This window comes from Paraburkholderia sp. BR14374 (assembly GCF_040948685.1).
GTDB classification, from domain to species: domain Bacteria; phylum Pseudomonadota; class Gammaproteobacteria; order Burkholderiales; family Burkholderiaceae; genus Paraburkholderia; species Paraburkholderia youngii.
The window spans coordinates 283,465-339,539 of the sequence record NZ_JBFPKF010000007.1 but is presented as its reverse complement, the minus strand read 5'-3'; the positions used below and the strand labels follow the sequence as shown (position 1 = coordinate 339,539).

Here is a 56,075-nt window from a genome sequence, read left to right as displayed (position 1 = left end):
GTGGTGGTGCCGGTCTCGTCGCTGAGCTCCTTCTGCGTCAGCCCGTCGGTGACCCATAGCACGCGCAGATACGCCCAGTGACCGAACGAAACTTCATGCTGCGCCAGGCGCATTTGCAGACCGCGAATCATCGCGCGGCCCGCATCCTTCACCAGGTGAGCGAGACGATCGTCCGGTACCGCCTCACGCCAGTGCCGCAGAATGGGGTCCTCGCTCGCGACCCCGCCCTTGCCCTTGCCTCTGCCCGAAGTACGTGCTGCTGCCATGCCTTCCTCGCTGTTATTGTGACCACACCGCTGATAATCATAGCGCTTTAGCCCGCGCGAGAGGCACTGGAGCGCAGCGCCCGGACCGCTCAGAAGGTGTGGCGAATGCCCACGGTCACGCCCGCCTGGTCCATGCCTGGCGCAATATCCACGCCCGTGCCGCGAATACCGACATTGGAAAACGAACGATTGGAGACATACGCCCCTTCCGCATATACGTCGGTGCGCTTGGACAGCGAGTAGTCGACGAGCAATGCCCCCATCGTCGGGCCGCCGTGCGGATTGCGAAACTGCGTGTGATAGACGCTGGCGGAAATGGAAAGCGGTGCATTCACCCTCCAGGTCACGCCACCCCAGTAGAGCAGCGAACTCGGCGGCGCATCCGTATTGCGCGTGTTCAGCCAGCGCAGGCCCGCCAGCGTCGTGACCGGCCCGAAGTCGTACGAGAGGCCGAGCAGCGCGCGCTGCTGTGCGTCGCTCTGCGTCGCGATCGAGGTGCCCTGCAACTGGTCGTACGTCAGGCCGATGCTGAACGGCCCGCGGTCATACAGCACCGCCGCGCTCATTTCGCGGCCCACTTTCGTTGCGCCGGGCACGTTCGCACCGTTCGGAATCGTCGCGTCGAATCCGGTGCTATACAGCGCTGCGAACGTAACGCCGCCGAGATGCACGCCATAGCGCGCCGAGTTGTCCGCGCGGTTCACGAACTGGCTGTCCATGCTTTGCGCGGAGTAGCTGGGGTTGAACGTCAGCGCGTCGTACTTGTACATCAACTCGTAAAGCAGGTTCTGGTGACGTCCGAGCGTGAGCGTGCCGTACGGCGTCGAGACGCCAACGAATGCCTTGCGGCCGAACAGCCGTCCGCTCTGACCCAGCGCGCCGGTGTTCACGTTGAAGCCGCCCTCCAGCGTAAACACGGCCTTGTAGCCGCCGCCGAGATCCTCCGAGCCCTTGAGCCCCCAGCGCGATCCGGCGAGATTGCCCGACTGCTCGCGGATCACCGAGCCCGTCTGTTTGCCTTGGGTCACCCGGTTGACGTACTCGACGCCCGCATCGACGATGCCGTACAGCGTAACCGAACTCTGCGCATGGGCCGCCGTGCAGGCGAGCGTCAGCAACCCGCCGCAGGCGAGCGGGAATGTGTGTCTCTTCATTTTCATCTCTATTCTGGACGACTGATTATTCTGGATGCGTTGTTCCCTTCCGCGCATCCATCGCGCACCCAGCACCTGCCGGATGCGCGACGGCGCGAACAACGGCCGCGAGGGATCAGATCTTGAATCGCTCAAGGCTGGCCGGGTGGAACAGTTCGGCAGGCTCGAGGCGTCGGCTCGACAGTCCCTCGGCGTGGTGCTGCGCGAGAAAGCGGTCGAGCACCTGTTCATTGTTGGCGAATCCATACGACCAGAAGTCGTGCCCCATCAGACGCCGCGCATTGCGCAACTGGTCCTCGATGAACGGCAGCGTCACCTTGGTCGCCGAGGTGTCGCTCAAACGGGACAGCGCGACTTCCTTCGATTGCTCGAACGCCTTCGCGATCGCACCGGGCAGCCACGGGTGCTGATCCGCGAGGGTCTTGCGAATGCCCAGGGTGTGCATGATCGGGAAAAGCTTCCTGCGCTCGTACCATTGGGCGGCGCTCTCTTGCGGATCATCGAAAAGGTACTTGACCCTCGGATGCCCGCGGTCGAAGCACGACGGCGCGCGCGGTCCGATCACGCCGTCAATCTCGCCATTGGCCAGCAGATTCGAGATCGTCTGTCCTTCTGGCGCGTTTTCCAGCACGACGCCTTCGGGAAGCTTCAGCGCAATCTTCTCAACGCGCGTCGGATCCTCGTAGCCGCCGCGCACCCAGCGGATATCCGATGCTTTCACGCCGTATTCTTCTTCGAGAAAGAGCCGCACCCATACGTTGGCGGTCAGCTGATATTCCGGCACGCCGATGCGTTTGCCCTTCAGGTCCTCGGGCCGGTCGATCCCACGGTCTGAACGCACGTAGATAGAGCTGTGGCGGAATGCGCGCGACGGAAAAACCGGCACCGCGATGTAGGGCGACGTGCCCGCGGCCGTCTTCACCGAATAGCTGCTGAGCGACAGCTCGCAAATGTCGTAATCCGCGTGCCGGAACGCACGAAAGAAGATTTCCTCCGGGTCCTGCAGCATGAACACGGGGTCTACTCCGTCGATCTGCACGTCGCCGTCGATCAACGGCCGCATCCGGTCGTAGTTGCCCACCGCGATGGAAAGTTGAAGCTTGCTCATTCCTGTTCCTGTCTGACTGTCAAAATGCTGGTCGTCGCGTGCATCGTCACGCGCCGGATTGCTGTGCCTGCCGCTCGCGCGGCACGCCGAAGAAGACGGCGATGCCGCCGATGAAAACGAGCGCCGCGACCAGCAGGATGCCGGCCGAGAAGCTGCCGGTCGCGCTCTTCACCCAGCCGAGGACTATTGGTGCGAAGAAAGCGCCCACCTGGCCAAGACTGCTGATCACGCCGATACCGCCGGCAGCCGCCGCGCCCTTCAGGTAGTTCGGCGGAATGGTCCAGATAATGGCTGCGGCCGCGAAATAGCTCACCGAAACGAGGCTCAGGCACGCGATGGCGGCAACCGAGTTGTTCGTCAGCACCGTCAGGAGCACCGCGCCCGTGGCGCCCGCTGTCGTCGACAACACGAAGTGCCAGCGGCGCTCGAGCCGCAGGTCGGAGCTGCGTGCGATCAGCACCATGGCGACCGCGCCGACGATATAAGGCAGCGCCGACAGGAAGCCGATCTGCAGCAGGTTCGAAACGCCTGACTGCTTGATGATCGTGGGCGTCCAGTAGTTGAGGATGGTTCCGCAGATGGGCACCGTGGCCCAGCCCGCGGCAATCACGTACACGCGCGGGTCGCGCAGCGCCGCGAGGAGCGTGCTCGGCGAGTTATGCGGCTTGCTGCGGCCTTCCTCGTCGAGCGCGCCGATGACGATTCGTTTTTGCTCCTCGGTCAGCCACCTCGCATCCTGCGGACGGTCGATCAGGTAGAAGTAGGCAACGACACCGGCAATCACGGCCGGCAAGCCTTCAAGGAAGAACAGCCACTGCCAGTTGCGAAAACCCCAGACGTCCATGAAGTTTTGCAGGATGAACCCGGAAAGCGGGCCGCCGATAATCCCCGCAACCGCGATCGCCAGCAGGAACCGCGACGTAATACGAGCGCGGCGCTTCGCCGGATACCAGTACGACAGATAGAGGATGATGCCGGGCCAAAAGCCCGCTTCGGCCGCGCCGAGGAGCGTGCGCGCGAGATAGAACTGCCACGGAGCGGTCATGAAAGCCATGGCAGTGGAGATGCCGCCCCACAGCAACATGATCCGGGTGACGGTCTTGCGGGCGCCAATGCGCCGCAGCAGCAGCGTGCTCGGCACTTCGAGCAGGATGTAGCCGATAAAGAACAGACTCACGCCGAGCCCGTACGCCGCGTCGCTCAACCCGAGATCGTGCTTCAGTTGTAGCTGCGCGAAGCTGACGTTGACGCGATCGAGATAGTTGAGGACCCAGCACAGGAAAAGAAAGCTCATGAGCCGCAGCGTGATCTTGCGGTATGTCGCCTCCTCCGCCGCCGAATCGGCTATGGCAGACAGGGATAGGTCCCCTGAGTGCAACGTTGAATGTGCCATGACTGAATCTCTCCGAATTTCTTTCTGGATAGTTTGATTAGAGCTCTAATATTCAGGTTACGGCGGCTTTATGTCGCTGACAAGCACGGGTTTATACCGAGAGTAACACCGCGAAAAATCGTGCTTCTTGACTTGCATCATTAGAGATCTAGCAATAAGATGCGGTCCATGTTGATGCAACGCAAGACTGGACTGGTCAGAAGGAGACAGACATGACGCCCCCACTCGAAGACGGTTTTCTTCGACTGAAGATTGCCGGCAAGGAGAAGATCGCCCGTGACATCTGGCGCTTTGAACTGACCGACCCGCAAGGCGCGCCGCTGCCGGCGTTCGAGGCGGGGGCGAACTTGACCGCCGTGGTGCCCAACGGTTCGCGGCGCAGTTATTCGCTGTGCAATGACTCGCAGGAGCGTCATCGCTACGTCATCGCGGTCAAGCGCGACAGCAACGGACGCGGCGGTTCGATGAGCTTCATCGACGATACGGCCGAGGGCGACGCCGTGGACGTCTCCTTGCCCCGCAACGAGTTTCCCCTCGATGAGCGCGCCAAGTCATTCGTTCTCGTCGCTGGCGGCATCGGCATCACACCTATGCTGTCGATGGCGCGGCAGTTGCGGGCGGAAGGCCTGCGCTCGTTCAAGCTGTACTACCTCGCGCGCGATCCGGAAGGCACGGCGTTCTTCGATGAACTGACCAGCGACGAATGGCGTTCCGACGTGAAGATTCATCACGATCACGGCGACCCGTCGAAAGCATTCGACTTCTGGCCCGTATTCGAGCGGTCGAAGCCGGCGCAACACGTGTACTGCTGCGGACCGCAGGCGCTGATGGACACCGTGCGGGACATGACCGGCCACTGGCCGTCGGGCACGGTGCACTTCGAGAGCTTCGGCGCAAGCAATGCGAATGCACGCGAAAGCACGCCGTTCACCGTGCGGCTTTCGCGCAGCGGCACTTCGTTCGACATTCCCGCCAATCGCTCGATCCTCGAGGTGCTGCGCGACGCCAACGTCCGCGTGCCGAGTTCGTGCGAAAGCGGCACCTGCGGCTCGTGCAAGACAGCGCTGTGCTCAGGGCAGGCAGATCATCGTGATCTGGTGCTGCGCGACGACGAGAAAGAAACGCAGATCATGGTATGCGTGTCGCGAGCGAAATCCGCGGAGCTGGTTCTGGATCTTTGAATATTGCCGTTCCACGTGCTGGTCCTGATTCAGGAAATCCTGACGGCCGAAATCAGCGCTTCCTGAGACGACATTCCGCCCGCGCCGATTGGACGCACGCGCCGATATCCATAGCATCGACTCATCGGATATCGAAGGGAAAATCATGGCGGGCAACAGGTCACTGCGTTCCGAGGTCGAAAAACTCGTTGGCCCGACACGGGGCCGCGGGGCGTGCGTGCGTCTGCTCGATCGTTGCCGCTCGGGCGGCACATGCCGCGTGTGCATCCAGATCGATCGGCCGTCCGGGACGTTTTCACTCTTCTTCTTTCGCCATGCCGACGGCACATGGCACGTGTTCCCGCCGGGCCTGCGCCGTCCGGAAATGGGGATAGGCCGCCTGGCTGCCTGATCGTTCGTCAATCGATGAAACGTCACATCGTCGGGCGCTATCGCGGATTCGTTATCGAAGCGCACATGGAGCCACGCACGGCGCGTTTGTCCGATGGAATCGCGCTGACCTATCGCGTCACGTGGTCGTTACGCAGAAGGACTCGAAAACAACACGTCACCGGTGACTTCGCCGATCCCGTTACATACGAGTCGGAGAGCGTTGCCCTCGCGAACATCGACCGCGAGGCGCGCGCTCTTATCGATGCGATGCTGGCGAATCACGCCTAGCACACGCTAACCGCTACCCCGCGTTCTGCAGATCCGCGATCGTCGCCGCCAGGAAGCGCGCCGCCTCGCCGCCTGTCACGACGCGATGATCGAACGTCAGGCTGAGCGGCAAGATCCGGTGCACGGCAGGCGCGCCGTCTGCCGCGACGACCTGTTCATGGATGCGCCCCGCGCCGAGGATCGCGACGGTGGGCGGCACGACGATGGGCGCCGCGTATTTCCCCGAAATCATCCCGAAGTTCGACAGCGTGATCGTGTTGCCGCGCATTTCTTCCGGCGGAATCTTGCGCGCGCGGATATCGGCGCGCATCCGGTCGAGACCGCCGCGCAGATCCGCCGCATCGCGATGCGCGACGTCGCGCAGCACCGGCACGAAAAGCCCATCGGGCAGATCGACGGCAATGCCGAGATCGATCTTCTCAAGTACGTGGCGTCGCCCCGCATGTCCGTCGAACCATGCGTTCAGTGCCGGCTCGGCGCGGCAGCCCGCGACCAGCGCGCGGATCAGGCGGATCGTCACGTCGGTGTGCGGCGGCCATGCGTGAATGTCGGCATCGTCGATCACGGTCGCGGCGGCCACTTCGCTTTGCGCTCGCGCCATGTTGTGCGCCATCGCACGCCGCACGCCGCGCAGCACTTCGGGCGGACCGACTTCGCCAAGTATCTTCGCGACGCGCTGCACGTCAGCCGCCGTGATGACGCCTTCCGGGCCGGACGGCGTCACCATCGAGAGATCGACATCCAGCTTGCGCGCTAGCGCGCGCGCCGCCGGAATCGCCTTGATCACACCGCCGCCCGCGCTGACGCCACCGCCCGTGCCAGGCGACGCAGGCGCGTCCTGCACGACATGCTGGCCGACTTCCATATGGCCGACGACAGTGCCCGCGTCTGCATCATCGGCCTCGCCCTCGAACGCGACGAGCGGCGCGCCCAGATGCACGATATCGCCCGTCCGTCCGAACAGCTTCGTGATGCGGCCGGATTGCGGCGACGGAATCTCGACGATCGCCTTCGCCGTTTCGACCGACAGCAACGGTTGATCCGCCCGCACTTCATCGCCGTCGCTCACATGCCATTCGACGATTTCCGCTTCCTGCAAGCCTTCGCCGAGGTCCGGCAGTTTGAAGATCTTCATGGCTTTATGACGCCTCCATAGCTTGCCGCACCGCGGCGACGATGCGCGAGGCACCAGGCATGTATTGATTCTCGAGCCGGTACAGCGGCACCACGACGTCGTAGCCGGTCACCCGCTGCACAGGCGCGAGCAGCGAATAAAGTCCGCGCTCGGCGATATTGGCGGCGATCTCCGCGCCGATGCCGCCCGTGCGCGAACCCTCGTGCACAATCACGCAGCGCCCCGTCTTCGCGACCGAGGCCAGGATCGTGTTCATGTCGATCGGCTTGAGGGTCGCGACGTCGATCACTTCGGCCATCACGCCTTCCTGCGCGAGCAGATCGGCGGCGCCCTGTGCGTCCTGCACGGCACCGCCCCAGCACACCAGCGTCACATCCGAGCCGTCACGCAGCGTAAAGCAGGTGTCGAGCGGCAGCCCTTCGCCGTTGTCTTCCACTGTCTGCCGATACAGCCGATAAAGCCGCGTCGGCTCGAAGAAGATCACCGGGTCGGGATCGCGAATCGCGGCCAGCAACAGCCCGTACGCGCGCGCCGGCGACGACGGCGTGACAACGCGCAAGCCGGGAATGTGCGCGAACAGCGCTTCGGGGTTTTCGGAGTGATGTTCGGGTGCATGGATGCCTGCGCCGCAGGGTGTGCGGATCACCAGCGGACAGGTGAGGCGTCCGCGGGTCCGATGCCGCAGACGCGACGCATGATTGAGCACGTGATCGATCGCCGGATACAGAAACCCGCTGAACTGGATCTCGGCAACGGGCTTCAGTCCCATCGCCGCCATGCCGATCGCGGTGCCCGCGATCGCTGCCTCGGCGAGCGGCGTGTCGAGCACACGTTGCGTTCCGAAGCGTGCCTGCAGGCCGACCGTCGCGCGAAACACGCCGCCGTTCACGCCGATGTCCTCGCCGAGCAGCACGACGGCGGGATCGTGCTCGAGTTCGTACGCAAGCGCCAGATTGAGCGCATCGATCATGTTCAGATCAGCCATGGCCGGTGCCTCCGTTCTGACCATGCCGACCATTGCCCGCGATCGGCGCGAATCGCTGCGCGCTTTCCAGTTGCTCACGCATGGCATGCGGCAGCGTCTCGTACAGGTGATCGAACATCGCGGAAGTATCGGGGGGCGGCATAGCCAGATACGCCTCGACGGCTGTCTCGACCTGCGCGTGACACGCCCGGCCGAGTTGCTCGTCCTGCGCTTTGTCCCAGAAGTTCATCCGCATCAGATACTTGCGCAAACGCAGCAGCGGCTCTTGTTCCCATTGCTTCTGAATCTCATCCGAGTCGCGATAGCGCGTTGCATCGTCGGCCGTCGTGTGATCGCCGAGTCGATAGCTGAGCGCTTCGATCAGCGTCGGGCCGTCGCCTCGGCGCGCTTTCGCGAGTGCCGCATGCATCACCTGATGCACGGCGATCACATCGTTGCCGTCGACCTGCAAGCCGTCGATGCCCGCCGCGATTGCCTTCTGCGCGAGCGTCTGCGCCGCGCTCTGCCTGCTGCGCGGCACCGAGATCGCCCACTGGTTGTTGTTGACGACGAGCACGAGCGGGGCCTGCCAGACGCCCGCCATGTTCATCGCTTCGTAGAAGTCGCCCTTCGATGTGCTGCCATCGCCGCAGATCGTCACGGCGACGCGCGGCTCGCCGCGCAGCTTGAACGCGTAGGCCGCGCCGGCGGCATGACACACCTGCGTGCCAATAGGAACGCAATTTGGAAAGTCGAGCCGCGGCACGCTGAAGTCGCTGCCGCGTTCGTCACCGCCCCAATACAAGAGGCTTTCCGTCATCGTGACGCCGCGCAGCAATTGCGCCGCATGATCGCGATATGAAGGGAACAGCACGTCATCGGCCTGCATCGCGCTCGCGACGCCCACTCCGATCGCCTCCTGCCCGACCGACGATGCAAAAGTGCCGAGCTTGCCGGTGCGCTGCAGCGCGACCGCTTTGGTATCGAATGCGCGGGTCAGCACCATCGCGCGAAAGAGGGAAATCAGCGCCTCGGGTTCCCGCGCGAAGGCCGGCAATGGCTGTACGGGCTCGCTATCGGGACCGAGATATCGCGTATACCCGATGTGAAAACTGGCAGTCGTGGTCATGACCGCCCTCCCTATTCTTCCGATGTCGAATGCGTGCAGGAGATCACGTGCACAACCCGTGCCTGTAGGCGCGGAAGTGCCGGCGCCCCGAACGGCGGTTCGGGCGGCTTATCGTTTGACAGGGAAAGCGGGGATAAGGTGCGAAATTTTCTGCTGCGTAGTGCGCGTCAATGCAGGTGGAGAAGCATGCGCGGAGGGATGTGCCCGCAAATTTTTCATCCCTTGCCGAGCGGCGGCCGACTCGGAAATCCCGCCATATTGCTCAGCCGAGCCAGTTCATTTTCGTTGCGTCGCGCAATGCGAACGGATACCTGCTGGCGATCCGCGCGATCGACGATCTGTGGGGCAACCAGACCTGAGCCGCCTCTTCCGTGAGAGAAGCACGCGGGCTCCGCGATGGAGCCCGCTTCGGCGGACAGCTTCGGCTTACTTTGCGACGCTATCCAGCGCGGTGGCGCGGATGAGCCGTGTCTCCTGCGCCGTAATGAGATGGCCCGATGCTTTCAGATAGGCGGGGAAGTCCGGGTGCGTATCGCGTGCCAGGCACCGTCGTTCGTAGTCGGCCAGATCGTCATACCCCCACAGGTGGGTGAACTGGTTCTGCGGCCCGACCATGCTCGTCCAAAAGCCGAGCGGATGTCCAAGCGTCTCGAGCAGGATTGGCATCGCGAGCCTGTCGAACACGTCGAGAAACTCGGGCATCTTGCGTAGCGCGATCGTGTAGACCCGGAAATCCAACAGGGGCTTTGCCAGATACATGGAGCGTGTATTCATGCGCACACCTCCTCTTTGGAAGTCATGGCTTTGGTGGCGATCGCGTTACCGGTGACGAAGCCGAACGTCATATTCGGCCCGTGCGTGATACCGGCGCCCGGATAGTTGCCGCCCATCACGCTGCGCCGGTCATTGCCGACCGCGTAAAGGCCCTCGATCTCGCTGCCGTCGGCCCGCAGCACTTCGCCAGTGACGCTCGTCTCGAGGCCGTCGAAGGTGCCCAGATCGCCCATCACCACCTTCACCGCATAGAAGGGGCCGGTCGCGATAGGCGCAACGCAAGGATTGGGCTTGTGGTCCGGATCGGCGAGATAACGGTTGAACGAGGTGCGACCGCGATGGAACGCCGGGTCCTCTCCGCGCTCGGCATCGCGATTGTAGGCATGGACCGTCATTTCGAGCGCATCGGGAGCGATGCCGCAATTGCGCGCCAGCTCGCCGATCGTGTCGCCCTTGATCAGGTAGCCTTTGCGCAGCAGCGGCCCCACCGGCATCGGTGCGGGCTTGGCATAGCCCAGTCCATACTTGCCCAGCGCCACCTTATCGCAGATCAGCCACATCGCCGTCTCCCGTTCACCCTCGCAAGCGCGCATCAAAGCGGCGCCAACGTCGTGGTAGGAGTTCGATTCATTGGTGAAGCGCTGACCGCTGCGCAGCACGCCGATCACGCCGGGCTTATACCGGTCGAGCAGATGCGGAAACACGCCAGTGCGGCCCTTGCCGAAGGGCACCTTCGAGACAGGCATCCAGGCCGCCGCATCGGCGAAGCCGAGCTTCACGGCACCACCCACCTTCTCCGCCAGGGTCAGCCCGTCGCCGGTATTGCCGACGGGCGTGGGCGACAGATGCTCACCGCCACGCTTCACATGCGGATAGACCTGCGCAATGCGCTTCAAATCGTGCGGAAAGCCGCCACAAGCCAGCACGACGCCGTGCCGGGCGGTGATTCGAAGCTCACCGTCCGCGGCGCTCGCGCGCACACCGGTCACCTTGCCGCTCTCGCTCAGCAGTTCCTTCACGGGCGTCGAAGTGAGGATCGGAATGTCGATCGCCAGCGCCGACTTCGCGAGCCTCGCGGCGAGCGCGTTGCCGCTCGTGACGTTGATTCCGCGCCGGTAGAGCGCCAGTTCCTTGATGTGCGTAGCCAGACGGCGCGCCACATAGAGGAACGAAACGATCGACCTGGTCGCGCGGAAGAAGTGCTTGAGGTCCGCGTTCGAGGAATTGAACATCATCCCCACGAACGTGATCGTCTCGAGCGGCTGCTTGAGGCGGCGCATGTCCTTGCCCAGCCCGCGAATGTCATAGGGCGCGGCGAGGATCGAGCGGCCGATGGCGACGGCGCCGGGCGCATCCGGGTGATAGTCCGGATAGAGCGTGGGCACGAACTTCATTTCGGTCTCGCGCTCGAAGAACTCGACCATTTTCGGCCCGTTTTCGACAAAGCACTCGACCGCGGCGGCATCGTAGTTATTGCCCGTCTCGCTCATCATGTATTCGCGCACGCGCTCGACGGTGTCGGCCGGGTTCTGCTGTCGGCCATATTTGCTCAGCGGAGTCCATAAGACGCCGCCCGACAGCGCGGTCGTACCACCGAACACGGGCTCCTTCTCGAGCACGATCACATCGAGGCCGCGCTTGCCTGCCGTGATCGCAGTGGCGAGGCCCGCGGCACCCGATCCGACCACGACCAGATCGCAGGTGATTTCCTTGGTCATATCCAATCTCCCTGTCGTTGCGGTGTGATGGCGCTCACGCGGCCGCGGTAGCGTTGAAGCCGGGGCGCGGAACCATGTCCATCAGCATGCAACCGAGCCCGCCGTCGACGAGCACCTCCGCGCCATTGACGTAGGCAGCCATATCGGAGGCGAGGAACAGCGCCGGGCCGGCCAGGTCCTCCGGCTCGCCGATGCGGCGGCTCGCGGTGGCGGCGGCGCGGCGAGCCTCGAAGCCGGGCTCCTCGTAGAACTTCGCGGACAGCGCAGTGCGGATCATGCCGGGCAGCACGCGGTTGCTGCGCACGCCGCGTGGGCCCCACTCCGCCGCCAACTGCCGCGACAGCAGCAGCACGCCCGCTTTGCTCGGGCTGTAAGAACCGCTATTGGTCTGCGGATTGAGCGACGCAATCGACGCAACGTGGACGACGAGCGCCACGTGTGCGCCGACAGCGGCGAAGGCGCGCGCGATGCCGGCACCGATGCCACTGCCCGCACCCGTGACCACGCAGACCTTTCCGCGCAAGTTCAGCGCGTACGGGGTCGAGGCCGCTGCGCGATTTTCAAGTCCCTGTCTCATGTAATTACCTTCCTGAAATACGTATGCGATTACGCTTCCTGATATCCGTATCGCCATTGAACGCGTCGAGCGCCTGTGGAACAATGGACAGAGTCGACATAGAGCAGGACATAACGTGCATCATGGCCTCTGACCAGCAGCGCCGCCGGACCGTGCTGCATTTCGCGCTCTATGGCGCGGAAGCCGACCAGCCTTGGGTCGACATGGTCCATTACGAGCGCATTCCGCTGCGTGCGGGGCGTTTCGACTTCGACATCGAACCGCACGTCCACGATGCGCTGATCCAGGTGCTGTACGTCACCGCCGGCGGCGGCGAGACTTTCATCGACGGCAAGACCTGGGCCGTCCAGGCGCCATGCCTCGTCGTCGTGCCGGCGCGCTCGGTCCACGGCTTTCACTTCCGCAGCGACATCGACGGTCACGTAATCACCGCCGCGCAGTCCGCGCTGGAATCGCTGGCGATGACGGCCGCGCCCGAGCTGCTGGAATTCATCCGCACGCCGACGGTGCTGTCGATCGATCCCGACGTGGAGCGCGGCACATCTCTGGACACGCTATTTCAGTCGATCGGGCACGAGGCGGAGAGCCACGAGCGCTGGCAGTTCACCGCGGGCGCCGCACTCACCATCACGCTGTTCGTCAAGATCGGGCGTCTCAGCGAGAGCGCCCGGCTCTCGGCCAGTTCCGAGCAGCGCTCGATGGCCGCGCGAATCGAACGGTTCCGCGCCCTGCTCGACCGCCATTGCCGTGAGCGGCGCCCGGTCGCCAGCTATGCCGGCGAGATGGGCGTGACCACCGGCCAGCTCTCCCGCATCTGCCGCGCTACGTTCGGGGTCTCGGCCATCGAGGCGATCGATGCACGCTCGATCCATGAGGCCAAGCGGCTGCTCGGCTATTCGACGCTCAGCGTGAAGCAGATCGCCAGCGAACTGGGCTTTCAGGACGAGGCGTATTTCGGACGCTTCTTCCGCAAGCAGACGGGACTGCGGCCAACCGAATACCGCTCCGCGGCCCACGATCGTTCCTTGCCACCTGAAAAGGCGAGCGCGAACTGACTCGCCAGTTGGGCTCAATGGCGCCAATTTAGAGCCTGAGCCGCGTTCCCCGCAACGGACAGAGACGACGTTTGCCAGGACAAAACGTGCATCGTGATGGATGCCGGATGGCGGTAGTAACCCGCACCTCCCTGGTTCGGAGCCGAACTCAATAAGGCTAAACGGCGCCTATCATCCAGATACCGCCCGGCAGCGCATGCGCCACAGGACCGGCGGGGACTCACGCACTGAAAGTGTTCGGCAGTCGATCCCAGCTTGGGAGGTCTTATGTCATCGCTACGCACCAACGATCTGCTCCGTTCGAAGGAAGGAATCCGTCTGCATGGCCCGGACCTGGACTGCTGGCGCCGCTGGGGGCCTTATCTGAGCGACCGGCAGTGGGGCACGGTTCGCGAGGACTACAGCGACTACGGAACCGCCTGGGAGTATTTCCCCCACGATCAGGCGCGCAGCCGCATGTACCGCTGGGGCGAGGACGGCATTGCCGGATTCGGCAACGATCCACTCGACTGGTGCGTGTCGCTCGCGCTCTGGAACGGGCGCGACCCCATCCTGAAGGAGCGGCTGTTTGGCTTGACCAATGCGCAGGGCAATCACGGCGAAGACGTGAAGGAGCTTTACTTTTATGTCGATGGCACGCCGACGCACTCGTACATGAAGATGCTCTACAAGTACCCGCACGATGCGTATCCGTATCAGGACCTGATCGGCGAAAACGGCCGGCGCGGCGCCGATCAGCCCGAATACGAAATTCTCGATACCGGCGTGTTCGACGACGATCGCTATTTCGACGTCTGGGTCGAATACGCGAAGCACACACCCGACGACATCGTGATGCGCATCAGCGTCGAAAATCGCGCGGATCAGCACGCGCCACTCCATGTGCTGCCGCTGTTCTGGGCGCGCAACCGCTGGGCCTGGTCTGGCAAGCCCGGCAGGCCCTCGCTGACGCTCGAGACGGAGTCCGCCGAAGGCGCGCGCGTGATCGCGCACAATCCCGCGCTGGGCACGATGATCGTCACGGCCTCGGCGCCGCAGCCGATCGAATGGCTGTTCTGCGAAAACGAAACCAATGTGCGCCGCATTTTCGGCATCGCCGGTGCGGGCCCGTTCAAGGATGGCTTCAACGATTACCTCGTCGATGGCGACGAGCAGGCGATACGCCGCGACGCGGGCACGCGCGCCGCCGCGCATGTGGCGCTGTCGCTCGCGCCGCACGAGCGCGCGGTGCTGTATCTGCGCTGGCGTCCGGCGGCACCAGCGGGCATCACGCGCGACGACGCGCCGCTCGACTTCGAAGCGCTGTTCGCGCGCCGGATCGCGGAGGCCGATGAGTTCTACGCGGCGCTCCAGCACGACATCGCCGACGCCGATGCACGGCTCGTGCAACGCCAGGCGCTCGCCGGCATGCTATGGACGAAGCAGTACTACCAGTTCGACGTGACGCGCTGGCACGACGGCGACCCCGGTCAGCCGAAGCCGCCGAAAGGACGCCGTTACGGTCGCAACGCCGACTGGCGGCATATGTGCAACGGCGACGTCGTCTCGATGCCGGACAAGTGGGAATACCCGTGGTACGCGTCGTGGGATCTCGCGTTTCATGCCGCAGCGTTCGCGATGATCGATCCCGACTTCGCGAAGAAACAGTTGCTGCTGCTCGTGAAAGAACGGTACATGCATCCGAACGGACAATTGCCCGCGTACGAATGGGCGTTCGGCGACGCGAACCCGCCGGTTCATGCATGGGCGACATGGCGCGTGTACGAACTCGACCGTGAAGTCACGGGCGTAGGCGACCACCAGTTTCTCGAAGTGATGTTCCACAAGCTGCTGCTGAACTTTTCGTGGTGGGTCAACCGCAAGGACGCGGAGGATCGCAACATCTTCCAGGGTGGCTTTCTCGGGCTCGACAACGTCGGCATCTTCGACCGCTCTTCGCCGCTGCCGACCGGCGGCCGCATCGACCAGGCCGACGGCACCGCGTGGATGGCCTCGTATGCGCTCGACCTGATGCAGATCGGACTCGAGCTCGCGATGACCAACAACGCGTACGTCGAAATCGCGGTGAAGTTTTTCGAGCACTTCCTGTATATCGCGGAAGCCGTCGGTTGCAGCGAGGGCTGCAGAACAGGGCTGTGGGACGGCCGCGACGAATTCTTCTATGACGTACTGCATCTTCCGGATGGAACGCGTGTGCCGATGCGCGTTCGTTCGATCGTCGGCCTGATCCCGCTGTTCGCCGTGCATGTGCTCGAAGAACGGATATACGGCCACCTGCCTGGCCTGCGAGAACGGCTCGCGTGGTTTCTCGATCACCGGCCGAACCTGGCCAAGCTGGTGTCGCGCTGGACCGAACCCGGCAAAGGCAATACCACGCTGCTGTCGCTGCTGCGCGGATACCGGATGACGGCGCTGCTGCGCCGCGCGCTCGACGAAAACGAATTCCTGTCCGATCACGGCGTGCGTGCGCTGTCACGCGTGCATCGCGATACACCGTACGAGTTCGATCATGGCGGCGCGCATGTCTGCATCGAGTATCAGCCGGCCGAATCGGATTCGCGCGTATTCGGCGGCAATTCGAACTGGCGCGGGCCCGTGTGGATGCCCGTCAACTATCTGCTGATCGAATCGCTGTATGAATTCCATCGCTACTACGGCGACGAGTTCCGCATCGAGTATCCGACTGGGTCAGGCAAGCGGTGCTCGCTCAGCGAGATCGCCGACGGTCTCGCACGGCGTGTCACCACCCTCTTTCTGAAGGACGAGCATGGCATGCGACCGGTGATGGCGGCTTATCCGCAGTTGCAGGCCGACCCGCGCTCGTCTGATCTCGTGCTGTTCCACGAGTACTTTCACGGCGACAGCGGGCGTGGCGTCGGCGCTTCGCATCAGACGGGCTGGAGCGGTCTCGTCGCGCTGCTGCTGCAGCCGCGTCTGATGAAGCTGGCCCATGTGGCGTCCGATACCGCCGCCGCTGCCGAAGATGTGCGGGCGGGAGCGCCAGTCGCCGAAGACGCACTCCCCACGATGGCGCGTTAGACGACGCTCACCTGCGGCCATTCTTCATAACGATCTCTCGTCATCGTCGTCGCGCGGTTTCGCATCCTCAGGCGTCGAGCTGTCGGACCAAAGTCTCATTGACCGACCTGAAGGTCGCGTGTCTTATTGGTTCGGGAGACTCCACGCGCCCGAGGAGTCTCCTTTTCATCGTCCGAGGCGAACCGCGACGTAGGAAGAGCCCAATCATGGACTGGAACCGCTGGTACAGCCTAAAGAGTTACCTCAGGTCTTCCCTGTGGACGGTACCGCTCGTCGCAGTAGCGATCTATGCGGTGGTGAAGCCGCTCACTGAAATGCTGGGAAGGTGGTTGATCGGACACGACATCCTCGATCCAAAAACTGGCCTTTTCGGGCTGTCCATGACTGGAGCGCGGTCGCTTGTCGGTGACATCGTTTCCGCGGACCTGGCGTTTCTGGTATTTACCTTCGGGTCGCTGCTCGTCGCGATCCAGGTCGCTGGCGGTCAATACACCCCGCGGATCATCGCGACGACCTTGCTGCGCGACAACGTGATCCGCAACATCTCGGGATTGTTCGTTTTCACACTTCTATTCGCCAACAGGACCCTGGGCTGGATGGGTGAGAGCGAGGTGCACCAGCTTCAGGTATTCATCGCAGCGCTATTCGGATTCGCTTCCGTCGTCGCCTTCCTTTTCCTGATCGACTATGCGGCGAAATTTCTGCGGCCAGTGAGCCTCGTGGCGCGAGTCGGAGAGCACGGGATCGCGGTCCTCGAAAGCGTTTATCCCGCGCCGGCGACGGGCCGGATCGCCCCGTCGTGCGTTGACCGCAAGCGAGGCGTGCCTGATCGCATCGTTCCCCACAGCGGTACATCCGGCATCGTTCTGGCCGTGAATCTAGAAAGACTCGTTGCCAAGGCGAGGCGCACGAACTCGGTTATCGAATTCGTGCCGCAAGTCGGCGACTTTGTCGCGGTGGACGAACCCTTGTTCTATCTGTACGGGGACGCGGGCGCAATCGATGAAAACCGGCTGCGTACACTGGTTGCCTTTGGGACTGAACGCACGATGGAACAGGATCCCATGTTCGCGTTCCGCATCCTTGTCGATATTGCGCTGAAAGCGTTATCGGCCGCGATCAACGATCCCACAACGGCCGTGCTGGCCATTGATCAACTACAGCGGCTATTGCGCGTAGTCGGAAAACGGTCTTTGTACACCGAAGAGATCAGGGATAAGTCTGGCCGTGTGTGCGTGATCTTTCGAACGCCGAACTGGGAAGATTTCGTGCATATCAGTTTTCGCGAGATACGTCAGTATGGCGCGGGCAGCATCCAGATCGCGCGGCGTCAGCGCGCGGCGATAGAGAATCTCCTCCAGTGCTTGCCGGAGCATCGTCACGACGCATTGCGGGTCGAGCTGACCCTGCTGGACCGTGAGATCGGCGCGAGGCACCCATTTCCGGAGGACCTGGCGTTGGCCCGTATCCCGGACTCGCAAGGGCTTGGAGGCTCGGAGACCTCGGCGGCAAGGCAACCCGTCGTTTGAGAGGCGATCGTGCGAAAACTCATCATGGGCATCGTCGAGTTCCGGGAGAAGATGCTGCCGCAATACGCACAGCAGTTCAGCAAACTGGCGCTCGCGCAGACTCCCGATGCGCTCTTCATCACCTGCTCGGACAGCCGCGTCGTGCCGGATCTGCTGGCATCGACCCATCCCGGCGATCTCTTTACGATGCGCAACGTGGGCAATCTGATCCCGCCGGCCACTGCGGAGGGCGTCTCCACCGGAGATCTTTCCGAGGCCAGCGCAATCGAATATGCGGTGCTGGTGTTGAAAGTCGCGAATATCGTCGTATGCGGGCATTCTGAGTGCGGCGCGATGAAGGCCGTGTTCTCACGCAACGCCAAGCTGAAATCGCCAAACCTCGATAAATGGCTGTGCCACTCCAACACCGCGGCGTTTCGGCTCGAACAGGAAGGTCCGCTCGATGACAGTTTGAAAGCGCACGATCAATTGTCGCAACTCAACGTGCTCGTGCAGCTCGAGCACCTGATGACCTACCCGATCGTCCGCCAGCAAGTCACCGCCGGGGCACTCGTATTGAGCGGCTGGTGGTTCGATATCGCGACTGGCGCCATGTATGCCTATGAACGCACGAGCCGTTCATTCGAAGTGATCGATCGCGCAATGGCTGAGCGGATGATTGCGCGCCTTGCGGCGCGGGCGAAGTGATGGTTTGTCAGGCTTGGCGACGGGACCGGATCGGCACTGCCAATAACCGTGCTATTGCACCACGCGGGTAAGTCCGAATATTACACATACATTAACAATTCCATACTCCGTCACGACGGGCGCTCAGGCTCCCTGAGAACGCCCGGTCAGCGCGCATGGAAGCCACTTCCAGGCTCTGTGCAAAAAGAGACATGCTACGGAGACAGTATGGGAATTCGCTTGAAGAGCGTCGTGAGCGCGCTCGCGTTGTGTGCCCTCATTGACGTCAGTTACGCCGCCGACCCGATCAAGATCGGTGTCGACGGACCTTTCACCGGCGGTTCGTCTTCGATGGGCGTGAGCATGCGCGACGGCGTGCGGCTCGCCACCGCGGAAATCAATAAAGCCGGTGGCGTGCTTGGCCGTCAGATCGTGCTGGTCGAGCGCGACGACGAGGCGAAAAATGAACGCGGCGTACAGATCGCGCAAGAGCTGATCAACAAGGAAAAAGTGGCTGCGGTGGTGGGCTACATCAATACCGGCGTGGCACTCGCGTCTCAACGCTTCTTCCAGGAAGCGAAGATCCCGGTGTTCAACAACGTCGCGACTGGCAGTGTCCTGACGAAGCAGTTCACCGATCAACCGGATAACTACGTGTTCCGCAACGCCGCTGCCGACCGCATTCAGGCGCCGATGATCGTTGAAGAAGCGATCACCAAACGCGGCTTCAAGAAGGTCGCGATTCTCGCGGACTCGACCAATTACGGTCAGCTCGGCCGCGAAGACCTCGAAAAGGCGCTGGCCACGAAAGGCGTGAAGCCGGTTGCGGTAGAAAAATTCAATATCAAGGACGTCGACATGACCGCGCAGTTGCTCAAGGCCAAGGAGGCCGGCGCTGAAGCGGTGCTGACCTACGGCATTGGGCCGGAACTCGCGCAGATCGCCAACGGCATGGCCAAGCTCGGCTGGAAAGTACCGCTGATCGGCAGCTGGACCCTGTCGATGGCGAACTACATCGACAACGCGAGCACCAACGGCGAAGGCGCCCGTATGCCGCAGACCTTCATTCAGGAAGCGAACACGCCCAAGCGCAAGGCGTTCATCGACGCGTACCTCAAGGAGTTCAAGCCGAAGAACAACCGCATCGAATCGGCGGTGTCCGCCGCCCAAGGCTACGACTCGGTCTATTTGCTGGCCGCGGCGATGACCCAGGCGGGTTCGACCGATGGTTCGAAGGTGCGCGCCGCGCTCGAAAACCTCAACAGCAAGGTGGAAGGCGTCGTGATGGTGTACGACAAGCCGTTCACGCACGACGACCACGAGGCGATCAGCCCGAACGTGCCGGTGGTTGGCGAGGTCAAGGGCGGCCGCGTGATCTATGCGTATGACGCTGATCGCAAGGACGGCAGCCAGTTGCGCAGCAAGCAGGCGTCGACGAACTAAGCGCGGATAAAAGCCCAAATCCAGCGCGGCAGCATGCTCCAAAGCCGCACCCGCCCGCCAGCGGGGGCGGCTTTGTTTTATAGATGGTGAACTCTAAGGCGCTCGACGATGACCATTCTTTTACAGCTCATCTATAGCGGGATCGCACTCGGCATGATCTACGCCGTGATCGCATTCGGCTACCAACTCACATTCGCGACCTCCGGCACGCTGAACTTCGGCCAGGGCGACGCGCTGATGCTCGGCGCGCTAGTCGGCCTCACGCTGGTTTCGCTCGGCGTCAACTATTGGCTGATGATCCCGCTCGTCTGCGCGTTCGGTCTGTTGCAGGGCGCGTTCGTCGAACGGATCGGGGTGCGGCCCGCGATCAGGATCAAATCCGAATTCGGCTGGATCATGTCGACGATCGCGCTGGGCATCATCTTCAAGAACGTCGCGGAAAACGTCTGGGGCCGCGACGATCTGCGCTTCCCGTCGCCGCTGCCGGAAGCGCCGCTCAAGGTGTTCGGCGCCAACGTTCTGCCGATGGAACTTCTGGTGGTCGGCGGCGCGCTCGCGATGATGCTGGCCGTCGAGTTCTTCAACCGCAAGACGATCTTCGGCAAGGCCGTCGTGGCCACGGCGAACGACCGCGACGCCGCCGCGCTGATGGGCATCAACACCGGCCTCGTGATCACGTTTTCGTATGCCCTCTCGTCGCTGACCGCCGCGTTCGCCGGCGTGCTGATCGCTCCGCTCACGCTGACCGGCGCGACGATGGGCGCAGTGCTCGGCCTCAAGGCGTTCGCAGTGGCGATCATCGGCGGTCTCACCAGCGGTTTGGGCATTCTTGTCGGCGGCGTGATTCTCGGCATCGCCGAGACCACTACCGGCTTCTATCTCTCCACCGGCTACAAGGATGTGCCGGGGCTGGTCCTGCTGCTCATCGTGCTCGCGATGAAACCCGCCGGGCTGTTCGGCAAGACTTCAATCAAGAAAGTGTGAGGGCCGCCGTGAATCTGAAGAAACTCGTTGCGACGGCACTTGTGCTGATCGCGCTTGCGGTGTTCCCGGTGCTGTCGGGCAATCCGTACTACATCCATCTGGTCGAGACCATCATGATCTACGCGATCTTGTTGTTCGGTCTCGACATCGTGGTAGGCTACACCGGCCAAGTTTCGCTCGGGCATGCGGGGCTGTTCGGGGTTGGCGCCTACACGGCGGGCGTGCTGTTCATGAAGCTCGGCTTGCCGATTTTCGTGACCGCGCCGCTCGCGATTCTCGTTACGGCCGGCTTCGGCGCGATCCTCGCGCTGCCCGCACTGCGCGTGTCCGGCCCCTACCTCGCGATGGTGACGCTCGCGTTCGGCACGATCCTTCAGATTCTCATCAACGAGATGGGTTTTCTGACCAACGGGCCGATGGGCGTCAAGATTCCGAAGCCGTCGCTCGGTGCGCGGCCGATGAACGAAGTCGAGTACTACTGGCTCGTCGCGGCTCTGCTGGTGGCCTCGCTGATCGTCGTGCACCGGGTACTCAAGTCACATCTGGGCCGGGCCTTCGAAGCCCTGCGAGACAGCCCGATCGCGTCGGACTGTATGGGCGTATCGGTGTACCGCTACAAGGTCTACGCGTTCGTGATAAGCGCGGGCTTCGCCGGTCTGGCCGGCTGCCTCTACTCGTATTCGGAGCAATACATCTCACCGAATACCTACAACTTCGAGCTGACCATCCTGTTCCTGCTCGCGATCATCATGGGCGGGCGCAAGACGCGAACCGGCGCGGTGCTCGGCTCGGCGATCATCGTGCTCCTACCCAAGCTGCTCGATGACATCGATATGTTCCGCATCGTCGCATCGGTGCTGGCAGCCGCGGTAGTGATCGGCGCAGGCATAGCGCTCGCGCGCAAGGTGTCGACGCCACGCAAGGTGGCGATTCCGGTATTCGGTACGGTGGGGCTCGCCGCGTTTTCGTACTGCATCGACACGCTCGCCGACTGGCGGCTGAGCATCTTTGGCCTGATGATCCTGCTCGTCGTGTACTACCTGCAGGACGGCGTGATCGGATTCGTGCGCAAGAGCATGATGGGCGGCGTGGTGCGCGCGAGCACCGTCGGCGCCCATCAACCCGCGACGATCGGCGCAGACGCGGTCGCCGCCGTGCACGCGGGCGACACGGAAGAAATCCTGCAACTACGCGGCATCCTGATGCAGTTCAGCGGGCTCAAGGCGCTCAACCAGGTCGACCTGAGCGTGCGGCGTGGCACGGTTCACGGGCTGATCGGCCCTAATGGCTCCGGCAAGAGCACGATGATGAACGTGTTGACCGGCATCTATGTGCCGACCGCGGGCTCGATCGAGTATTGCGGCATGTCGCTCGCGGGCAAGACTTCGTCGCAGATCGCGTTGGCGGGCATCGCACGCACCTTCCAGAACGTGCAGCTGTTCGGCGAGATGAGCGCGCTCGAAAACGTGCTGGTCGGCTTGCATCACACGTTTCGCGCACATATCGCGGACGTCGGACTGATGTCCCCGCGGTACCGGCGCGAGGAGCGCGCCGCCCGTGAGCGCGCGTTGGGCATGCTGCGCTTTGTCGGGCTTGAACATGCCGCCGGCGAAGAAGCGCGCAACCTGCCCTACGGCAAGCAACGGCTGCTGGAAATCGCACGGGCGCTCGCGCTCGATCCGCAGGTGCTGCTGCTCGACGAACCGGCGGCCGGCCTGACCGCGCCCGATATCAAGGAGCTGGTCGCAATCATCCGCAAGGTGCGCGCTCACGGCATCACCGTCGTGCTGATCGAACATCACATGGACGTCGTGATGAGCGTCTGCGATCGCGTGTCGGTGCTCGACTTCGGGCAGAAGATCGCGGAAGGCAAGCCGGCCGACATCCAGTCGAACGAAAAGGTCATCGAGGCTTATCTCGGCGGCGAGGCGGCGGGGCAAGCGGCCTGAGCCGGGCTCCCCTGCTTCGACCCACGAGATACACAGGAACACTCAGGAACACACATGCTATCGGTCAAGAATCTGCATGCAGGATACGGCAAGGTGAAAGTGCTGCACGGCATTTCGATCGACGTGCCCAAGGGCTCGGTCGTCACGCTGATCGGCTCGAACGGCGCGGGGAAAACCACCACGATGCGCGCGATCTCCGGCATGATCCGCGCGAGCGAAGGCGAAATCACGATGGGCGTGGGCGCGAGCGCAAAGCGGATCGATGCGCTCGACTCGCATCGCATCGCGCGTCTCGGACTCGCGCATTCGCCGGAAGGACGGCGCGTGTTCGCGACGATGAGCGTGCACGACAACCTGATCCTCGGCGCCTTTCCACGCCTCACGTGGGCGCGTCCGCGCGGCGACGTGAACGCCGATCTGGAACGCGCGATCGAACTCTTTCCGCGTCTGAAAGAGCGGCGCCATCAACTGGCCGGCACGCTCTCCGGGGGCGAGCAGCAGATGCTCGCGATGGCGCGCGCGATCATGCTGAATCCGGAACTCGTGCTGCTCGACGAACCTTCGATGGGGCTCGCACCGATACTCGTCGAAGAGGTCTTTCGCATCATCGAGAATCTGAAGGGCCAGGGCGTGACGATGCTGCTCGTCGAGCAGTTCGCCGCGGCGGCGCTCAACGTGGCGGATTACGGTTACGTATTGGAGAATGGCCGGATCGCCGCGCATGGGCCGGCGCTGCAATTGCGCAACGATCCGTCAGTGAAGGCCGCTTATCTGGGAACGAGTCATTGATGCAGTGCAGGCATCCCAGGGTATCTAACACCCTGGGTGGCTTCTTTTAATCCACGCCCGCTCTCTTTTCAGAGCGGGCTTTTTTTTTGGTTCATCGATCTCAGACGCCACGTTTCTGCAGCGGATACATTCTTCGACCGCCGTCGTGGGATCGCTGCAATCAGCATGCCATGCCAGCAATGCCGGGGATGTCAGTAATGAAATCGCATACGCAAAGATTTATTCACACAAGTTCTGCCGCGGCGACCTAGTGTGTTTCCGTAGATACATGCATTGCTGCATGTCTTCCGCGGACGGCAGCAAGCATCGTTCTGCGCTGGGAAAAGACGTTTTCAAATGTATCGGAAGGTCGGAAGTGATGGCGCCGGCAATGGAAAGCCGGCAATTCACAGGCGTTTTCCCCTTTTTCGCGAGGCCCAGAATGAAAATGAATTTCAGTTGCCTATCCCGGTCTGTTTTGCAGGGCATTGCAGGTGCTGGCGTCGTCGCGCTCGCATGCTCGATCGCCACAGGCGCGCACGCGCAAACGCTGGGATCGCTCGTCCAGGTAGCCGCGGGCGACCCATTTAGCGGTTGCACTGCCGACAAGCTGAACGCGCAGGAGTCGGCCTTCGGCAGCGTCCTGTTTCCCGCCACCTCGATCGAGCCCTGGGTTGCGGTGGACCCGACGGACCCGTCTCGCCTGCTCGTCGGCCACCAGCAGGATCGCTGGAACGACGGCGGCTCACGCGGGCTCGTCGGCGTCGTCTCCAGCGATGCGGGCAGCACCTGGTCCAACTCGATTCCGTCCGGCGTGACTGACTGCACTGGCGGCAAATTCCGCCGTGCTTCCGATCCTTGGGTGGACTTTGCGCAAGACGGAACGGCCTTCTTCTTCTCTCTGGTACTGGACCCCGCGCAACCGACCACGCCGTTTGGCGCGCGCAATAGCGGAATGCTGGTCAGCCGCTCCAGCGACCACGGCGCAACCTGGCAGACTCCCGTTACGCTGATCCGCAGCAACTCGCCGCACGTGCTCAATGACAAGAACTCGCTCACTGCGGACCCGACGGCGACCAACTACGTCTATGCGGTTTGGGACCAGTTGAGCGTGTTCCCGCCAACGAAAGAAGGCGCCCAGTTGCTCGCGGAAAACGATGGCGTTCTGATCGCGCGGCAATTGCGTAACGGTGCAGCATCCGCGGCGGGCGGCGCCCCCGTATTCAAGTTCAATTCCACCGGCCCGAGCTTCTTCTCGCGATCCACTGACAAAGGCGTGACGTGGAGCACCGCCGCCCCGATTTACCAGCCGGGGACGAACGCACAGACAATCGACAACATGGTGCGCGTGTTGCCTGATGGAACCCTGCTTGATTTCTTCACGGCGATCAATGCCACGCCGTCGGGCCTGAGCATCGGCTATGTCAAGTCTGCGGATAAAGGCGGAAGCTGGTCGGCGCCGACATTCACCAACGACATTCAGGTGGCCGGAGTGGTCTCGCCTGACAGCGGCCAGTCGATACGCGATGCCTCCATTCTTTACAGTGTCGCAGTGAACCCGGTCTCGGGGGCAATCTATCTCACCTGGCAGGACGATCGCTTTTCGTCCGCGATCTGCACCACGCCCACTGGATCGATTCCGGTCGACGCGATCGCCTTCAGCGAATCGACAGATGGCGGTGCTAGCTGGTCAACGCCAGTGATGATCAACCAGACGCCGACAAACAAAGCCCACCCCTGCCGTCAGCAGGCCTTCATTCCGGCGGTCGTGTCGTCGGGCGACGGCAATACGATCGTGGTGACCTACTACGACTTTCGCAACGACACGAACACACCCGCCGGCTTCGAGGGAACCGACTATTTCGCAGTGTTCTGCTCGACTGCGACTGCGTGTACCGATCCCAAGAATTGGAGTAATGAACGCAAGCTGACCGACACCTCGTTCAACATCCTTAACGCTCCCGTGGCGGGCGGCCATTTCCTCGGCGACTACATGGGGCTGGCTGCTAGCGGTTCGAAAACTGTCTACCCGGTATTCGGCGTAGCCACGGCGCCCAACGTGACGGACGAATTCACCCGCAAAATCACCTTGCCGTGAGCGCAAATGGGCGGCGACGGAGAACGTCGCCGCCGATTCGCGACGCTCCAACTCTGATAGGGCGCGCTACGTCACCGATTCGCCGCCCTCCTTCACCTGGACCGCATCTCCGACACGCACGCCAAGCTGCGTCGCGGCGCTGCCGCGATTCACGGCGATCTCGACGAGCCCGATCGAGTTCTCGTACCAGAAAGCTCGACCGGCCGTTACATCGGAAAAGACCCGCGCATACCCGACATCGGCATCTGCGATGCTCAGCCGCGCAGACCTCGGCACGGTTCCAGCCCGCAGCCCCGTCAGCGCATTGCCGTAGTGATCGACGTAAATGACCTCGGCGAAATCGCCCGCATCCAGTTGCCCGCTCAAGCCTGTCCTCTCAACGAGCTTGTCGGAAGGCAACTCGCCGCGGCTCACCCATGCCGCCATCGGGGCGAACAGATCGCGACCATGAAATGAGGCGGAAAGCGCGGATGGACGCCACGTAATCCGCCAAGTCCGGGTATGTGCCGCGCGCGCCGCCACGACCGAGAGCAGCCCGTTGTCCGGCCCGACGAACCGCTGCCCGTCGGCTTGCAGCACGACGGCATCCCGCTCGCTACCCACGCCGGGATCGACCACGGCAAGGAACACACAGTCCGGCGGATACCACCGTGCTAGCGCCGCGAGTAGATGCGCGCCTGCCCGCGGGTCGTAGTTCGGGGCAGTATGCAGCACATCGATAATGGGGGTGCCGGCTGCCGCGTGTCGCAGCAAAGCGACCCTTACCTGCCCGACATAGATGTCGTCGGCGCCGAAATCGGTAAAGAGTGCGAGCATCGCATAGCCTCCTTGCAGTCCTGTGCCGCCTCGCCGGTCAGTGTTCGTTAAATATTCGAAATCCCCGCTTCTCGCCTTCTCCGCACATATCAGCGCGAGCGGGAACGCGAACGCCTCGATGGAGATCGGCTCCGCTTTGCTTGCTCCGGGGTCGCAGACCCATTTGCCGTGATCTGCGCATCAATGCAGAACGCGATGAACGCCTGCACCTTTGCGGCCAGGTGCCGCCGCGACGGATAGAGCGCATATAGAGGGAAACGTTCATCCGGCCAGTCCGGAAACAGATCGACAAGCTCGTGCTGTGCGATCAGTGTTTCCGTGCCGATCGACATGACCTGGGCGATTCCTGCGCCCGCTACGCAAGCGTTCAACATCGTGCCGACATCGGAGACCAGCAGCCGCCCCGAGACCGGGATGCTGACGACCTCCTTGCCCCGCTGGAACTCCCATTCAAAGGGGCGTCCCGATAAGGGATTGTAGAAAAGTATGCGTTCGTGATCGACGACGTCATCAGGACAATTGGGGCGGCCGTTGCTTTCAAGGTAAGCCGCAGACGCAACCGTGATGATCCGCGCTTCCAGCAGCTTGCGAGCAACCAGAGTACCAACCGGTGGCGGCCCGAAGCGTATCGCAAGGTCGAAGCCATCCGCAACGAGATCGCCCACGTCATCGCGCATGATCAATTCCACCGAAAGCTCTGGAAACTGCCGCAGAAATCCGGGCAGCTTCGACGCGAGGACGGTCCGCGAGAAGAATGGGTCCACGTTGACGCGCAACTTGCCTTGGACCACGCCGGCAGAACCCGATGCTGTACTTGCCGCGCACTCGATGCCGATCAGATGTGGGCTGACAGTCTCGTAGAGACGCCTTCCTTCGTCGGCCAAGGTTTGCGATCGGGTCGTACGGTCGAGCAAGCGGACGCCGATCTGCTTTTCCAGCCGGCTTATCGCTCTGCTTACGCCCGACGGAGACACGCCGAGCGCCTCCGCGGCACGAACGAAACTTCCGCTTTCGGCGACAGCGGCAAGCACCGTAATCCCCGCGAACAATCGACCGTCGAAGGTCATGATGCGCCTCGAATACTGATGGATTCGTGATTTTAATCATTTCAGATTTGATTGAACCATACTTTATTCATCAATTGGCGCGTGAGACATTGGACGCCTCATCAACACGGAGGAACAGCATGCAAACGATCAAACGAGGAGAGCTCGCCATACCACGCCTGGGCTTCGGTACGTTCCGCATGCCCGGCAACGACTGTCAGCCGGTCGTAGAAAGCGCGCTGGAAGTCGGCTATCGGCATATCGATACCGCCGAGATGTACCAGAACGAAGAATCGGTGGGGGCCGCCATCGCCGGCTCGGGCATCGCGCGGGACGAGCTATTCGTGACGACCAAGGTATGGCACGAGAACCTCGAACCCAACGCCCTGCGCCGCGCATTTGCCAAGAGCCTCGAGAAGCTGCGACTTGATTTCGTCGACCTCTACATGATCCATTGGCCCTCCCGCGACATGAATCTTGCGGCTGCTTTGGAGACGCTCATGCAGCTCAAGGAGGCGAGGCTTACCCGCGGCATCGGCGTGTGCAATTTCAATATGCCGTTGATCGAAGCGGCCGTTGAGGACATAGGCGCGCCGATCGCCTGTCATCAACTTGAATATCACCCGTTCCTGGATCAGTCCGCGATGCTCGCCTATCTGCGCTCGAAAAACATCCCGTTGGTCGCGTATGCGCCGCTCGCACAGGGACGTGCGGCAAGCGATGCGACATTGGCGCGGATCGGCAGCAAGCACGGTGCGACTGCCGCACAGATTGCAATTGCCTGGCTGCTCGATCAGAACGGCGTTATTGCGATCCCCAAGGCGCAGCGGCGCGAAAGCCAGCAAGCAAATCTCAATGCACTAGCTGTTCGACTCGACGACGATGACCGCAAAGCAATCGCAGCGCTTCGCAAGGATCAGCGTTACGTCGTTCCCCCCTTCGCTCCCCAATGGGACGCGTGATTCAGCAGGCTTACGTGCTCGGGCGACGGACACACTCATCCAGCGCAGAGTTCGGACGATGCGCGTACGTGCCCAGTCCGAATGCGACGACGCTGAGCAGCGCCAAAGCCCATACACAGATCACGGCGTACAGCATCACGAGACCAAAGCCGTGCACGAGCGCCGCATGAGCGACCACGCCATGCGGATCGGGGGTTGCGAGTTTCGCGCTGTCCTGCATGAGATCCGCAAAATTGCCTGCGGCCACCTTTTGCGCGAGAAAACGCAGCGAAGATGCTTCGGAAAAGCCGGGAAGCGCGCGAGAAAGATTAGAAAGCACGCCTTCGAAGAGTATGTAACCCATCAGCGCGATATTGATGGCCAGACTGATCAGTCTCGCGCTCATATCGATACCCGAGGCCATGCCCGCGCGGTTCGGCGAGACCGAGCCGGTCGCGGTATTGGTGACCGGCGTGTTGGTCATCCCCAGCCCGGTTCCGCACAACAGGCACCCCGGCAGCATCGTGAGCCAACTCGCCTGCTCCGCGCCAGCGCCGAACCTCATCACGATGAAGCCTAGACCGATGACGAACAGTCCGAGCGGAATGACCCTGCGCGCATCGAAGCGCAGCGCAAGCCGCTCGGCAAATGGCGGCACGATGAGCGTGGGTAGCGTATAGGCGAGCAGCGACAGTCCGGACTTCACATTCGTGTAGCCGAGCGCGCCCTGAAAATAGATCGGCAGATAGATCATGAACGGCCAGTAGCTGAAGTTCATGCCCATCGATCCGCATATCGCACCTGAAAACCGCCGAATCCGGAACACGGAAAAATCGAACATCGGCCGACGACTGCGCTTCTCGACGAGGACGAACGCGATAAAACTCGACGCCGTCGCGGCGCCGATGCCGAGCGCGGCGGGGCTCTCCAAGCCGAGATCCGGACCTTGCGTAATCAAATAGACGAGACCGAAACACGACGCGGAAAGCGTGAGCATGCCAGCAACGTCCAGGTGTTGCGCATGCGGGTCGCGGGACTCCTGCACACCCGCGTAGACGAGACCTAGCGCCACGATCGAGATCAACGCGTGGACGAGGAACACCCACTGCCAGTTGGCGACTGCGACGATCATGCCGCCGATGATCGGACCAAACCCAAGGCCGATGCCAAAGATGATTCCCCAAGCGCCAAACGCTTTGCTGCGCTCGCGCCCCTCCTGGAACTGATGCGACAGCACCGCCACCTGGCAGATCAGCATCGCTCCACCGCCGATCCCTTGAAAAAAACGGCTGACGATCAGGACGGACGCACTCTGTGCGAGGCCGCAGATGAGCGAGGTGATTCCGAACATCACGATGCATGCCACGTAGATGCGTTTGCGTCCGAAACGGTCTGCCAGCGCGCCAGTGCCCATCAGCACGGTGGTGCACGCGAGCGTGTAGGCGTTCATGATCCATTGAATCTCCTTGAAATCTGCGTGCAGCACGCCTTCAAGGGTGGAGAGCACCGTCGGCACACTGGAAATTTCGAGGCCAAACATCAGCGAGGTCAGGCATACCGCGGCGAGCGCCACGGCATTTTTGGAAGGGGTGGCGAGTGTCATGAGATATCGCAGGAAAAAGGTGCGTTTGTGCGTACAGGTCGGCGTACACGGAGGGAGCTAATCGATCAGCAGCATCACGTCGGATGTACTATAACGGGAACCATTGTCCCTATTGAGGCAGTTTTTTCCCACAACTTATTCCCACAAGGACCCAATTCGGTGGACCAACTCGATGGCGTAGCGGTCTTTGTCAAGGTGATCGAAGCCGGTAGCTTTACTGTTGCGGCCGAACGCATGCACCTCACGCGGTCGGCCATCGGCAAAGTGATTGCGAAGCTCGAGGCGCGCCTCGGCGTACGCCTGCTCCAGCGCACGACGCGTAGCCAGACACTGACGGAGGCTGGGCGCAGCTATTACGATCGATGCGTCCGCGCGCTTGCCGAGCTGGACGCCGCCGAAGCCGAACTGGAGACCGGATACAGCGAGCCACGCGGTCGCCTGCGGGTCAGCGCTCCGCTCGCATTCGGCCACCATTGCGTCGCTCCGGTGTTGTTCGGACTGGCACGCAAGCACCCCAAACTACAGATCGACATCTCGTTTACAGACCGGGCCGTCGATCTCGTTGAAGAAAACATCGATCTTGCGGTGCGCATCGGCGCTTTGCGCGACAGCACGAGTCTCGCCGCACGGCATCTCGGCGTTCAGGAAACCAGCATCGGAGCGGCCCCGGCGTATCTTGCGCGGCATGGGACGCCCGTCGATATCGACGATTTCGCGAAGCATGCGGGCATCGCTTACTCGCGCGCCGGCGTGGTGTCGCCATGGCGCGTACTCGACACGGACGGGGTTGAACGGGAATTGCTGATCAAGCCGCAACTGAGCCTCGACGATATCCAGGCGATTGCCGGAGCAGGCGTCGCCGGTCTGGGGCTCGTGCAGTTGCCATGCTGGTTGCTGACACGATACGTGATGACGGGCGAACTCGTCGCGGTGAGGGAGCGTTGCGGCGTGCGACCACAGGACATCCACGCGGTGTGGCCGAACACGCGATATCTTCCATCAAAGACTCGTTGCGCGATCGATGCACTGGTCGCGGAGATCCCACCGATGATTCTTCGTTGAGGTGCGTGAAGCCGAGCCGTGCGGACGATTGCCGAGACCGCACGTGCAAGGTTCGAGGGAATGCCCGGGCTACGTTCAAAGGCTTTCACGCTCAATTCGGCAACGAGTGAAGCCACGAACTTCTACGTTTGGGAATCGGAGGACGCTGCCAAAGCGTTGTTCCAACGTGACGTCGTCCAGCGTCGCGGGTAGAGACACTCGAGCTTTTCTACACCATGATGAATCCGTGCCGCATGCCGAGCATCACCGCCTCGGTGCGGTTGGTCGCACCGAGTTTGCCGAAGATGGACGACAGGTGGAATTTCACCGTGTTGTCGGAGATGTCGAGTTGCCGCGCGATCTCCTTGTTGCCGAGTCCGTCGGCGAGCATCACCAGCACTTCGATCTCTCGTAATGTCAACGCTTCGAACGTTTCGCCGGGTGCCTTCTGGCGCGACGGTCTCGTTTCCGCGAGCAGCCTTGCGAGGATGTCGGGCGTCAGCACGCAAAGGCCCGCGGCCACGGCTTCGATGGAGACGACGATTTCGGCTGGCATCGCGTTGCGCGGCAGGATGGCTACCGCGTCGGTGGGCAACGCATCGAGCATCCAGTCGCTGTCCGGGTCGTCGCTCAACAGCACGAGCGACGGCAACGCGTGCGAGAGTTCGAGTGGAATCTTGAGCGCGTCGCTTGCCTCCGGCGCGGTGTCGGCGACGATCACATCCGGCACCGATCCGGCGAGGCAATCGACGAGCTTTTCGGCATCGGCTGCGCTACCCAGGAACTCGAGCGCCGGGTTCGCCTCCACAAGCGCTTGCAGGCTCGCGCGCTCTTGCCACGATGCCGCAATCACTGCGACCCGCAAAGGCACCGTCTGTCTCGTCCGTCCATCCGACATTTCGTCCCTTCCCGGACCTCATCTGCACGGATTCCGTTGGGGCCGTTCGCCCACTGTTACCGAACACGCGTGGCGTTCGCCGCCTCGGATCAAGGCGATCTGCAACTGCTGCCCAACGCTTGCGGAGCCCAGCGCGGCACTTACGTCGCCCATGTCGCGGCAAGGCTTGCCGTCCAGTTCGATCAGTACATCGCCTATCAGCACGCCCGCCTGCTCCGCAGGGCCGCCCGGCGCAAGCGAGTTGATCAACAAGCCACTGCCGAACGACAGGTTCATTTCCTTGACCCAGGCGTCCGGCAGGCCGACCCGCTGCGTGCCGACACCAAGGTAGCCCCGCGACACGCGTCCTTTTGCCAACAGTTCATCGGTGACGCGCTCCACGGTCGTCCCGGGAATCACGATGCCGGCGCCGCGCATCAGTGCCGACGTGCAGATGCCGACGACCTGCCCGCGCATATCCGCGAGGGCCGCCCCGGAAAAACCCGGGCGCAGGCCGCCGTCCAGTCGCACGAACGCATCGAGTTGTCCGCCTCTCCACGTGCGCCAGGCCCCCGCCGCGCCGCCGATCACGCCAAAATCAGCGTTAACGCCGGAATCATCCGCACGGGCAACGGCGAGCGCAAGATGACCCGGCTTCAGTGAGTGGGCATCGCCAGAATCGATTGGATCGAGATCGACACCGTCCAGTTTCAGCACGCCGACGTCGGAGCCCGCGTCCAGACCCGCGAGGACCGCGGCGACCGTACGGCCGTCGGTCAATGTGACTTCGATCCCTTCCTCGCGCCTGAGCGTGTGTGCGGCGGTCACGACGACGCCACGGCGCCAGATTACGCCGCTCGACGGCATGCGATGCCGGCCGTGTACCGCCACGACACTCCGCCCCACTCGCGCGACGATGTCCGCCAGATTGTCCGAGAGATCCATCAAAGGATTGCTGCTCGAGGATGTGGTTTCCATGTCAAGCCCCCTGCCCATTGCGTTATGACGACGGATTCACAATGACAGAACCACGGGGGGCGCACACCACCCAAATGGGTAGCCGGGTAGATGCAGTGCGGGCCCTGTTCAATCTGCGGCTAACGCCGCCCGCTACGGCCCCATACATAGCGCACCCATCGCTGCCAGCGGCTTTGCGGTGGAGCGGGCGCGTGGCGCACAGTCTGCGCTTCGCGGTCGCGCTGGACGGACTTCTGCACCTGGTCGTGGATCTGCCTCAAGCTCATGCCGCCTGGGCCTTTGAGCTTGTCGGGATCGTCATCGGGATCGTCTGTCATCGGAGTCGCCTGTGTGTGAAGAGGCGACTTGATCTTGATACAGATGCCGGGCAGCAGCAAGTTGGACGCGGATCGCCGACCGGTGCGCGGTCCAACGGGCCTTGCCCGCATGCCGTTCGTGAAGTAGATTTTTCTAATGAGGTTCGAGCCGGGAGGGACGGCCATGGAACTGAGTGTGGAACGTGTCGAGGTTTGGGCAGCTACCATCGACGACAAACCGGGAGGTCTTGCGAAAGTCTTAAGCGTCTTGCGGGATGCTGGTGCCGACTTGCAGTTCATCGTGGCGCGTCGCACGCCAGAGGCATCGGGTAAAGGAGTCGTGTTCGTCGCTCCGCTACAGGGAGACAGTGTGACCCGCGCCGCCACCCAGGCGGGGTTCAGCGTCACCCCGAGCCTTCACTCCATCCGTGTAATGGGTCTGGACCAGTTGGGCATCATCGCGCAATTGAGCCAGATGCTGGCGGATGGCGGGATCAATCTGCGCGGCGTCTCGGCCGCTGTGCTTGGCACGCAATTCATCGCTTATCTCGCGCTCGACTCGCTGGACGACGCCGAAAAGGCGATTGACCTTCTACAAAGGGCCTGAAGTACCCGTACCGGACTGCGGACCGGCTGGCTCTTGCTGGCAGCGAATCCCAATGCCGGTAGGGAGGTCGGCAGGGATGAAGACACCGACGACCACAAGGCGGGTGCTTTGGGCGCTCTCGCTTTGCATTATTGCGACTTGCATCGCCGTTGGCGGGGTATTGCTGTTCGAGCTGTTGGTGGTCGGCCGTGCGGTCAGCGATTTCCGCCGGGACACGGCTATAGCGCAGGTGGGCATCGGACGTGGCGAGCCGGCTACGGTCGAGGAACGCATCAACCCGCCCTACCTGAAGCGGTACGGCCTGGACCGCAACCTTTATAAGGACATTCACGGAAACTTTTCGCCAACCGGCGCCGACTGGCGGCAATGGGGGCTGCGCACCAAGGTCGCGGCCACGGTGATGTGGCTGGGTCACGATCCACCGGGAACCTGGTGGACCTACGTTCAGATCAGGTGTGTTGATCGGTTTCCTGAAGCTCACGCCGACAGCGAGCCGATCGTCGATGTTGCCGACGCTTGCCTCGGCGAACCGCATTGATCGACGCGCAGGCTTTCAACGACCGTTGCTTGTCCCGCTGGTCATTTGTGATCATCGGAACGGCCGGCACCGAGTGCCTCGAGCAACGGCCGCAGCGCATTCAGTTCCGCACCGAAGCCGCTCCAGTCTTCCGCCTTCAGTCGCTCGATCGCGCGGTCATAGTGAGCAAGTGCCTCTCGCGCGCGAACATCCACTGTGCCCCGGGATGGCGATGCCGTTCGCGCGGTCTCCTGGAAAAGCGCCGCCAGCGCTTGATCCAGCGTGTCCTCCATCACCACACGGTCGCCATAGGCGGCAATTACTCTCTTCATCTCCGGCAACTGACCGGAGGCCGCGCGCAAATAAAGCGGAGAAACGTAGAGGATCGAGTTCTCGATCGGCACGACTACGAGATGACCGCGAATGACGCGTGAGCCCATCTGGTTCCACAGCGAAATCTGCTGCGAGATCTCGGTATTCTGCTGAATGCGCGCTTCGATTTGAAACGGCCCGTAGACCAGCTTGTCCTTCGGAAAGGTATACACGATGAGCTTGCCGTACCCGGGCTGATCGCAGCGCGCCGCGAGCCAGGCAATCATGTTCTCCCGCTGGCTCGGCACCATCGGCAGCATCAGGATGAACTCGGCGCGCGGGTCGCCGGGGAGTCGCATGATCGTGTAATACGGCGGCATCGTGCTGGCGGAGCTTCCGCCATCCATGCCGACCAGCTCCTGAGGAAACTGCCACAGATCCTCGCGGTTGTAGAACACTTCCGGCGCATCCATGTGATACGCGCGGTAGAGCTGCGCCTGGATCAGAAACAGGTCTTCGGGGTAGCGGATATGCTGCCGTTGCCCCGCTGGCATCGCGTCCAAAGGCTTGAACATACCGGGGAAGATGCGCTCGTAGGTGCGCAGGAGCGGATCGGCGGGATCGCTGACGTAGAAATCGACCGTGCCGTTATACGCGTCGATCACGACCTTGACCGCGTTTCGAATGTAATTGGCGCTGTCGCCGAAACCGGGCCGGGAGTAAGGAAACCACTGGCTGACGGTGTAGGCGTCCTGTATCCAGAACAGCCGCCCATTGCTTGCGACGACATAGGGGTCATGGTCGAGAGTCAGAAACGGCGCGATCGTACGCACGCGGTCCTGAATGTTGCGGTGAAGCAGTATCCGGCTCTGGTCAGTGATATAGCCGCTCAGCAAAATGTTCGGATCGTCGAGCTGCCAGGCAAAGAGACTGCGGCGTCCCACACCGCCGAGCGCGACGCCGTCGCGCCCGCTATACCTCGTGTACGCATTGGTCGGCCTGCGGGGATAGTCGAACTCAGCTACATTGCCGTTCACGATCACATAGTCCTGCCGGCCTTCACTGAAATAGAGACGTGGTTCGCGAATCGCCGGCCCGCCGCTGGAGACGGGCGGAATATCGTGCAGATAGAAAGACGGTAAGCCTTCAGTGGATTTCTCGGTGACTGGCGACATCACGACGCCGATGCCGTGAGTAAAGATAAGGTGCAGGTTCACCCACGTTTGGGCGTTGGACGGAAGCATCGCCGGTTCCAGTTCTCGCGCCGACAGCACCACCTGCCTGTATCCGCTATCGAGCTGATAGCGATCGATGTCCACCGAAAGAAATTTGTAGTAAGTCCTGATCTCCTGCAGCTGTGCGTAAGTGTCCATCAGCGGTGGCACATCCCAAAGCCGGATGTTGTCGATGGTCGCCCGATTGGCCTGCAGCGAGTCGAGCGTCAATCCCTGCTCGGCCTCGAACGGCTTGACCTCGATCTTTGCAAGGCCGTACGCCTGTCGCGTTAGCGCGATCGTATGCTCAATATAGGGTGTTTCCAGTTTCAGCTCGCTCGGCTTGACATAGAAGCGCTGAAACAGCGAAGGATAGATCTCGGCGAACACGATCGAACTGCCGAATACGAGCAGTGCGAGAGCGACGGGCAGCAGATGGCTGCGCTGGCGCATGTTGACCCAAAGAGCAACCGACGAGGCGGCTCCAAGGCCGACAAGCATCCACAGGACCGGCAACTCGACGTGGACATCGGTATAGCTGGCGCCGACCACGACGCCGTTGTCGCCATAGAGCAGCAGGAAGCGGTCGAGCCACCACGACCATGCCTTCACCGCAAAGAACAAACCGAGCAGTGCCGAGCCATGAGTGATGGCGGCGGCCGACAGCGTGCGTGGTGGCCTCTCCAGCGCAATGTCACCGCGCAACGCGTACACAGCACCCGCCACGACCGCGCTCCAGAACACTAGCTGCAGCAGCCAGTTCTTCAAAGCGACATACGCGGGGAGCGAGAAAAGATAAAAGCCGATATCCCTCTCGAAAATCGGATCGCGCTCGCCAACAGGCACCTGATATATGAAGCGAAGCGCGACGTCCCAATTCGAAACTTCGCTAGCGGCAATAACCAGCCCCAGGACGACCGCGGCGCAGGCAATACTGGCGCGCCAGGGAACGTGCGGCGCGATCAGTTCGGACAGTTCGACGGCAACCTCGCTCGCATGCGACGGATCGGCTGCTTGCGCTCGCAAGACATCGACACGCCTCGCGTAACGATGCGCCAACATCCCCGACAGCCAGATCGCGCACGCCGAGATTGCGAACACCGTCGCAAACAGCAGCACCCGCGCCGAAAGGATGGTCCAGAAAACGCCACCATAGCCGACCGAAGAGAACCACAGCCAGTCGACGAGGACGCCGGTGATGCGTCCGACGACGATCAGGGCAACGACGACGGCCGCCACCGTGATTGCATAACGTCTCAGACGCACGCCGGACTTCACTTCCGACCGCATAGTCCCTCCTGTGCTGAGCGTCGCCGATGCCCTGCTGCGGTTGTGATGCCGGTTCGGATGGGCCGGGTCAGACAGCTTGAATTATTGTAGGAGCCACAGTCAGAATACTAGTGACCCTACTTTCTACTTGCTATCGAGTCTGCGGGACCGTGGCTATGACGGCGGCATACCCTTTGCTGCAATGAAACGGCGCAGTTCATTTCACGAAAATGGGACCACTACCATGAAGCTCTACTATTCGCCAGGTGCCTGCAGCCTCGCCGACCATATCGCAATGCATGAGGCCGGCCTCACTTTCGACAGGGTTCGCGTCGATTTGAAGTCGAAGGAGACGGAAACGGGGGAGCAGTTCAATCGGATCAATCCAAAGAGCTACGTCCCAACCCTCGAGATGGATGACGGTCAGCGGCTTACCGAGAATATCGCGATTCTTTCGTGGGTCGCACAGCGCAAGCCTGCCCTTGCACCCAATAGCGAACCCGGCAACCTGCGCCTGCTCGAGATGCTCGCGTTCATTTCGACAGAAATCCACAAGCAGTTCGGCCGTGTTTTCAAGCCCACTTCGGACGCTGAAGCAACGGCAGCGCGTGAGAAGCTTGGTCAACGCTTTCAGTTGATCGCCACCATGTTCAAGGGCGATTACCTGTTCGGTAGCGAAGCGAGTGTGGCGGACGCCTATTTGTTCACCATGCTGCTCTGGGCTCAAAAGGTGGGTATCGAAGTGCCTGAGAAATTGCGAACCTTTGCCGAACGGATGCGCGCGCGTCCGGCCGTCCAGCTTGCGATGAAGCACGAGGGACTGGAATGATGAAGCACCGATCGTCGCCGCGCCCGCGAGGCGAATGCGGCGCGACGAAAACCATCCGGTCCTCGCCGCGCGCGTCACATCTTGCCATTCACTCGACGACGAGCGTCGCTTTCAACGCAACCGCTCATGCACGCGTTCAACGCAGTTCGCGATGAAATAGCGTGAGTCCGCTGCCGCCTGCACGCGCAAGATGCCGTCGAACGCAGTCAGCAGTTCGATGAACTCATTGAACGCGTTATCGCGCGCCGCATCAGCTCGGATAGCTGATCGTCAGGATGAAGCGGCGCCGCAATTCAGCGGTGGCATAAAAAACGCTCGCTGCGAGCGGCAAATCAGCGAAAAGAGGCCAGAAAAATGGCCTTTTCGCGATGCAAATCCGCGCAGATGATCGATAGAATTTTCCATAGCGCGTTACGCACCATGACGCGTCCGATATCTGTGGGATCGCGTTCCCACAGCGGATTTTCAGTTGATTCAGCATGACACGGCTCGCACGGCACTACGTCCCCGAACAACCGCAACACGTAATCTTGCAGGGAATCGTGGGCCCTGCATTTCTGGACGAGGGAGACTACCTGTACTTCCTCGCCTGTCTGGCAGACGCCGCGCGCGTCGCCGATCTGGCAGTCCACGCGTGGGTGCTCATGCCTGACGCGGTCCAGTTCCTCGTCACGCCTTCATACGAATCGAGCGTGGCCATGGCGATGCAGGCAGTGTGCCGTCGCTATGTCGAGACCTTCAACCGCCGCCATGGACGCCGCGGTGCGGTGTGGCGTGGCGGGTACCGGGCGACGGTGATCGAGCCCGAACGGTATTTCCTGCTCACGAGCCAGGTCATCGATCAGGCGCCGGTGCGCAACCGCCTTGTTGCCGACCCGGCAAACTACCAGTGGTCGAGCTGCGCGCACCACCTCGGGCAGCGTGTGGATAGCTTCATCAAGGATCACGCGCTGTACCGGGCGCTCGGCAATACGCCGCTGGAGCGCCAACAGGCTTACCGCGATCTGGGCGCACGGCCGCTTGACGAATGCGAGGTCGAGAACCTGATGCAGTCGACGCTCAATGGCTGGGTGCTCGGCAGCGCCGCGTATTGCGAGTGGGCGGCGCGGACAGCCAATCGGCGTTTGATGCCACTACTGCTGCGCGACCGCGCGTCCACGGTCCACACGACACGCGCGCTCGCACACGTGGGCTAAGCAAAGGAGAAACGAAATGGAATTCAGTCTTTCTGCTGTCCGGCCATTTCCGTGGGCTTTCTGCACTCGTCGACAATGAGCCCGCCTTCTGTGCCGATTCGCAAATTGCGCGTATCGACGCATGTCAACGCAATACCCGTGCTGCCCCTTACATACAATTGGGAGGTCATCTTCTACGATCAGGTGATGACTGAATGCACGGCTTATTTTTTCAAGGCAACAGGCAGTCGGTCCCGCAGCAGTCAACGCAATTGGCAAGTGTCGGTGGAATATATTCCTTCAACCATTGCAGCATCACGGGTTAAACCGTGAACCACGATGGAGGCAGCCATGCGCAGAAGAAGCTTCTTACAAACAGGTGCCGCGGTTCTGGCAGTCGCGGGTGTGGCGCTGAGCGGGTCCGCGGTCACGATGAGTGACGCCGTTGCCGCCGAATCCAACGCGTCGAAGCGGCAGGTCATCGATGCCAAGGTCAACGAGACCCTGTCGCGGCTGTTCGAGACGGTCAAAGGTTCAAGAGAACTCGTCGACAAGGCGAACGGCGTACTGGTGTTCCCGTCCGTGCTCAAGGTCGGCTTCATCGCCGGTGGCCAATACGGTGAAGGCGCTTTGCGGGTGCACGGGAAATCGGTAGGCTACTTCAAGACGATATCCGGGTCGTTCGGCTTGCAGGCGGGCGCGCAGTCGAAGGCCATGATCTTTCTGTTCATGACGCATGAGGCGCTCGACAGCTTTCGCAAATCCAACGGATGGTCGGTCGGTGGCGAAGGTTCAGTCGCGCTCGTGAAGGTCGGAGCGAACGGCACGATCGATACGACAACGGCCACCGAACCCGTCCAGGCGATCGTGCTGACGAATGCAGGTCTGATGGCTGACGTGTCGCTGGCCGGCACCAAGGTTTCTCGACTGAAAATCTGACGACATTGCTTACAGCGTTTGTCTGACAGGGTCTTGCGCTCGTCGCGCAAGGCCCCGCATTTTACGCGCAACGCATCGCAGCTTGCATCTGTGCGAACCCCTCCCGATAGCGAGCGGCGAGGTATGCGGCCGTGCGCCCCAGCAACACCCGGTCGATCGCCAGGGCATCGAGCATTGCTTCCGAAAGCGCCTCGATCCCGACGCTGCCCGGCACGGCCGCTGGCTCCCACGTCGCGGCAAACGCGGACTGTTTCGTCGTGTCATGCGCGCGCGCCGGATGAACGAAATTCACCCGCGGCACACCGAACGCCATCGCGACGATCCGTCCATGCAGGCTGCTTCCCGCATAGGCCGTGGCATCCGCGATCAGTGCGCAGATGTCCCATATCTCCAGCGATCGGAAGAGTTGCGTGCGTGAGACCTTCATCCGCTCCGCAATCCGTTCGTAGCACGCCATATCGTCATGCCAAGGCGCGGCACCCGCTCGAAAAAACACAATACCAAGCCCGCTCTCGTTCGACACGCGATCGAGCTCACGCGCTAGCACACCGAGCGTTCTATCGTCGCCGAAGTCCGCACTGAACTGCACGGCGACATATCCATCGGGAAACGTCCGCTGCAAGTTCGTCACGCCGCTCGGCTCCTTGTGCGCGCGAATGGTCGCGCCGAACAGCTCGGCCACCATCACCGCCGGGTCCGGCACGAGCCGCGCAAGAATGCCCGCCGCGGCGAGCCCGCTCTGCGTGCTGACGTCGCGCACGCTGACGTCGTCGGCTTGCGTGAGCTTCGACAGGACTTCTGCTCGCATGCAGGGGTCCAGCCGCTCGACATCGACGCCGCCAACCGCTTGATAAATGACGCTCGACGCCAAGGGAAACATCTCACGAGACGCCATGTAGGGGGCAAGCGCATCGAGACCCGTCAGCGCTCGTGCCCACGAGCGTCGCTCATCGTGATGTGCATCCAGTCGCGCGATGATCTTTTGTGCCTCGTCCCGCGGCAGCAGCATCACCGCCGCCTCCCAGTCGTCGCAAGTCAGGATCTCGCCGCCTGCGTGCACGATATGCACGCGATCCTTGCCGCGTTCGGCAGCCAATTGCGCGAGCGCCTGTACAGCGTGGCCACCGTAGACGCGCAGGTCGCGCTGCGCGAGCCCGGCGAAGATCACGCGCTCGCACGCAAGCAGTTTTGCGACGACATGAGGGAACAGCAGGTCACCCAGGTTGTGGCGATCGAAGGCGCCGAACAGCACTACCGCATCATGCTTTCCAGTGTCTCGCATCATGATTTGCGACCGACCCTCTGCGAAGGGTGGCTACGGTGCTCACCGGGTTCCGCTGCGGCGCCACCTGCCGTCGCATTGGCCGGAGCCCGCCGCTTGTCGCGCCATTCTTCCACCTGCCAGGCAATCAGCCCAGGCAGAAAGACGATGATGTCACGAAAACGGCGCGCACCCGCGAGCGCGAGGCAAAGCTGCGGAGGAAAACCAAGCACCGTACCGATCAGCAGAAATCCACCTTCCTGAACGCCGAGCGCGCCAGGCACAAAGAACGCGACGCTGCTGAGCGCCTGGATCAGCGACTGCAGCACGAGTGCCTGAAGGAAACTTGCTTTGGCCGACAGAAAATAGAACGCGAGCCACAGCTCGAGCGCGGTCGCGATGCATTGGAGTGATTGCCAGACGAGCAGGTAACGGATGATCACACCGGGCTGATGCCAGAGGTCGCTAATCGACTGATCGATGCGCACCGACTCGCCGACGAGGGAGCGGAATTTGCCGCTGGTGATGCGATTGAACAGCTTCGTCAGACGGGCGAACGGACTCGCTCGCTGCACCAACGAAAACGCCAGAAGCAGCACCGCCAGAATGGCGATGCCGCCTCCGAGCCTGGCTGCGAGGTGCAACGCCGTGGCGCCGGCATGGGCGATCAGATAGCCGATGGCCGCAATGGCGAACAGCATTTCGCTGATCAGCGTCAGCTGGAGATCGACGACGAGGCTCGCCATGGCGGGGGCCGGCTCCATGCCCCATTTGCGCATCATGCGGAAGGTCACGACTTCGCCGCCCACTCGTGCGACCGGCAACATGCCGTTCACGGACTCCCGAATCCAGACGAGGCGCAGTACGGCGAACAGATTCGGGCGGAGCGGGCCGCGCATCAGCATCTGCCAATTCCTCGCGTTGGCGAGCATCGGCAGAACATGGACTATCCCTGCAAGCGCGAGCCCGGCGCCGGCTGCGCGCATCAAACCGAGCACCTTTTGCGCGTCGACGTGCCAGACGAGCCAGACCGCGATCGCCAGGCCGGCAAGTGCGGCAACCCGGGCGAGATATTTCATAAGCTGGTGGCAGCGTCCTGTCGGATGTTTTCAGGTATCGAACCGCGAGCCTCGGTTCGAGCTGCCGCATAATTCGTTCCCCGCGCCGGGAGAATGCTGTGTTATTTGCTGTCCGGCACCAGTCAACGGACCCTTGCGAACGCACGCAGCATAGCGTCGCCACGCGGCGTCACGTGAGGAAGCCGGAAGCCCGAGCCAGCTGGCTCATTCGTGATCAACTGCAGTTCGCGCAGCGCGCCAAGCTCTGCCCGATCCAAATCGATTCGTTCAGGCGCATCCTTCAACAGCAGCAGCGTGGCCACTTCGTGCGGGCTCAACATATCGCGTACCTCGCGGCGGGAAGGAACGACGGGTGACGAGATCGGGCCACGGCTGCATCCGCAGCACGCGAGAACCGGACCCGGCAGGATGTGTGGAAGCTTGTCGCCTATCGGGTCGACGAGCGGCGTGCGCGAGGCGGACTTCGGCGTTCCGGCGTGTCAGGGGTCGCCTTTGCAACGCGTTCGAGAATGGCGCGGACCATTTCCCCTACGTCTGCTTCGGCGACGGACTCGCCGTCCCGCTGCACCTGCGGCGACACAATGTCCTCGCTCAGCGTCGGGTCGACGCCCGTTGCGCAGGCCGGCTGCTCGGCGGACATGGTGCCCTCGCGGAGCTCATGCACGTCGTCGTGATTGCCAACGGCGCGGCACGGCGTGATGGTTGCCGACGCGATATCCATCCAGCCGCGCGTGTAATCGGCGAACTGCAGGACGAGCCAAGGCATCACGTCGGCCTGGCGTCTGATCAACTGTTCAGGTGTCTGGGCGCGCCATACACTTTCCCAATGCAGCGCGGCACCTGTGACCGCGGACCTGCACGTGTCGACGTTCAACCTCATCAGCGCGCAAAAGCCGGTGACGAGCTGGTTCGGCAGTTGCGACACGTCGGTCGGAACGGATAGGGCAAATGGCATCTGTTTTGGGCTGCTCACGGGATATCTCTCAGGTTCTCGCGGACACGGTGATCGCTGCCACTGCGATTCGTGAAGGTCGTTCCCACGCCGGGCCGTCGGTCGGGCAGACAGTCTGAAGCCGTCTTAGAGCAGTCATTCTAACTTTGTTAAGTCGGATTCCAATTTTCGAGAGCCAGGGAGTTTCCCCGATATGTGGGAAATGCGCGCCTATGATGAGCGCGCGAGACGCGACGGGGTCAACCGGAATTGCGAGTGACGGGCGACGACGCAAGTGCCAGATACTTGCGCCTGGCATCGAGGTTCGAGAGGGAGTTTGCGGTCGATGAACCGCAAGGAGCGGCGCGGCTTAATGCACGGTTCCGAAGAACAGTTGCGCACCCTCCTCCGGCGTCAACCCCGCGGCGAAATAGGCCTCGAGACGCGTGGCCTTTGCATCGTCGAGCAGAAAAGGCGGCCGTACGAGGCCCGCTGCGACGGCATGGTCATACCATCGGCTCAACCACGCGCGCAATTCGATTTCACTCGCCGATAGCACTTCCATGCGATGTTCTCCCACACCAGGTGTACCCGCGCGACGGGTTCGTTCGAAAGCATTGGTCCAGCTTCATCGACTACTCGCTGATCAAGCCGTGCCTGATCGCATAACGGATCACCTCCGCGTTATTCGAAAGACCCAGCTTTTGCATTAGCCGCATCTTGTGGGTGCTGATCGTCTTGGCGCTGAGCGAGCACGCTTCCGCGATGTCATTGATGCTCCGGCCGCTCGCGATCAGCTGTAGCACCTGAAACTCCCGATCCGTCAGGACTTCGTGCGGCGGCACGTCTCCCGCATGCTTTTCAAAGACCATCGCGTCGACCAGTTTCGGGTCGATGAAGCGTCCGCCGTCGGCGAGCTTACGGATTGCCGCCAGCAATACGTCCGGATCGCTGTCCTTGGTCACGTAACCTGTCGCGCCTGCCCTCAGTGCGCGCGACGCCACCTGCGCCTCGTTGTGAATGCTGAGCACGAGCAGCGGCAACCCGGGTCGGTCGGAGCGCACGCGTCGGATCAGATCGACGCCGCTGATGCCGGGCATCGTCATGTCGAGCAACAGCAGGTCGATGTCACAGTTGCGAAGTTTGTCGATCACCTCGGAGCCGTGGCCAGCCTCCTCCACCACGATCATGTCCGCGGTAGTTGCGATGATCTGCTTGAGGCCGCCGCGCACGATCGCGTGATCGTCGGCGATGAGGATCTTGATCATGTCCCGAATCCGAACTCGTCCGTGAGGCGCCCGATTGGTGAAGCCTTGGTCCGATCATCTCGCATTCGCAGGACTCGCGGCGGCCAAGTTGCGCCCGGCTAGCTGACCAGCGAAAACGTCACCGGGGTTTCTGCCCGATCGACCAGTTCGTCGAGCCGGTCGACGAGTTGATCGAGCGCCACGAACGTGCCGGCATCGAAACCTTCCGCATGATCGCGGCGCAATTCCTTCAACGTCTGCTGCAAACGTCGTATCGCGACAGGACGGGTGTCGCGCAACGGCCAGCAAAACAGCAGGTATGTCAGCGGTGTCAGGCTGCGCGCCTCGCACCACGTTTCGAACAGGCGCTGGCAAATTCTGTCGATCTCTTGCAAGCGCCTGCGTCGGTCCAGAAAGTCCGCAATCATTTTGCACATCGCCTTTCGATCTTCGCAAGCATCACCGATGATGGATGAACGGGCGCTAGCGCACAGTCGTCGGCGGCTGCAAATGACTACGGCAAAGCCTGATCCGGGCGTCAGGAAATCCTGAATCCCCGACACGCGCGGAAGTAAGCGGCCGCTGAAATGTCGCCAGCGCTGCCCATTACAATGGTTGCTATCCACGAGACGAATGCGACCGCCATGCACCTTCCTTCGAGCCGCCGAGCGCAAAAACGAACCGCACAGCCAGCCTGGATCGCCGCATGTGTCGCGCTCCTGTTGTTGCCGCTCCCCCTTCTTGCCCAGGACGAAAATCCCGGTATCGCCTTTTCCACGAGCGAGCCCGGCGCCTCGCTGCCCGCTGGCTGGAAGAACCTGCCGGTGGTGCGCGGCAAGCCCATCACGCAATACACGCTGGTTCACGACGACCACACCACGGTGCTGCAGGCGGACGCGAACCGCTCCGCTTCTGCGTTGATGCACGAAGGGAATATCGACCTCGCGCGCACACCCGTCGTGGCATGGCGTTGGAAAGCGGATGGGCCGATCGCGGGCGCCGATAACCGCGTCGCGTCGAAGGAAGACGCGCCAGCGCGGCTGATGTTCATGTTCGACGGCGACAAGAGCAAGCTGTCGATGTTCGACCGGGCGAAGATGGGGCTGGCCAAACAACTGAGCGGCGAAGACCTGCCCTATGCGACGTTGATGTACGTCTGGTCGACCAACGCGGCGCCGGGCACCGTCATTGCCAACCCCCGCACGAACCGCGTGCAGATGATCGTGGTCTCCGGTCAGCCCGGCGATGCGGGTCGGTGGCAAAGTCTGCGCCGCAATATCGTGCAAGACTACGAGCGGGTCTTTCACGAACCGCCAGGACGAATCACAGGCTATGGGCTGCTCACCGATACCGACAATACCGCTACCACGACACGCGCCTGGTACGGGGATGTCCAGTTCCTTCCCGGGCCTTGATAACCCGGTGCCGTCGAACTGATCGAGCCGGTCGGCGTGACTCGGCTGGCTCGGTTCCCGACCCGATTCCCCGACCGTGTCCGGTGTGGCATAACACGTGCTGCCAGATCATATTCTCCAGGATCGAATCGCATGAATCATTCGAAACCCGACGACTACCGAGCACAAGACGGCGCGCAAGCCGGTCCATCCATGCCTGACGACTGGGCCCAGCGATGGATCGACTCCGTCATCGACTATGCGGTCATCGGACTTTCGCCGGAAGGCATCATCCGTACCTGGAACGTCGGCGGCGAGAATATTCATGGCTTTCTGGCTGACGAGGTCATCGGGCAGCGCTTCGACATTTTCCACACGCAGGACGATCGCGACAAAGGCAGCGCCGCTGCGTTGCTCGATATCGCCCGCAGCACCGGCCGCTCCGAGTCCGAGGGCTGGCGCATCCGCAAGGACGGATCACGGTTCTGGGCCAATGTCGTGATCACCGCTCTGACCGACGACACAGGGCGTGTGCTCGGCTTCGGCAAGATCGTGCGCGACATGACGGACAAGAAGACCGCGCACGATGCCGTCGTCGAGAGCGAACGGCGCTTTCGCATGCTCGTGAACGGAGTGACGGACTACGCGATTTTCATGCTTTCTCCCGCCGGGATCGTCACGAACTGGAACGCCGGCGCTCGCCGGATCAACGGGTATAGCGCCGAGGAAATCATCGGCTCGCACATGTCGCGCTTCTACACACCCGAGGATGCCGCGGCCGACCTGCCGCAACGGGGACTGTCGATCGCAGCCAGCGAGGGACGGTTCGAAGCCGAAGGGTGGCGGGTGCGCAAGGACGGCCGGCGCTTCTGGGCGCACGTGGTGATCGATGCAATCCGTGACGAAGATGGGGCGCTGGCCGGCTTTGCGAAAATCACGCGCGACATCACCGAGCGTATGGAAGCCAGCCGGATGCTGGAGGACACGCGCAAGGCGCTATTCCAATCGCAAAAGATGGAGGCAGTCGGCAAACTGACGGGCGGCGTTGCGCACGATTTCAACAATGTGCTGCAAATCTTGCGCGGCAATCTGGAATTGCTCGACAGCCGGCATTCCCGCGACGAATGGACTCGCGAGCGCGTGGCAAAAGCGATAACAGCGGTCGAGCGCGGCTCGAAACTCGCGTCGCAACTGCTCGCGTTCGGACGGCGGCAACCGCTACGGCCGGTCGTCATCAACCTGGCCTCCGCGCTTCGCGGCATGGACGATCTGCTGCGCCGGGCTCTCGACGAGACGATCGACGTGGAAACGGTCGTCGCCGGCGGCTTGTGGAACACCCTCGTCGATATCCATCAGCTGGAAAACGTGATCCTCAATCTGGCGATCAACGCACGGGACGCGATGCCTGAGGGCGGCAAGCTGACGATGGAGCTCTCCAATGCGATGCTGGACGACGAGTACGTCGCCACGGTGCCGGACATCCAGGCTGGCCAGTACGTGCTGCTGGCCGTCACCGACACCGGCACAGGCATGCCGCCGGACGTGGTGGATCGCGCGTTCGATCCTTTCTTTACGACGAAACCGGAGGGAAGAGGAACGGGTCTCGGGCTCAGCATGGCATACGGCTTCGTCAAGCAGAGCGGCGGCCATATCAAGATTTACAGCGAGGTCGGGCACGGCACGACGGTCAAACTGTATCTGCCCCGCTCGGACCGGCCGGCAGTCGAACTGCCGCCACGCGTCACACCGGCTCCCAAGGGAGGAACGGAAACGATCCTCGTCGTGGAAGACGACCGGAACGTGCAATCGACCGCCCTCGACACGCTCTCGGACCTCGGCTACCGGGTCCTGAAAGCCGACGCCGCCGAGGAAGCGCTCGCCGTATTGCGCAGCGGCGTCCATATCGATCTGATTTTTTCCGATGTCGTGATGCCGGGTCCGCTTCGCAGCACGGACATGGTCGCCCAGGGTCTGCGGCTGCTGCCGCATCTGAAGGTCCTTTTCACGTCGGGGTATACGCAGAACGCGATCGTCCATGGCGGCAGGCTCGACCCGGGCGTCGACCTGCTCAGCAAGCCGTACAGCCGCGAGCAGCTTGCGCGTAAGATCCGTCAGGTGCTCGATGTCGGCGACCCCGTGCGTAGCAAAACTTCGCGCGATGCGGCGCTCGGCGGCCCGGTCGCCTCTTTGCGTATCCTGTTGGTCGATGACGACGTGAACCTGGCTCAAGCGACCAACGAACTGATCGGCTTGCTTGGGCATTCGGGAAAATTCACGACGTCGCCGCGTGAGGCGCTCGAGTGGCTGGCAAATGAACCCTTCGACGTGCTGATCACGGACCTGCGGATGCCGGATATCGACGGTATCGAACTGGCGAAGCAGGCGACCGCGCGAGCGCCTTCACTCCATATCGTGTTTGCGTCGGGGTACGCAAACCCGCAATTGCCATCGATGCCCTTTCGCTGGACCGCATTGAGCAAACCGTTCACCATCGACGAACTCGCAAGCGTGCTGGCCGGCGTTCGTCAGCGGAAATGACTGCATTTCCGCTCACCGGCGCGTCGTCGGGAGCCTCTCGCTATCTGACCTGGTCGCCCCGGCGGTCGACAGCGTAGCGCCGGCAGTGCTCCAGATATTCCGCTTCGTTTGCGACGGTCAATTCGACCATGCTGCGCCACAGCCACGATGGCGCCTTGATCGATTTGGGCCAGCTTGCCTGCAGATCGCCCAGCCAGGCTTTACGAGTCGAGGCATCCATCTGCTGCGCATGGGCCTGCCCGATCACGAGCGCAAGGAAATGGGCTGCCTTGACGGCATCAGCTTCGGTGAGCCGGTCCGCGTCGAACTTGAGATCCTGCGGCATCAGTTGGCGGATCACGACCGCCGCTCCGTTCAGACGCGCGGCGCGCATGCGGTCGCCGAGCCGGGGAGTCACATGCCGGGCACCTTCGGCTACGCGCTTTGCGTTGTCGCGGGGCATCGGGGCGCCAGCGTGTGCCGGCGCGGCAGCGGTAGCGGCTTCCTTGATGTCGACTAGACAGGGGGGCCCGCCAGCAGAACATTCTCCATCGATGTCCAGCAACACCGCGTAGCGGCGGCGCCCCAAAGAACTGCACCCCTTGACCCAGAACGCCGCGTCCAGCACCTCGATTTTCGCGTCGCCTGTCGTCGCGGTGCCCAGCACCTCTGCCATCGCCAGGTCCGACTGCGGCGCGAAGAGGGATCGAACCGCCTGCGCTTCTTCTTCTGACAGCGGCCAGAAACGCTTGCCAAGAGGAATGTACGGCGCCGCGCCGTCGATCGTTTGCCGGCCCAGCTTGCGCCACGACTGGTGCAGTGCCCTTTTCATCGCGACCTGCACTACCGCCGGCCGTTGCGCCCGCTTCGTCTCGTTGCTGCGGGTGTCGTCGAAGGCCTGTTGGTAGCCGTCGATGAGCGCTTCCACCATGCAGCTGGTGATTACGCCCGGCAAGTCCGCGCTGCGCGCGGCGGTGGCCAGCGACAGTCCCAGCCGAAGCAGGTCGTGCACAGGATTGCCGATCACGCATTGATCCAGATCCCTGATCTGGACTGCCACGTGACCCGCTGCATCCGCGACCGGGCCGAGATTCCCGAGATGACAGTCGCCACAAATCCACACCGGCGGACCATCGGGCAACGCGCCGGGAGGCTGGCTGTCGAGCCACGCATAAAAGCGCCTGGCGCCTCCGCGTACGTAGTCGTATGCCGTGCGAGCCATTTTCTGCCGGCGAAGCTCTGCCAGTAAAGGCGCCCGTTGGTCAGGAACCGGAAAATTTTTTGAGAACGCCTTTTTCACGACAGTGCTCCTCGCTACAACAGCCATCTGCCACAACCGCGTAGCTAAAACCGTGCCGCACCTGTCTTCAGCGGGCCGCGCGCCCATAGCCGCGATCGTCAAGCCGAACGAACAGACCGACAATCTCCCGGGTGGGTATGCTGGCTGACAAGGTCTCGATCTTGATCGGAGTGAACCATCGGCATCGGGCGATCTCATTGCCGGGCTCAGGTGATATGTCGCGCGCGAACTCGGCCAGGAAAACATGGTGCCGCTTGTTGAGCCCGCCAAACTGGAACAAATACGTCAGGTGGACCTCGACCAAGTTCGTTTCTTCCTCCAGTTCGCGTCGAGCAGCGTCCAGCGGGGATTCGAGCCGTTTTATCGTGCCACCGGGCAGCGACCAGCGCGAGCGCGAGCGAGCGACCAGGAGCAGCTTGCTGTCGCGCACGCATAGGATTGTGGATCGATCTTTCATTTTTGAGTCGCGAGCATTCAGTCGTGGGAGCCGATCGCAGCACGACGAGCAAGCAGCGTGCGCGCCGACTCGGTAAGTCACTGGCAGGCGACGAGGTTGTTCGTCCCAGAGAAAGCTAAATACAATGCGATGCATGGCCCGAAGCACCGTCAAAATCAAGCCGGCTCGTATCTTCGACTCCTGTGCGGATGGCCCGCGGGGACGAAGTGCGAGCTGCGCCAATCTGAGCGAGCACGCATGCGGAACTCCCACGAGCCGATAGCTGCCTGGCTCCGAGGCGCACTTTGGACGCCGACGCTCAGCGGCTCGTTGCTCGCGCTCGTGTTCTGGTGGCAGTCACTGACGCCAACGCTGATTCCGCGGTCGTGGGTAACGCAAACCGTCGTCGGTGCGTTTTGTCTGGCCATCGGCTACGGGGTAGGCACATTGGCTGGCTGCGGGGTGCATCGGCTGCTGCAGCGATGGGGGCGCGTGCCCGGCAGCGAGAGCCGCCGGCGCATAGCAATCGTTCTGGCGGCGGCGTGGCTCATTGCACTGTTCGTTGGCGCGAAGCTATGGCTCGGCTGGCAGAACGAGCAACGTAGTTTCATGGGGATGACAACCATCGGCTGGTTGGATGGCGTGCTGATGAGCGCGGTGTCGCCGTTGGCGGCGGTGCTGCTGGTGGTCATCGGGCGAGTCGCGGCCCGTGGTGTCGCCGCAGTCAACCGGGTGATCCTGCGCCGCGTCCCGTCGATCGTGTCGGTGCCAGCAACAGCGCTCTTCATCATCGTGATTGGCATCGCGCTCGGTCGCGGAGTGTTTTTTCCCGCCCTCGCCGCGGGCTCCGATCTCGTCCACGAGCCGAGGAACGAGAACACGACCGAGGGAACCCTGTCTCCCACGTCGCCCACGGTGTCCGGCAGCAGCATGTCGTTGGTCGCATGGGACAGCTTGGGACGCATGGGACGCGACTTCGTGGCAACGGCGACAAACAGGCAGGAACTTGCGAAGTTCCACGGATCAGATGCGAGGCTGGTCGAGCCGGTGAGAGTCTACGTGGGGGTGCGTTCTGCGGACTCCCTCGAACAGCGCGCGCGCATTGCGGTCCGCGAGCTCGAGCGCGCGGGCGGGTTCGACCGCAAAGTGCTGGTCGTGTGGATACCCACCGGCACGGGCTGGATCGTGCCCCAAGCCGCCGCCTCGCTCGAGGAACTGCACGGTGGCGACACGGCGATCGTGGCGATTCAATACTCTTTCCTGCCTAGCCGCTACGCCATCTTCGTGGACGCTGGGCTCGCGGACGAGGCGGGTATCACGCTCTTCAACGCCGTTCGCGCCCGCTGGTCGACGCTCCCACCGCAAAAGCGGCCGAAGCTCGTTCTGTTCGGCAAGAGCCTCGGCGCCGCGGGAGTGGAAGCGCCTTTCGTGGGAGCGGACGCATCCGCATCGGTGGCCAATATGGTGGCCGCGACCGATGGCGTGCTGATTGCCGGCGCCAAACAAAGCAACCTCATCCATGCGCAACTCACTCGCGAGCGCGATCGCGGCTCGCCCTTCTGGCAGCCGATCTTCGATGGCGGGCGTGTCGTACGGTTCCTGAATCGCGATCCGCATCAGGTGGCATTGAATGCGGACTGGCCGGCCCCGCGAATCGTGTACCTTCAGCATCCGGCCGATCCGGCTGTCTTCTGGAGCGTCAGAGCGTTCTGGTGGCCGCCAGAATGGATGGCTCCGCCTCGCGGCTTCGACATGCCTCGCGCGATGCATTGGTTTCCGATCGTCTCGGGCGTGCAGGCGGTGGGCGATCAGATTCATCAGCTCGCCGTGCCGCCGGGGTTCGGCCACAACTACTCTTCGGAGGATTACGTCAGCGGCTGGGCCAGCGTGGTGCCGCCCGACGGCTGGACGAAGGCCGACACCGAACGACTCGCCCGCTTCCTCGACAACCTTGCTGGCGACGGAACAGAGCCGTGACCGGGCAGAAGGCGAACAGCCTGGGGTGGCGCTAACGCCACGCCTGAGTGAACTCGCCGATGACCCGCGTCAGATGCGCCTGCATCGCCGTGCGCGCAGCGGCCGCGTCTCGCGCCATGATCGCCGAGAAGATGCGCTGATGCTCATCCTGCGAAGCCGCCCGCAATGCGGGAGTGTGGAAGTGCTCCTCGATCTTTTTCCACAGCGGGTCGGCGCGGGAGTTGTCCCACATCGCGGTCACCACGAGCCGGAGCATTTCGTTTCCCGTCGCCCGCGCAATTGCCAAATGGAAATCACGGTCGGCGGCCTCGTTCGCCGCTTTGTCATGCATGTTTTCGCGCATCGCGCGTAACGCGGCGAACAGCCGGTCCAGGTCTGAATCTTTGCGTTCGGTAGCGGCTAACGCGGCGATCCCGCTTTCGATCACGACCCGCGCGCGCAGCGTCTCGATCGGGCCTAGCCCGCGCGGCAGTTTGAACATGGCGGAGCGCGGGTCCGGCGCGTCTGCCACATAGATGCCCGACCCGACACGAACCTCGACCACGCCCTGCACTTCCAGCGCGATGATCGCCTCCCTCACCTGTGTGCGGCTCACGCCAAAGCGTTCGGCCAGCGTGCGCTCGGAAGGCAGGCGCGCACGCGGCCCGACGTCGCCGGCGGCGATCAGATCGTAGATCTGCTTCGCGAGTCCGACATAGGAACGGTCGGTCGCGTCCTCATCAGCACCGCGGCCGTTCCGCGTGTGTGAAAGCTCGTCCATTCAGGATTCCCGAAAGCTTCGAAGCGGCCAAAGGATCGGTTCGAGTTCGACAAAATGGTACACCAATTGACGGATCAGGCCGCCACGGGCCCGGCGCCGCTTTTGTGGGCGTCGAGCCGGTTCAGCAGGGGTTTCAGACTGTTCGAGTCCGCCCGCGACGCCGTGGTAAACCACTATCGCGCGCGGATTGGTATGCCAGTAGTGTCAGACGTGACTGAGTGCGCGCCGGCCCTTCGTTTTGCTTCGGAGGCGACGCCTTTGAAGAAGTCGTTCCGCTGCTTCGGCGAGTCCGATTCAGCCCCGCTGCAGCACATTCCGCAAGATTCCCTGCTTCACGCACAGAATTCGGCGGCGATTCATGACCGCCATGTTCGCCGGCAATCGGCAAGTTCAATCCAACAAAAAGGAGACGACATGCTTTCAGGAATCCAGGTGCTTCGAGCGGCGGCGACCGCGGCATTCACGCTATGCGCAAGCGCGGCTTTCGCGCAGGCAACGATCGTTTCCGGGCCGTCCAGCGATCCCACATGCATGGTCCCCTGGAAGAGCGACACGAAGTACATCAAGTATCCGAAGAAGAACGGGCCCTACCGGATCGCACTCGTGAACGGGTATATCGCGAACACATGGCGCATCCAGATGATCAAGACGGCCAAAGCCTATGCGGCACAGCCGGCCGTCGCCGCGAAGCTCAAGGAGTTCAAGGTCGTCTCGACCGGCGAGGACGTGCCGGCGCAGATTTCGGCCGTCAACAACTTCATCGATGCCGGCTATGACGCGATCATCGTGGACGCGCAGAATCCCACCTCGTTCGGCCCCGCGATCCGCCGCGCGAAGAACGCCGGCGTCGTGCTGATCGCGTTCGACAACATCCTCGACAGCGAAGACGCGATCAACGTCAACGTCGACCAGTACGGGCTCGGCGTGCTGTGGGCCAAGTGGCTCGCGAACCACCTGTCGAACGGTGGCAAGGTGCTCGAGGTTCGCGGAGTGGCGGGCACGTCGGTCGACACGGACCGGCACAATGGTTTCATGAAAACCTTGGACGACACCGGCAAGAAGTGGAACGTCGTGCAGGTCTACGGCAAGTGGGACGACGGGGTCGCGCAAAAGGCCGCCGCCGACGCGATCGCCGTGCAGGGTCATTTCGATGGCATCTCGGCGCAAGGCGGCGACACGGGTGTCGTGCGCGCGATGATCGATGCGAAGCATCCATTCGTGCCCTTCGGCGGCGAGACGGAGAACGGCTTTCGCAAGTTCTGCGCGCAGTATGGGGGCCAGGGCCTGAAGTGCACGTCGGCTGGCACCGGTCCCGCGCAGGTGGCGGTAGCGATCAAGACGGCGCTCGCCGCGCTGGACGGCCAGACGGTCCCGGTTTCGATCAAGCTGCCGCTAGACGTCACCGACGATTCGAAGCTGAAGTCGGGCGTCAACTATTTCCCGAACGACTCCGACAACTTTTTCGTCGGCAACTCGTTTCCGACTTGCGGCATCAATTTCTCCGCGCAGGAGATCATGAAGCAAACCCAGGGCAACCAGTGATCGGATGATGGCCGGAATATGACGGGAGACGAAGCATGCCGCAGGATGCAGCGCAGCCGTTCTTTCAGATGTCTGGCGTGTCGAAAAGCTACGGCGGCGCGGTCGCGCTGGATCACGCCGAGCTCACGGTGAAGCGGGGCCGCATTCACGCGATCCTCGGCGAGAACGGCGCGGGCAAGTCCACGTTGCTGAAGGTCATGTCCGGCGTCGTGCAGCCCGACGAGGGCACGATGCACTACGATGGCAGGCAGGTCGCGTTCGCATCGCCGGCCGAGGCGAACGCGGCCGGCATCGTCTGCGTGTATCAGGAGCTGTCGCTCATTCCCGACTTGAGCGTAGCCGACAACATCTTCGCTTCGAACCCCCCGCGACGTTTCGGCATGATCGACCGCCGGGCCCAGCGCCGCCTGGCCGAGGAGGCGCTCGCCCGAGCGGGCGCCGCCGACATCAATCCGCTTGCAAAGGTCCGGGACCTGCCGCTGTCGCGCCAGCAGATGGTCGAGCTTGCCAAGGGGCTGGCGCACGAGCCTCGCATTCTGATCCTCGACGAAGCCACGTCGGCGCTGACCGCGGCCGACGTCGCGCGCGTGATCGAGGTGCTCAAGCGCCTGCGCGACGAGGGGCTCGCGCTGCTGTTCATCTCGCACCGGATGCACGAGGTGAAGGCGCTCGCTGACGAATGCACGGTCTACCGGAACGGCCGTCATGTAATGAGTTTCGAGGCCGGCACGCGCACCGACAACGAAGTCGTCGAGATGATGATCGGCCGCAAGTACCAGCATGTGTTCCCGGCCAAACCCGCCAACGGACGCAGCGCCGCTCCGGTTCTCGCGTGTCGCGATCTCGCGTGGAGCGACACGCTGCAAGGCATCAGCTTTTCGTTGAAGCCCGGTGAAATACTCGGCCTCGGCGGCCTCGACGGACAAGGCCAGCGCGAACTGCTGCTCGCGCTGTTCGGCGTGTTGCGCGGGTGCGCGGGCACGATCGAGGTCGATGGCAAAGCGGTGTCGATCGGCAGCCCGAGGGCCGCGCGCGCCAACGGAATCGGTATGGCGCTGATCCCGGAGGACCGCAAGACCGAAGGCCTGATGCTGCCGATGTCGGTGCGCGAGAACCTGTCGTTTGCCGCGCTCGATCGCATGTCCAGCGCCGGCGTAATCGATCGCGACCGCCAGCAGTCGCTGGTCGACCGGATGATGGAGTTGCTCGCGATCAAGTCGTTCAGCATCGATGCGCCCGTGGGCTCGCTGTCGGGCGGCAACCAGCAGAAGGTGGTGATCGCGAAGTGGCTGGTCCGGCAGCCGCGGATTCTACTGCTCAGCGACCCGACGCGCGGCATCGACGTCGGCACCAAGCAGGAGCTCTATCAGCTGCTCAGACGCCTCGCCGACGAAGGCGCGGCGATCGTGTTCTATTCGACCGACTACGACGAGCTGATCGGCTGCTGCGACCGCGTGCTGGTGCTGTACGAAGGCAGGATCAAGAAGGAACTCGTCGGCTCGGCGATCACCGAGCAGAACCTGATTGCCAGCGCACTGGACCTGCCCGTCGGACAGGTTTCGCCTTCCACGGGAGTCGCGC

Annotated in this window: 53 protein-coding genes (2 of these 53 only partly in view); 25 read left to right on the top strand and 28 right to left on the bottom strand. The window is 62.5% G+C overall.

Features of this window, described 5'->3' with window-relative positions; translation table 11 throughout:
* The 4 genes from AB3X86_RS19415 to AB3X86_RS19400 form a co-directional block, all read right to left on the bottom strand.
* Positions 1–266: the 5' end (the start) of a MarR family winged helix-turn-helix transcriptional regulator gene (locus tag AB3X86_RS19415; RefSeq protein WP_176134982.1), read on the bottom strand. 337 nt of this gene lie to the left of the window's left edge; 266 of the gene's 603 nt are visible here — the first part of the coding sequence; its start codon is at positions 264–266; the stop codon falls past the left edge of the window.
* An 89-nt stretch (positions 267–355) separates the two neighbouring features.
* Positions 356–1,426, bottom strand: coding sequence for a porin (locus AB3X86_RS19410; protein ID WP_368597248.1), 1,071 nt, complete (start codon positions 1,424–1,426; stop codon positions 356–358).
* 109 nt (positions 1,427–1,535) lie between these two features.
* Positions 1,536–2,528 (bottom strand): ABC transporter substrate-binding protein, encoded by a 993-nt coding sequence (locus AB3X86_RS19405; RefSeq protein WP_368597247.1) that lies wholly within the window; start codon positions 2,526–2,528, stop codon positions 1,536–1,538.
* A 46-nt stretch (positions 2,529–2,574) separates the two neighbouring features.
* Positions 2,575–3,921 (bottom strand): MFS transporter, encoded by a 1,347-nt coding sequence (locus tag AB3X86_RS19400; RefSeq protein WP_368597246.1) that lies wholly within the window; start codon positions 3,919–3,921, stop codon positions 2,575–2,577.
* Between the two features lie 212 nt (positions 3,922–4,133).
* Here AB3X86_RS19400 and AB3X86_RS19395 point away from each other — a divergent pair, with 212 nt between their 5' ends.
* The 3 genes from AB3X86_RS19395 (at position 4,134) to AB3X86_RS19385 (ending at position 5,762) form a co-directional block, all read left to right on the top strand.
* Positions 4,134–5,102, top strand: a complete 969-nt coding sequence (locus tag AB3X86_RS19395; RefSeq protein ID WP_368597245.1) for a 2Fe-2S iron-sulfur cluster-binding protein — start codon at positions 4,134–4,136, stop codon at positions 5,100–5,102.
* Between the two features lie 145 nt (positions 5,103–5,247).
* Positions 5,248–5,493, top strand: coding sequence for a hypothetical protein (locus AB3X86_RS19390; RefSeq protein ID WP_176111163.1), 246 nt, complete (start codon positions 5,248–5,250; stop codon positions 5,491–5,493).
* 14 nt (positions 5,494–5,507) lie between these two features.
* Entirely contained in the window at positions 5,508–5,762 is a 255-nt protein-coding gene (locus tag AB3X86_RS19385) for a hypothetical protein (RefSeq protein ID WP_368597244.1), read from the top strand.
* Positions 5,763–5,775: 13 nt separating this feature from the next.
* Here AB3X86_RS19385 and AB3X86_RS19380 read toward each other — a convergent pair whose 3' ends face one another.
* From AB3X86_RS19380 to pdhA, 3 genes are read right to left on the bottom strand one after another with little or no spacing between them, the layout of a single operon-like run.
* Positions 5,776–6,897 (bottom strand): dihydrolipoamide acetyltransferase family protein, encoded by a 1,122-nt coding sequence (locus AB3X86_RS19380; protein WP_368597243.1) that lies wholly within the window; start codon positions 6,895–6,897, stop codon positions 5,776–5,778.
* Between the two features lie 4 nt (positions 6,898–6,901).
* On the bottom strand, positions 6,902–7,882 hold the full coding sequence (locus AB3X86_RS19375) for an alpha-ketoacid dehydrogenase subunit beta (protein WP_176122045.1): 981 nt from the start codon (positions 7,880–7,882) through the stop codon (positions 6,902–6,904).
* On the bottom strand, positions 7,875–8,990 hold the full coding sequence (pdhA, locus tag AB3X86_RS19370) for a pyruvate dehydrogenase (acetyl-transferring) E1 component subunit alpha (RefSeq protein ID WP_368597242.1): 1,116 nt from the start codon (positions 8,988–8,990) through the stop codon (positions 7,875–7,877). The genes AB3X86_RS19375 and pdhA overlap by 8 nt, the downstream gene beginning before the upstream one ends.
* A 170-nt stretch (positions 8,991–9,160) precedes the next feature.
* Between pdhA and AB3X86_RS19365 the strand changes: the two genes are divergently transcribed.
* A complete protein-coding gene (locus tag AB3X86_RS19365) occupies positions 9,161–9,349 on the top strand; it encodes a hypothetical protein (RefSeq protein WP_368597241.1) in 189 nt (62 codons plus the stop codon).
* Positions 9,350–9,416: 67 nt separating this feature from the next.
* Here the strand turns inward: AB3X86_RS19365 and AB3X86_RS19360 are convergent, their stop codons facing one another.
* The 3 genes from AB3X86_RS19360 to AB3X86_RS19350 are packed head-to-tail and all read right to left on the bottom strand — an operon-like array spanning position 9,417 to position 12,059.
* Positions 9,417–9,764, bottom strand: a complete 348-nt coding sequence (locus AB3X86_RS19360) for an NIPSNAP family protein (protein ID WP_018436310.1) — start codon at positions 9,762–9,764, stop codon at positions 9,417–9,419.
* Positions 9,761–11,482, bottom strand: a complete 1,722-nt coding sequence (locus AB3X86_RS19355) for an FAD-dependent oxidoreductase (RefSeq protein ID WP_368597240.1) — start codon at positions 11,480–11,482, stop codon at positions 9,761–9,763. The genes AB3X86_RS19360 and AB3X86_RS19355 overlap by 4 nt, the downstream gene beginning before the upstream one ends.
* 34 nt (positions 11,483–11,516) lie before the next feature.
* A complete protein-coding gene (locus AB3X86_RS19350; protein WP_368597239.1) occupies positions 11,517–12,059 on the bottom strand; it encodes an SDR family NAD(P)-dependent oxidoreductase in 543 nt (180 codons plus the stop codon).
* A 122-nt stretch (positions 12,060–12,181) separates the two neighbouring features.
* Here AB3X86_RS19350 and AB3X86_RS19345 point away from each other — a divergent pair, with 122 nt between their 5' ends.
* From AB3X86_RS19345 to AB3X86_RS19305, 9 genes are all read left to right on the top strand, one after another.
* Positions 12,182–13,114: a helix-turn-helix domain-containing protein gene (locus AB3X86_RS19345; RefSeq protein WP_368597238.1), complete on the top strand. Its 933-nt coding sequence runs from the start codon at positions 12,182–12,184 to the stop codon at positions 13,112–13,114.
* Positions 13,115–13,381: 267 nt separating this feature from the next.
* On the top strand, positions 13,382–16,153 hold the full coding sequence (locus tag AB3X86_RS19340; RefSeq protein WP_368597237.1) for a glucosidase: 2,772 nt from the start codon (positions 13,382–13,384) through the stop codon (positions 16,151–16,153).
* A gap of 206 nt (positions 16,154–16,359) precedes the next feature.
* The gene (locus AB3X86_RS19335; protein WP_368597236.1) at positions 16,360–17,682 is read left to right on the top strand and encodes a DUF2254 domain-containing protein; all 1,323 of its coding nucleotides are present in this window, start codon (positions 16,360–16,362) and stop codon (positions 17,680–17,682) included.
* Between the two features lie 9 nt (positions 17,683–17,691).
* Complete coding sequence (locus AB3X86_RS19330; RefSeq protein ID WP_368597235.1) at positions 17,692–18,369, top strand: carbonic anhydrase; 678 nt, start codon at positions 17,692–17,694, stop codon at positions 18,367–18,369.
* A gap of 207 nt (positions 18,370–18,576) precedes the next feature.
* Positions 18,577–19,791, top strand: coding sequence for an ABC transporter substrate-binding protein (locus AB3X86_RS19325; protein ID WP_176366540.1), 1,215 nt, complete (start codon positions 18,577–18,579; stop codon positions 19,789–19,791).
* Positions 19,792–19,899: 108 nt separating this feature from the next.
* Entirely contained in the window at positions 19,900–20,775 is an 876-nt protein-coding gene (locus AB3X86_RS19320; protein ID WP_176122035.1) for a branched-chain amino acid ABC transporter permease, read from the top strand.
* Positions 20,776–20,783: 8 nt separating this feature from the next.
* Positions 20,784–22,724, top strand: a complete 1,941-nt coding sequence (locus tag AB3X86_RS19315; RefSeq protein ID WP_368597234.1) for an ATP-binding cassette domain-containing protein — start codon at positions 20,784–20,786, stop codon at positions 22,722–22,724.
* Positions 22,725–22,778: 54 nt separating this feature from the next.
* Positions 22,779–23,513, top strand: coding sequence for an ABC transporter ATP-binding protein (locus AB3X86_RS19310; RefSeq protein WP_368597233.1), 735 nt, complete (start codon positions 22,779–22,781; stop codon positions 23,511–23,513).
* A gap of 421 nt (positions 23,514–23,934) precedes the next feature.
* Positions 23,935–25,590, top strand: a complete 1,656-nt coding sequence (locus AB3X86_RS19305; RefSeq protein WP_368597232.1) for a sialidase family protein — start codon at positions 23,935–23,937, stop codon at positions 25,588–25,590.
* A 66-nt stretch (positions 25,591–25,656) separates the two neighbouring features.
* Here the strand turns inward: AB3X86_RS19305 and AB3X86_RS19300 are convergent, their stop codons facing one another.
* Together AB3X86_RS19300 and AB3X86_RS19295 are read right to left on the bottom strand one after the other, a co-directional pair.
* Positions 25,657–26,406, bottom strand: coding sequence for an S-adenosyl-l-methionine hydroxide adenosyltransferase family protein (locus AB3X86_RS19300; protein WP_368597231.1), 750 nt, complete (start codon positions 26,404–26,406; stop codon positions 25,657–25,659).
* A gap of 89 nt (positions 26,407–26,495) precedes the next feature.
* Entirely contained in the window at positions 26,496–27,473 is a 978-nt protein-coding gene (locus AB3X86_RS19295) for a LysR family transcriptional regulator (RefSeq protein ID WP_368597230.1), read from the bottom strand.
* A gap of 119 nt (positions 27,474–27,592) precedes the next feature.
* Between AB3X86_RS19295 and AB3X86_RS19290 the strand changes: the two genes are divergently transcribed.
* Entirely contained in the window at positions 27,593–28,414 is an 822-nt protein-coding gene (locus tag AB3X86_RS19290; protein WP_368597229.1) for an aldo/keto reductase, read from the top strand.
* Between the two features lie 10 nt (positions 28,415–28,424).
* Here AB3X86_RS19290 and AB3X86_RS19285 read toward each other — a convergent pair whose 3' ends face one another.
* Positions 28,425–29,996: an MFS transporter gene (locus AB3X86_RS19285; protein ID WP_368597228.1), complete on the bottom strand. Its 1,572-nt coding sequence runs from the start codon at positions 29,994–29,996 to the stop codon at positions 28,425–28,427.
* Positions 29,997–30,155: 159 nt separating this feature from the next.
* Here AB3X86_RS19285 and AB3X86_RS19280 point away from each other — a divergent pair, with 159 nt between their 5' ends.
* Positions 30,156–31,058 carry a LysR family transcriptional regulator gene (locus AB3X86_RS19280; RefSeq protein ID WP_176111959.1) on the top strand — a complete coding sequence of 301 codons (903 nt, stop codon included), beginning with the start codon at positions 30,156–30,158 and terminating at the stop codon, positions 31,056–31,058.
* 208 nt (positions 31,059–31,266) lie between these two features.
* Here the strand turns inward: AB3X86_RS19280 and AB3X86_RS19275 are convergent, their stop codons facing one another.
* From AB3X86_RS19275 to AB3X86_RS19265, 3 genes are all read right to left on the bottom strand, one after another.
* Positions 31,267–31,935, bottom strand: coding sequence for a DNA-binding response regulator (locus tag AB3X86_RS19275; RefSeq protein ID WP_368597227.1), 669 nt, complete (start codon positions 31,933–31,935; stop codon positions 31,267–31,269).
* Positions 31,936–31,953: 18 nt separating this feature from the next.
* Positions 31,954–32,859: a S1C family serine protease gene (locus AB3X86_RS19270; RefSeq protein ID WP_368597299.1), complete on the bottom strand. Its 906-nt coding sequence runs from the start codon at positions 32,857–32,859 to the stop codon at positions 31,954–31,956.
* 152 nt (positions 32,860–33,011) lie between these two features.
* On the bottom strand, positions 33,012–33,209 hold the full coding sequence (locus AB3X86_RS19265) for a hypothetical protein (RefSeq protein ID WP_368597226.1): 198 nt from the start codon (positions 33,207–33,209) through the stop codon (positions 33,012–33,014).
* Positions 33,210–33,372: 163 nt separating this feature from the next.
* On the opposite strand from AB3X86_RS19265, the gene AB3X86_RS19260 reads away from it, so the two are divergent.
* Together AB3X86_RS19260 and AB3X86_RS19255 are read left to right on the top strand one after the other, a co-directional pair.
* Positions 33,373–33,795, top strand: a complete 423-nt coding sequence (locus tag AB3X86_RS19260; RefSeq protein WP_368591998.1) for an ACT domain-containing protein — start codon at positions 33,373–33,375, stop codon at positions 33,793–33,795.
* Positions 33,796–33,871: 76 nt separating this feature from the next.
* Positions 33,872–34,333 (top strand): hypothetical protein, encoded by a 462-nt coding sequence (locus AB3X86_RS19255; protein ID WP_176378199.1) that lies wholly within the window; start codon positions 33,872–33,874, stop codon positions 34,331–34,333.
* A gap of 41 nt (positions 34,334–34,374) precedes the next feature.
* On the opposite strand, the gene AB3X86_RS19250 is transcribed toward AB3X86_RS19255, so the two are convergent.
* Positions 34,375–37,128 (bottom strand): UPF0182 family protein, encoded by a 2,754-nt coding sequence (locus tag AB3X86_RS19250; RefSeq protein ID WP_368597225.1) that lies wholly within the window; start codon positions 37,126–37,128, stop codon positions 34,375–34,377.
* A gap of 223 nt (positions 37,129–37,351) precedes the next feature.
* Here AB3X86_RS19250 and AB3X86_RS19245 point away from each other — a divergent pair, with 223 nt between their 5' ends.
* Positions 37,352–37,936, top strand: a complete 585-nt coding sequence (locus AB3X86_RS19245; RefSeq protein WP_368597224.1) for a glutathione binding-like protein — start codon at positions 37,352–37,354, stop codon at positions 37,934–37,936.
* Between the two features lie 250 nt (positions 37,937–38,186).
* On the opposite strand, the gene AB3X86_RS19240 is transcribed toward AB3X86_RS19245, so the two are convergent.
* On the bottom strand, positions 38,187–38,417 hold the full coding sequence (locus AB3X86_RS19240) for a hypothetical protein (protein WP_368597223.1): 231 nt from the start codon (positions 38,415–38,417) through the stop codon (positions 38,187–38,189).
* Here AB3X86_RS19240 and AB3X86_RS19235 point away from each other — a divergent pair.
* Positions 38,416–39,132, top strand: coding sequence for a transposase (locus AB3X86_RS19235; RefSeq protein ID WP_368597222.1), 717 nt, complete (start codon positions 38,416–38,418; stop codon positions 39,130–39,132). The two genes, AB3X86_RS19240 and AB3X86_RS19235, sit on opposite strands and share 2 nt — an antisense overlap.
* A 330-nt stretch (positions 39,133–39,462) precedes the next feature.
* A complete protein-coding gene (locus AB3X86_RS19230; protein WP_368597221.1) occupies positions 39,463–40,050 on the top strand; it encodes a YSC84-related protein in 588 nt (195 codons plus the stop codon).
* A gap of 61 nt (positions 40,051–40,111) precedes the next feature.
* Here AB3X86_RS19230 and AB3X86_RS19225 read toward each other — a convergent pair whose 3' ends face one another.
* The 7 genes from AB3X86_RS19225 to AB3X86_RS19195 all read right to left on the bottom strand — a co-directional run bounded on the left by AB3X86_RS19225 (position 40,112) and on the right by AB3X86_RS19195 (position 45,194).
* Entirely contained in the window at positions 40,112–41,335 is a 1,224-nt protein-coding gene (locus AB3X86_RS19225) for a polysaccharide pyruvyl transferase family protein (protein WP_368597220.1), read from the bottom strand.
* Entirely contained in the window at positions 41,332–42,390 is a 1,059-nt protein-coding gene (locus AB3X86_RS19220) for a lysylphosphatidylglycerol synthase domain-containing protein (RefSeq protein WP_368597219.1), read from the bottom strand. Before AB3X86_RS19220 ends, AB3X86_RS19225 begins: the two co-directional genes overlap by 4 nt.
* A 122-nt stretch (positions 42,391–42,512) precedes the next feature.
* Positions 42,513–42,710 carry a hypothetical protein gene (locus tag AB3X86_RS19215; protein WP_368597218.1) on the bottom strand — a complete coding sequence of 66 codons (198 nt, stop codon included), beginning with the start codon at positions 42,708–42,710 and terminating at the stop codon, positions 42,513–42,515.
* Between the two features lie 107 nt (positions 42,711–42,817).
* Complete coding sequence (locus AB3X86_RS19210; RefSeq protein ID WP_368597217.1) at positions 42,818–43,363, bottom strand: phasin family protein; 546 nt, start codon at positions 43,361–43,363, stop codon at positions 42,818–42,820.
* 328 nt (positions 43,364–43,691) lie between these two features.
* The gene (locus AB3X86_RS19205; protein WP_176378207.1) at positions 43,692–43,886 is read right to left on the bottom strand and encodes a hypothetical protein; all 195 of its coding nucleotides are present in this window, start codon (positions 43,884–43,886) and stop codon (positions 43,692–43,694) included.
* Positions 43,887–43,956: 70 nt separating this feature from the next.
* The gene (locus tag AB3X86_RS19200; RefSeq protein ID WP_176111192.1) at positions 43,957–44,589 is read right to left on the bottom strand and encodes a response regulator transcription factor; all 633 of its coding nucleotides are present in this window, start codon (positions 44,587–44,589) and stop codon (positions 43,957–43,959) included.
* A 98-nt stretch (positions 44,590–44,687) separates the two neighbouring features.
* The gene (locus AB3X86_RS19195; RefSeq protein ID WP_368597216.1) at positions 44,688–45,194 is read right to left on the bottom strand and encodes a hypothetical protein; all 507 of its coding nucleotides are present in this window, start codon (positions 45,192–45,194) and stop codon (positions 44,688–44,690) included.
* A gap of 18 nt (positions 45,195–45,212) precedes the next feature.
* Between AB3X86_RS19195 and AB3X86_RS19190 the strand changes: the two genes are divergently transcribed.
* Together AB3X86_RS19190 and AB3X86_RS19185 are read left to right on the top strand one after the other, a co-directional pair.
* Positions 45,213–45,983, top strand: coding sequence for a DUF3047 domain-containing protein (locus AB3X86_RS19190; protein ID WP_368597215.1), 771 nt, complete (start codon positions 45,213–45,215; stop codon positions 45,981–45,983).
* A gap of 192 nt (positions 45,984–46,175) precedes the next feature.
* On the top strand, positions 46,176–48,500 hold the full coding sequence (locus AB3X86_RS19185; protein WP_368597298.1) for a PAS domain S-box protein: 2,325 nt from the start codon (positions 46,176–46,178) through the stop codon (positions 48,498–48,500).
* Positions 48,501–48,540: 40 nt separating this feature from the next.
* Here AB3X86_RS19185 and AB3X86_RS19180 read toward each other — a convergent pair whose 3' ends face one another.
* Complete coding sequence (locus tag AB3X86_RS19180; RefSeq protein ID WP_368597214.1) at positions 48,541–49,779, bottom strand: DUF2252 family protein; 1,239 nt, start codon at positions 49,777–49,779, stop codon at positions 48,541–48,543.
* A 67-nt stretch (positions 49,780–49,846) separates the two neighbouring features.
* On the bottom strand, positions 49,847–50,236 hold the full coding sequence (locus AB3X86_RS19175) for an NUDIX hydrolase (RefSeq protein WP_368597213.1): 390 nt from the start codon (positions 50,234–50,236) through the stop codon (positions 49,847–49,849).
* A 237-nt stretch (positions 50,237–50,473) separates the two neighbouring features.
* Between AB3X86_RS19175 and AB3X86_RS19170 the strand changes: the two genes are divergently transcribed.
* Positions 50,474–52,192, top strand: coding sequence for an alpha/beta-hydrolase family protein (locus AB3X86_RS19170; RefSeq protein ID WP_368597212.1), 1,719 nt, complete (start codon positions 50,474–50,476; stop codon positions 52,190–52,192).
* A 31-nt stretch (positions 52,193–52,223) separates the two neighbouring features.
* Here AB3X86_RS19170 and AB3X86_RS19165 read toward each other — a convergent pair whose 3' ends face one another.
* Positions 52,224–52,952, bottom strand: coding sequence for a FadR/GntR family transcriptional regulator (locus AB3X86_RS19165; RefSeq protein ID WP_368597211.1), 729 nt, complete (start codon positions 52,950–52,952; stop codon positions 52,224–52,226).
* A gap of 414 nt (positions 52,953–53,366) precedes the next feature.
* Here AB3X86_RS19165 and AB3X86_RS19160 point away from each other — a divergent pair, with 414 nt between their 5' ends.
* Positions 53,367–54,494: a sugar ABC transporter substrate-binding protein gene (locus AB3X86_RS19160; RefSeq protein ID WP_013093653.1), complete on the top strand. Its 1,128-nt coding sequence runs from the start codon at positions 53,367–53,369 to the stop codon at positions 54,492–54,494.
* A gap of 35 nt (positions 54,495–54,529) precedes the next feature.
* Positions 54,530–56,075, top strand: the 5' portion of a protein-coding gene (locus AB3X86_RS19155; RefSeq protein WP_368597210.1) for a sugar ABC transporter ATP-binding protein. Its footprint extends 5 nt past the window's final position; the window shows 1,546 of its 1,551 coding nt (coding positions 1–1,546); the start codon lies at positions 54,530–54,532; the stop codon falls past the right edge of the window.

What these genes read in the sequence shown, in the direction of transcription:
- AB3X86_RS19190 (WP_368597215.1), top strand. Translation starts at nt 45,213, where the DNA reads ATGCACCTTCCTTCGAGCCGCCGAGCGCAAAAACGAACCGCACAGCCA.
- AB3X86_RS19165 (WP_368597211.1), bottom strand. Translation starts at nt 52,952, where the DNA reads ATGGACGAGCTTTCACACACGCGGAACGGCCGCGGTGCTGATGAGGAC.
- AB3X86_RS19320 (WP_176122035.1), top strand. Translation starts at nt 19,900, where the DNA reads ATGACCATTCTTTTACAGCTCATCTATAGCGGGATCGCACTCGGCATG.
- AB3X86_RS19275 (WP_368597227.1), bottom strand. Translation starts at nt 31,935, where the DNA reads ATGTCGGATGGACGGACGAGACAGACGGTGCCTTTGCGGGTCGCAGTG.
- AB3X86_RS19405 (WP_368597247.1), bottom strand. Translation starts at nt 2,528, where the DNA reads ATGAGCAAGCTTCAACTTTCCATCGCGGTGGGCAACTACGACCGGATG.
- AB3X86_RS19310 (WP_368597233.1), top strand. Translation starts at nt 22,779, where the DNA reads ATGCTATCGGTCAAGAATCTGCATGCAGGATACGGCAAGGTGAAAGTG.
- AB3X86_RS19225 (WP_368597220.1), bottom strand. Translation starts at nt 41,335, where the DNA reads ATGATGCGAGACACTGGAAAGCATGATGCGGTAGTGCTGTTCGGCGCC.
- AB3X86_RS19380 (WP_368597243.1), bottom strand. Translation starts at nt 6,897, where the DNA reads ATGAAGATCTTCAAACTGCCGGACCTCGGCGAAGGCTTGCAGGAAGCG.
- AB3X86_RS19360 (WP_018436310.1), bottom strand. Translation starts at nt 9,764, where the DNA reads ATGAATACACGCTCCATGTATCTGGCAAAGCCCCTGTTGGATTTCCGG.
- AB3X86_RS19240 (WP_368597223.1), bottom strand. Translation starts at nt 38,417, where the DNA reads ATGCTGAATCAACTGAAAATCCGCTGTGGGAACGCGATCCCACAGATA.
- AB3X86_RS19250 (WP_368597225.1), bottom strand. Translation starts at nt 37,128, where the DNA reads ATGCGGTCGGAAGTGAAGTCCGGCGTGCGTCTGAGACGTTATGCAATC.
- AB3X86_RS19220 (WP_368597219.1), bottom strand. Translation starts at nt 42,390, where the DNA reads ATGAAATATCTCGCCCGGGTTGCCGCACTTGCCGGCCTGGCGATCGCG.
- AB3X86_RS19175 (WP_368597213.1), bottom strand. Translation starts at nt 50,236, where the DNA reads ATGAAAGATCGATCCACAATCCTATGCGTGCGCGACAGCAAGCTGCTC.
- AB3X86_RS19160 (WP_013093653.1), top strand. Translation starts at nt 53,367, where the DNA reads ATGCTTTCAGGAATCCAGGTGCTTCGAGCGGCGGCGACCGCGGCATTC.
- AB3X86_RS19270 (WP_368597299.1), bottom strand. Translation starts at nt 32,859, where the DNA reads ATGGATCTCTCGGACAATCTGGCGGACATCGTCGCGCGAGTGGGGCGG.
- AB3X86_RS19305 (WP_368597232.1), top strand. Translation starts at nt 23,935, where the DNA reads ATGAAAATGAATTTCAGTTGCCTATCCCGGTCTGTTTTGCAGGGCATT.
- AB3X86_RS19350 (WP_368597239.1), bottom strand. Translation starts at nt 12,059, where the DNA reads ATGAGACAGGGACTTGAAAATCGCGCAGCGGCCTCGACCCCGTACGCG.
- pdhA (WP_368597242.1), bottom strand. Translation starts at nt 8,990, where the DNA reads ATGACCACGACTGCCAGTTTTCACATCGGGTATACGCGATATCTCGGT.
- AB3X86_RS19230 (WP_368597221.1), top strand. Translation starts at nt 39,463, where the DNA reads ATGCGCAGAAGAAGCTTCTTACAAACAGGTGCCGCGGTTCTGGCAGTC.
- AB3X86_RS19235 (WP_368597222.1), top strand. Translation starts at nt 38,416, where the DNA reads ATGACACGGCTCGCACGGCACTACGTCCCCGAACAACCGCAACACGTA.
- AB3X86_RS19365 (WP_368597241.1), top strand. Translation starts at nt 9,161, where the DNA reads ATGCAGGTGGAGAAGCATGCGCGGAGGGATGTGCCCGCAAATTTTTCA.
- AB3X86_RS19300 (WP_368597231.1), bottom strand. Translation starts at nt 26,406, where the DNA reads ATGCTCGCACTCTTTACCGATTTCGGCGCCGACGACATCTATGTCGGG.
- AB3X86_RS19325 (WP_176366540.1), top strand. Translation starts at nt 18,577, where the DNA reads ATGGGAATTCGCTTGAAGAGCGTCGTGAGCGCGCTCGCGTTGTGTGCC.
- AB3X86_RS19290 (WP_368597229.1), top strand. Translation starts at nt 27,593, where the DNA reads ATGCAAACGATCAAACGAGGAGAGCTCGCCATACCACGCCTGGGCTTC.
- AB3X86_RS19390 (WP_176111163.1), top strand. Translation starts at nt 5,248, where the DNA reads ATGGCGGGCAACAGGTCACTGCGTTCCGAGGTCGAAAAACTCGTTGGC.
- AB3X86_RS19340 (WP_368597237.1), top strand. Translation starts at nt 13,382, where the DNA reads ATGTCATCGCTACGCACCAACGATCTGCTCCGTTCGAAGGAAGGAATC.
- AB3X86_RS19385 (WP_368597244.1), top strand. Translation starts at nt 5,508, where the DNA reads ATGAAACGTCACATCGTCGGGCGCTATCGCGGATTCGTTATCGAAGCG.
- AB3X86_RS19355 (WP_368597240.1), bottom strand. Translation starts at nt 11,482, where the DNA reads ATGACCAAGGAAATCACCTGCGATCTGGTCGTGGTCGGATCGGGTGCC.
- AB3X86_RS19375 (WP_176122045.1), bottom strand. Translation starts at nt 7,882, where the DNA reads ATGGCTGATCTGAACATGATCGATGCGCTCAATCTGGCGCTTGCGTAC.
- AB3X86_RS19245 (WP_368597224.1), top strand. Translation starts at nt 37,352, where the DNA reads ATGAAGCTCTACTATTCGCCAGGTGCCTGCAGCCTCGCCGACCATATC.
- AB3X86_RS19285 (WP_368597228.1), bottom strand. Translation starts at nt 29,996, where the DNA reads ATGACACTCGCCACCCCTTCCAAAAATGCCGTGGCGCTCGCCGCGGTA.
- AB3X86_RS19395 (WP_368597245.1), top strand. Translation starts at nt 4,134, where the DNA reads ATGACGCCCCCACTCGAAGACGGTTTTCTTCGACTGAAGATTGCCGGC.
- AB3X86_RS19170 (WP_368597212.1), top strand. Translation starts at nt 50,474, where the DNA reads ATGCGGAACTCCCACGAGCCGATAGCTGCCTGGCTCCGAGGCGCACTT.
- AB3X86_RS19185 (WP_368597298.1), top strand. Translation starts at nt 46,176, where the DNA reads ATGCCTGACGACTGGGCCCAGCGATGGATCGACTCCGTCATCGACTAT.
- AB3X86_RS19205 (WP_176378207.1), bottom strand. Translation starts at nt 43,886, where the DNA reads ATGGAAGTGCTATCGGCGAGTGAAATCGAATTGCGCGCGTGGTTGAGC.
- AB3X86_RS19335 (WP_368597236.1), top strand. Translation starts at nt 16,360, where the DNA reads ATGGACTGGAACCGCTGGTACAGCCTAAAGAGTTACCTCAGGTCTTCC.
- AB3X86_RS19345 (WP_368597238.1), top strand. Translation starts at nt 12,182, where the DNA reads ATGGCCTCTGACCAGCAGCGCCGCCGGACCGTGCTGCATTTCGCGCTC.
- AB3X86_RS19215 (WP_368597218.1), bottom strand. Translation starts at nt 42,710, where the DNA reads ATGTTGAGCCCGCACGAAGTGGCCACGCTGCTGCTGTTGAAGGATGCG.
- AB3X86_RS19410 (WP_368597248.1), bottom strand. Translation starts at nt 1,426, where the DNA reads ATGAAAATGAAGAGACACACATTCCCGCTCGCCTGCGGCGGGTTGCTG.
- AB3X86_RS19255 (WP_176378199.1), top strand. Translation starts at nt 33,872, where the DNA reads ATGAAGACACCGACGACCACAAGGCGGGTGCTTTGGGCGCTCTCGCTT.
- AB3X86_RS19265 (WP_368597226.1), bottom strand. Translation starts at nt 33,209, where the DNA reads ATGACAGACGATCCCGATGACGATCCCGACAAGCTCAAAGGCCCAGGC.
- AB3X86_RS19200 (WP_176111192.1), bottom strand. Translation starts at nt 44,589, where the DNA reads ATGATCAAGATCCTCATCGCCGACGATCACGCGATCGTGCGCGGCGGC.
- AB3X86_RS19260 (WP_368591998.1), top strand. Translation starts at nt 33,373, where the DNA reads ATGGAACTGAGTGTGGAACGTGTCGAGGTTTGGGCAGCTACCATCGAC.
- AB3X86_RS19295 (WP_368597230.1), bottom strand. Translation starts at nt 27,473, where the DNA reads ATGACCTTCGACGGTCGATTGTTCGCGGGGATTACGGTGCTTGCCGCT.
- AB3X86_RS19400 (WP_368597246.1), bottom strand. Translation starts at nt 3,921, where the DNA reads ATGGCACATTCAACGTTGCACTCAGGGGACCTATCCCTGTCTGCCATA.